At 56.4% G+C, this 57,533-nt stretch carries 53 protein-coding genes (1 of these 53 running past the window's edge); 21 read left to right on the top strand and 32 right to left on the bottom strand.

The genetic code is table 11. The annotated features are described in order from the left end of the window. Positions 1-231 carry the 5' portion of a SecDF P1 head subdomain-containing protein gene (locus P349_RS26585; RefSeq protein WP_032651221.1) on the bottom strand. It extends 153 nt beyond the left edge of the window, so the window shows 231 of its 384 coding nt (coding positions 1-231); the start codon lies at positions 229-231; its stop codon lies beyond the left edge, outside the window. Between the two features lie 138 nt (positions 232-369). Further along, complete coding sequence (locus P349_RS19140) at positions 370-852, bottom strand: glutathione peroxidase (RefSeq protein ID WP_032651192.1); 483 nt, start codon at positions 850-852, stop codon at positions 370-372. 135 nt (positions 853-987) lie between these two features. Here P349_RS19140 and P349_RS19145 point away from each other — a divergent pair, with 135 nt between their 5' ends. Then, on the top strand, positions 988-2,259 hold the full coding sequence (locus tag P349_RS19145; RefSeq protein WP_032651190.1) for a serine hydrolase domain-containing protein: 1,272 nt from the start codon (positions 988-990) through the stop codon (positions 2,257-2,259). Here the strand turns inward: P349_RS19145 and paaY are convergent. The 13 genes from paaY to paaA all read right to left on the bottom strand — a co-directional run bounded on the left by paaY (position 2,168) and on the right by paaA (position 13,424). Beyond that, the gene (gene paaY, locus P349_RS19150; RefSeq protein ID WP_032651188.1) at positions 2,168-2,764 is read right to left on the bottom strand and encodes a phenylacetic acid degradation protein PaaY; all 597 of its coding nucleotides are present in this window, start codon (positions 2,762-2,764) and stop codon (positions 2,168-2,170) included. The two genes, P349_RS19145 and paaY, sit on opposite strands and share 92 nt — an antisense overlap. A 9-nt stretch (positions 2,765-2,773) precedes the next feature. Further along, complete coding sequence (gene paaX / locus P349_RS19155; protein WP_032651186.1) at positions 2,774-3,709, bottom strand: phenylacetic acid degradation operon negative regulatory protein PaaX; 936 nt, start codon at positions 3,707-3,709, stop codon at positions 2,774-2,776. Between the two features lie 207 nt (positions 3,710-3,916). Continuing rightward, on the bottom strand, positions 3,917-5,233 hold the full coding sequence (paaK, locus tag P349_RS19160) for a phenylacetate--CoA ligase PaaK (protein WP_024908034.1): 1,317 nt from the start codon (positions 5,231-5,233) through the stop codon (positions 3,917-3,919). Between the two features lie 26 nt (positions 5,234-5,259). Next, positions 5,260-6,465: a 3-oxoadipyl-CoA thiolase gene (gene pcaF, locus P349_RS19165; protein ID WP_032651184.1), complete on the bottom strand. Its 1,206-nt coding sequence runs from the start codon at positions 6,463-6,465 to the stop codon at positions 5,260-5,262. Further along, positions 6,458-6,886 (bottom strand): hydroxyphenylacetyl-CoA thioesterase PaaI, encoded by a 429-nt coding sequence (gene paaI, locus P349_RS19170; protein WP_032651181.1) that lies wholly within the window; start codon positions 6,884-6,886, stop codon positions 6,458-6,460. Before paaI ends, pcaF begins: the two co-directional genes overlap by 8 nt. Continuing rightward, positions 6,876-8,300 (bottom strand): 3-hydroxyacyl-CoA dehydrogenase PaaH, encoded by a 1,425-nt coding sequence (gene paaH, locus P349_RS19175; protein WP_032651179.1) that lies wholly within the window; start codon positions 8,298-8,300, stop codon positions 6,876-6,878. Before paaH ends, paaI begins: the two co-directional genes overlap by 11 nt. A 1-nt stretch (position 8,301) precedes the next feature. Next, positions 8,302-9,090, bottom strand: a complete 789-nt coding sequence (gene paaG, locus P349_RS19180) for a 2-(1,2-epoxy-1,2-dihydrophenyl)acetyl-CoA isomerase PaaG (protein ID WP_029741870.1) — start codon at positions 9,088-9,090, stop codon at positions 8,302-8,304. After that, positions 9,090-9,857, bottom strand: coding sequence for a 2,3-dehydroadipyl-CoA hydratase PaaF (paaF, locus tag P349_RS19185; protein ID WP_032651177.1), 768 nt, complete (start codon positions 9,855-9,857; stop codon positions 9,090-9,092). Before paaF ends, paaG begins: the two co-directional genes overlap by 1 nt. Further along, entirely contained in the window at positions 9,854-10,924 is a 1,071-nt protein-coding gene (gene paaE, locus P349_RS19190; RefSeq protein WP_032651176.1) for a 1,2-phenylacetyl-CoA epoxidase subunit PaaE, read from the bottom strand. The genes paaF and paaE overlap by 4 nt, the downstream gene beginning before the upstream one ends. A 7-nt stretch (positions 10,925-10,931) precedes the next feature. Further along, entirely contained in the window at positions 10,932-11,429 is a 498-nt protein-coding gene (gene paaD, locus P349_RS19195) for a 1,2-phenylacetyl-CoA epoxidase subunit PaaD (RefSeq protein ID WP_032651175.1), read from the bottom strand. Positions 11,430-11,440: 11 nt separating this feature from the next. Further along, the gene (gene paaC / locus P349_RS19200) at positions 11,441-12,187 is read right to left on the bottom strand and encodes a 1,2-phenylacetyl-CoA epoxidase subunit PaaC (protein ID WP_032651173.1); all 747 of its coding nucleotides are present in this window, start codon (positions 12,185-12,187) and stop codon (positions 11,441-11,443) included. Positions 12,188-12,195: 8 nt separating this feature from the next. Further along, positions 12,196-12,483: a 1,2-phenylacetyl-CoA epoxidase subunit PaaB gene (paaB, locus tag P349_RS19205; RefSeq protein WP_008502380.1), complete on the bottom strand. Its 288-nt coding sequence runs from the start codon at positions 12,481-12,483 to the stop codon at positions 12,196-12,198. An 11-nt stretch (positions 12,484-12,494) separates the two neighbouring features. Next, entirely contained in the window at positions 12,495-13,424 is a 930-nt protein-coding gene (gene paaA, locus P349_RS19210; protein ID WP_032651172.1) for a 1,2-phenylacetyl-CoA epoxidase subunit PaaA, read from the bottom strand. 284 nt (positions 13,425-13,708) lie between these two features. Here paaA and paaZ point away from each other — a divergent pair, with 284 nt between their 5' ends. The 4 genes from paaZ to P349_RS19225 all read left to right on the top strand — a co-directional run bounded on the left by paaZ (position 13,709) and on the right by P349_RS19225 (position 21,969). Next, positions 13,709-15,751 carry a phenylacetic acid degradation bifunctional protein PaaZ gene (paaZ, locus tag P349_RS19215; RefSeq protein WP_032651171.1) on the top strand — a complete coding sequence of 681 codons (2,043 nt, stop codon included), beginning with the start codon at positions 13,709-13,711 and terminating at the stop codon, positions 15,749-15,751. 621 nt (positions 15,752-16,372) lie between these two features. Then, entirely contained in the window at positions 16,373-18,649 is a 2,277-nt protein-coding gene (tynA, locus tag P349_RS19220; protein ID WP_032651170.1) for a primary-amine oxidase, read from the top strand. 167 nt (positions 18,650-18,816) lie between these two features. Further along, complete coding sequence (locus P349_RS0124110) at positions 18,817-20,790, top strand: alkyl/aryl-sulfatase (protein ID WP_032651169.1); 1,974 nt, start codon at positions 18,817-18,819, stop codon at positions 20,788-20,790. A gap of 72 nt (positions 20,791-20,862) precedes the next feature. Next, a complete protein-coding gene (locus P349_RS19225) occupies positions 20,863-21,969 on the top strand; it encodes a GGDEF domain-containing protein (RefSeq protein ID WP_032651168.1) in 1,107 nt (368 codons plus the stop codon). A gap of 9 nt (positions 21,970-21,978) precedes the next feature. Here P349_RS19225 and P349_RS19230 read toward each other — a convergent pair whose 3' ends face one another. After that, positions 21,979-22,965 carry a GlxA family transcriptional regulator gene (locus tag P349_RS19230; RefSeq protein ID WP_032651167.1) on the bottom strand — a complete coding sequence of 329 codons (987 nt, stop codon included), beginning with the start codon at positions 22,963-22,965 and terminating at the stop codon, positions 21,979-21,981. Positions 22,966-23,086: 121 nt separating this feature from the next. On the opposite strand from P349_RS19230, the gene P349_RS19235 reads away from it, so the two are divergent. Together P349_RS19235 and P349_RS19240 are read left to right on the top strand one after the other, a co-directional pair. Continuing rightward, a complete protein-coding gene (locus tag P349_RS19235; protein ID WP_032651166.1) occupies positions 23,087-23,851 on the top strand; it encodes an alpha/beta fold hydrolase in 765 nt (254 codons plus the stop codon). Continuing rightward, entirely contained in the window at positions 23,848-24,462 is a 615-nt protein-coding gene (locus P349_RS19240) for an FMN-dependent NADH-azoreductase (protein ID WP_032651165.1), read from the top strand. The genes P349_RS19235 and P349_RS19240 overlap by 4 nt, the downstream gene beginning before the upstream one ends. A gap of 50 nt (positions 24,463-24,512) precedes the next feature. On the opposite strand, the gene P349_RS19245 is transcribed toward P349_RS19240, so the two are convergent. Then, positions 24,513-26,012 (bottom strand): aldehyde dehydrogenase family protein, encoded by a 1,500-nt coding sequence (locus P349_RS19245; RefSeq protein ID WP_024909486.1) that lies wholly within the window; start codon positions 26,010-26,012, stop codon positions 24,513-24,515. 241 nt (positions 26,013-26,253) lie between these two features. Here P349_RS19245 and feaR point away from each other — a divergent pair, with 241 nt between their 5' ends. Beyond that, the gene (feaR, locus tag P349_RS19250; RefSeq protein WP_032651163.1) at positions 26,254-27,162 is read left to right on the top strand and encodes a transcriptional regulator FeaR; all 909 of its coding nucleotides are present in this window, start codon (positions 26,254-26,256) and stop codon (positions 27,160-27,162) included. Here the strand turns inward: feaR and P349_RS19255 are convergent, their stop codons facing one another. The 3 genes from P349_RS19255 to P349_RS19265 are packed head-to-tail and all read right to left on the bottom strand — an operon-like array spanning position 27,163 to position 30,315. Beyond that, positions 27,163-27,480, bottom strand: coding sequence for a YdbL family protein (locus P349_RS19255; RefSeq protein WP_024909488.1), 318 nt, complete (start codon positions 27,478-27,480; stop codon positions 27,163-27,165). It abuts the gene before it with no gap. 7 nt (positions 27,481-27,487) lie between these two features. Beyond that, the gene (locus P349_RS19260; protein ID WP_032651162.1) at positions 27,488-27,679 is read right to left on the bottom strand and encodes a YnbE family lipoprotein; all 192 of its coding nucleotides are present in this window, start codon (positions 27,677-27,679) and stop codon (positions 27,488-27,490) included. Continuing rightward, positions 27,676-30,315, bottom strand: coding sequence for a YdbH family protein (locus P349_RS19265; RefSeq protein WP_032651161.1), 2,640 nt, complete (start codon positions 30,313-30,315; stop codon positions 27,676-27,678). The genes P349_RS19260 and P349_RS19265 overlap by 4 nt, the downstream gene beginning before the upstream one ends. Before the next feature lie 210 nt (positions 30,316-30,525). Between P349_RS19265 and P349_RS19270 the strand changes: the two genes are divergently transcribed. Then, complete coding sequence (locus tag P349_RS19270) at positions 30,526-31,515, top strand: 2-hydroxyacid dehydrogenase (protein WP_024909491.1); 990 nt, start codon at positions 30,526-30,528, stop codon at positions 31,513-31,515. 19 nt (positions 31,516-31,534) lie between these two features. On the opposite strand, the gene P349_RS19275 is transcribed toward P349_RS19270, so the two are convergent. Continuing rightward, positions 31,535-32,740, bottom strand: a complete 1,206-nt coding sequence (locus P349_RS19275) for an MFS transporter (RefSeq protein ID WP_032651160.1) — start codon at positions 32,738-32,740, stop codon at positions 31,535-31,537. A gap of 457 nt (positions 32,741-33,197) precedes the next feature. Here P349_RS19275 and P349_RS19280 point away from each other — a divergent pair, with 457 nt between their 5' ends. Then, positions 33,198-33,869 (top strand): MgtC family protein, encoded by a 672-nt coding sequence (locus P349_RS19280; RefSeq protein ID WP_032651159.1) that lies wholly within the window; start codon positions 33,198-33,200, stop codon positions 33,867-33,869. 72 nt (positions 33,870-33,941) lie between these two features. On the opposite strand, the gene P349_RS19285 is transcribed toward P349_RS19280, so the two are convergent. Next, the gene (locus P349_RS19285; RefSeq protein ID WP_238550759.1) at positions 33,942-34,397 is read right to left on the bottom strand and encodes a MarR family winged helix-turn-helix transcriptional regulator; all 456 of its coding nucleotides are present in this window, start codon (positions 34,395-34,397) and stop codon (positions 33,942-33,944) included. Between the two features lie 68 nt (positions 34,398-34,465). On the opposite strand from P349_RS19285, the gene P349_RS19290 reads away from it, so the two are divergent. Together P349_RS19290 and uspF are read left to right on the top strand one after the other, a co-directional pair. Continuing rightward, positions 34,466-34,756 carry a DUF1330 domain-containing protein gene (locus tag P349_RS19290; RefSeq protein WP_032651157.1) on the top strand — a complete coding sequence of 97 codons (291 nt, stop codon included), beginning with the start codon at positions 34,466-34,468 and terminating at the stop codon, positions 34,754-34,756. Positions 34,757-34,881: 125 nt separating this feature from the next. Further along, complete coding sequence (gene uspF, locus P349_RS19295) at positions 34,882-35,316, top strand: universal stress protein UspF (RefSeq protein WP_032651156.1); 435 nt, start codon at positions 34,882-34,884, stop codon at positions 35,314-35,316. Between the two features lie 57 nt (positions 35,317-35,373). Here the strand turns inward: uspF and P349_RS19300 are convergent, their stop codons facing one another. Next, positions 35,374-37,956 carry a bifunctional diguanylate cyclase/phosphodiesterase gene (locus tag P349_RS19300; RefSeq protein WP_050597468.1) on the bottom strand — a complete coding sequence of 861 codons (2,583 nt, stop codon included), beginning with the start codon at positions 37,954-37,956 and terminating at the stop codon, positions 35,374-35,376. Between the two features lie 323 nt (positions 37,957-38,279). Further along, entirely contained in the window at positions 38,280-40,313 is a 2,034-nt protein-coding gene (dcp, locus tag P349_RS19305) for a peptidyl-dipeptidase Dcp (RefSeq protein WP_032651153.1), read from the bottom strand. A 142-nt stretch (positions 40,314-40,455) separates the two neighbouring features. On the opposite strand from dcp, the gene ydfG reads away from it, so the two are divergent. Both ydfG and P349_RS19315 read left to right on the top strand, forming a co-directional pair. Continuing rightward, positions 40,456-41,202 (top strand): bifunctional NADP-dependent 3-hydroxy acid dehydrogenase/3-hydroxypropionate dehydrogenase YdfG, encoded by a 747-nt coding sequence (gene ydfG, locus P349_RS19310; protein ID WP_023292548.1) that lies wholly within the window; start codon positions 40,456-40,458, stop codon positions 41,200-41,202. Positions 41,203-41,293: 91 nt separating this feature from the next. Then, the gene (locus tag P349_RS19315; RefSeq protein ID WP_032651152.1) at positions 41,294-41,980 is read left to right on the top strand and encodes a GntR family transcriptional regulator; all 687 of its coding nucleotides are present in this window, start codon (positions 41,294-41,296) and stop codon (positions 41,978-41,980) included. A 34-nt stretch (positions 41,981-42,014) separates the two neighbouring features. On the opposite strand, the gene P349_RS19320 is transcribed toward P349_RS19315, so the two are convergent. Then, positions 42,015-42,446 (bottom strand): universal stress protein, encoded by a 432-nt coding sequence (locus tag P349_RS19320; RefSeq protein WP_032651151.1) that lies wholly within the window; start codon positions 42,444-42,446, stop codon positions 42,015-42,017. Between the two features lie 287 nt (positions 42,447-42,733). On the opposite strand from P349_RS19320, the gene ydfZ reads away from it, so the two are divergent. Further along, positions 42,734-42,937 (top strand): putative selenium delivery protein YdfZ, encoded by a 204-nt coding sequence (gene ydfZ / locus P349_RS19325; protein ID WP_032651150.1) that lies wholly within the window; start codon positions 42,734-42,736, stop codon positions 42,935-42,937. Between the two features lie 43 nt (positions 42,938-42,980). Here the strand turns inward: ydfZ and P349_RS19330 are convergent, their stop codons facing one another. The 5 genes from P349_RS19330 to P349_RS19350 all read right to left on the bottom strand — a co-directional run bounded on the left by P349_RS19330 (position 42,981) and on the right by P349_RS19350 (position 48,792). Then, complete coding sequence (locus P349_RS19330) at positions 42,981-44,444, bottom strand: mannitol dehydrogenase family protein (protein WP_032651149.1); 1,464 nt, start codon at positions 44,442-44,444, stop codon at positions 42,981-42,983. Positions 44,445-44,664: 220 nt separating this feature from the next. Further along, entirely contained in the window at positions 44,665-46,032 is a 1,368-nt protein-coding gene (locus P349_RS19335; protein WP_032651148.1) for an MFS transporter, read from the bottom strand. 73 nt (positions 46,033-46,105) lie between these two features. Next, complete coding sequence (locus P349_RS19340; RefSeq protein ID WP_032651145.1) at positions 46,106-47,125, bottom strand: Zn-dependent oxidoreductase; 1,020 nt, start codon at positions 47,123-47,125, stop codon at positions 46,106-46,108. Positions 47,126-47,139: 14 nt separating this feature from the next. Next, positions 47,140-48,354, bottom strand: coding sequence for a D-mannonate dehydratase ManD (gene manD, locus P349_RS19345; protein ID WP_032651143.1), 1,215 nt, complete (start codon positions 48,352-48,354; stop codon positions 47,140-47,142). Positions 48,355-48,465: 111 nt separating this feature from the next. Continuing rightward, on the bottom strand, positions 48,466-48,792 hold the full coding sequence (locus tag P349_RS19350) for a YnfA family protein (RefSeq protein ID WP_024909097.1): 327 nt from the start codon (positions 48,790-48,792) through the stop codon (positions 48,466-48,468). A gap of 152 nt (positions 48,793-48,944) precedes the next feature. Here P349_RS19350 and P349_RS19355 point away from each other — a divergent pair, with 152 nt between their 5' ends. Next, positions 48,945-49,283 carry a DUF1283 family protein gene (locus tag P349_RS19355; protein ID WP_028017573.1) on the top strand — a complete coding sequence of 113 codons (339 nt, stop codon included), beginning with the start codon at positions 48,945-48,947 and terminating at the stop codon, positions 49,281-49,283. Continuing rightward, a complete protein-coding gene (speG, locus tag P349_RS19360; protein ID WP_024909098.1) occupies positions 49,283-49,843 on the top strand; it encodes a spermidine N1-acetyltransferase in 561 nt (186 codons plus the stop codon). Before P349_RS19355 ends, speG begins: the two co-directional genes overlap by 1 nt. Positions 49,844-49,860: 17 nt before the next feature. Here the strand turns inward: speG and P349_RS19365 are convergent, their stop codons facing one another. Next, the gene (locus tag P349_RS19365) at positions 49,861-50,571 is read right to left on the bottom strand and encodes a YnfC family lipoprotein (protein ID WP_024909099.1); all 711 of its coding nucleotides are present in this window, start codon (positions 50,569-50,571) and stop codon (positions 49,861-49,863) included. A gap of 104 nt (positions 50,572-50,675) precedes the next feature. Between P349_RS19365 and P349_RS19370 the strand changes: the two genes are divergently transcribed. From P349_RS19370 to dmsD, 3 genes are all read left to right on the top strand, one after another. Further along, the gene (locus tag P349_RS19370) at positions 50,676-50,945 is read left to right on the top strand and encodes a DUF1161 domain-containing protein (RefSeq protein ID WP_032651142.1); all 270 of its coding nucleotides are present in this window, start codon (positions 50,676-50,678) and stop codon (positions 50,943-50,945) included. Between the two features lie 256 nt (positions 50,946-51,201). Continuing rightward, positions 51,202-53,640, top strand: coding sequence for a selenate/tellurate reductase subunit YnfE (ynfE, locus tag P349_RS19375; RefSeq protein ID WP_032651141.1), 2,439 nt, complete (start codon positions 51,202-51,204; stop codon positions 53,638-53,640). 93 nt (positions 53,641-53,733) lie between these two features. Next, positions 53,734-54,348 (top strand): Tat proofreading chaperone DmsD, encoded by a 615-nt coding sequence (dmsD, locus tag P349_RS19380; protein WP_032651140.1) that lies wholly within the window; start codon positions 53,734-53,736, stop codon positions 54,346-54,348. Positions 54,349-54,390: 42 nt separating this feature from the next. On the opposite strand, the gene P349_RS19385 is transcribed toward dmsD, so the two are convergent. Beyond that, positions 54,391-56,106, bottom strand: a complete 1,716-nt coding sequence (locus P349_RS19385; RefSeq protein WP_032651138.1) for a SulP family inorganic anion transporter — start codon at positions 56,104-56,106, stop codon at positions 54,391-54,393. Positions 56,107-56,460: 354 nt separating this feature from the next. Between P349_RS19385 and P349_RS19390 the strand changes: the two genes are divergently transcribed. Next, complete coding sequence (locus P349_RS19390; protein WP_050597467.1) at positions 56,461-57,246, top strand: COG4705 family protein; 786 nt, start codon at positions 56,461-56,463, stop codon at positions 57,244-57,246. Positions 57,247-57,533: the final 287 nt, after the last annotated feature.

Raw genomic sequence — 57,533 nt, 5'->3', positions numbered from 1 at the left:
TATATTCTGTCGGGTCATTTCCGACAACCTTTTGCCACATTCATCGGAAAATCTAAAGATTAAATTCTCTGCACCTGTCTCATCCTTCTCTACATAATCAATTGACTTTACACATCCAGGGGAAAAAGAAGTTTTCTCATTACCGACCGAAAAAAACAAACTCCCTTTTGCTGCCGTCGATGTCAATGGCACAAGCGCTGCGAGTAACAACACCCCGAACTTGATTTGCATCTTCTTCTCCTTTTGTTCGTTGACCTGCTCTCCATAAATTAACATATCTCAACGTTATCAACGTCTGCTTCTGGCACAGAGCGGATATCAGAATATCGGCAATCCCCAACAAATGGATGGCTCTAGCGGCAAAAACACTCACCTTCCCAGTGCCGCAACAATTGCCCCCTCCATTTTCTCGGGCGTAGTCATCGGAGCAAAACGCTTGAGTGGTTTACCGTCGCGTCCAATCAGAAACTTAGTAAAGTTCCACTTGATCCGCCCCCCCAGCACGCCGGGCAATTCATCTTTCAGATAACGAAACAGCGGGTGCGCTGCGCTACCGTTAACCTCGATCTTCTCGAACATCGGGAAGCTCACGCCGTAGTTGATGTAACAGGTTTTCGAGATTTCGTCTGCGCCGCCGGGTTCCTGTTTACCGAACTGGTTGCAGGGGAAGCCCAGCACGACTAATCCTTCATCGGCGTATTTCTTGTATAGCGCTTCAAGGCCACCGTACTGTGGCGTGAAGCCGCACTGGCTGGCGGTATTAACGACCAAAACCACCTTTCCTGCATAGTCGGCCATAGAGATAAGCTGCCCATCCAGACGGGTGGCGGTAAGTTGATAAAAGCGAGTCATACTGAAATCCTCAAAGCAGGCCGAAAAGTCACGGTAACCATCAACGAGCCGCCACCGTGTAGAAAGTTTACATTCACGCAGGCTATTTGTGATACATTCCTGGCGCGCCAATGACCACCACACTCGCTACCAGGTATGCAGAACATAACAAAAAAAATTATCTGGCTTCTGCTTACTCTCCCACTCCTCAGCGGTTGTGGCACGCTCTCGCAAATGTCCTCCCCGGAAGGTACTCAGGAACTTCTCACCCATGATTCACTGGATGGCGACGTTGACAGCGTGGTACGTCACTATATGGCGCAAAAATCCGTTCCCGGGATGACGGTCGCGGTGATCCATAATCACGGCTCACCGCAGTTTTACACCTGGGGCGTAACCGATGCGGTCAATCGCTATCCGGTCAGGCCCGATACCCTGTTTGCGCTTGGCTCGCTCAGCAAAGGGATCACGGCGGAAGTGGTGGCTTGTCTGGTGAATGAAGGGCAACTGAACTGGAACGATAACCTGGCGACATTGCTTCCGCCGGGGACGCCGCTTAGCGCGGATGCACAAAAAATCACCCTGCTTGAACTGGTAACCCACACCTCCGGCCTGCCGCGTCAGAATATGGATGTTCCGATGCTTGGTAAATTCATCAGCTACTTAAGCACGGGCGATAATTTCTACGGTGAGCTGGATAGCGATAACGTGCTGGGCTACCTCGCCGACTGGCGAGCGCCAAAGAATAAAGTGCCGCAATACTCCAATACCGGCTACGCCCTGATCGGCTATATCCTGAAACACAAAACCGGCGAAGATATCCAGAGTTTAGCCTCGCGCTATATTTTCCATCCGCTGCAAATGGCTAACAGCAGCTTTACGCCCCGGCAGCTAAAAGGGTATCCACAGCGGGCGCTTGGCCACGCAGGCGATCAGCCGAAGTTTATCCCGCGCGGGCAGCTCACCCCGGACTGGCATTTTTCCAACAACATGGTGGCGGCAGCGAGCTTATACAGTAACGCCGAAGATCTGGCGACCTATGCCCGCTATCACGTCTCAACAACCCACAATCCCCTGCTGGACAGCGTCTTTGCCGAAGTGAGAAATACCGATATTCTACGTCCCGACGGGGTACAGGGTATTGCCTGGACCACCGACTTTATCGGTCCGGAAAAAATCACCTATCAGGTCGGTTATATCGGCGGCTACTCCAGCTTTATCGGCTATGACAAAGAAAAAGGCAATGCGGTGGTGGTGCTGCAAAATACCTTTAACTGGAGTAATTACATTGGCATCGCGCTATTGATGGATATGGCGAAAAAAGACGGCCTTACCCCTACACCGCCGACTTCGGCCTTAAATTCTCATCAAACGTCAGCCGTTTCCGTTCAGGCTCAACCTCGCGCAGCGGCTCCACCTGGTGCATAGTGAGCTTGCAGCGTTCCACCAAAACCTGATATTCCCGCGTCCCCTGCTGCTTCCATGCCAGCTCCTGCTCGCTCAGCGCGCGAATCGCTTTGGCCGGGCTGCCGATAATCAAATGGTTAGCGGGCATCTCCGCTTTTGCCTTCACGAACGCCGCCGCGCCGACGATGCTGTTTTCGCCGATGACCGCCCCGTCCATCACCACCGCGTTCATGCCCACCAGCGCATTGCGGCGGATCACGCAGCCGTGAAGAATGGCGCTGTGGCCGATATGCCCATCCTCTTCCACCACCGTGTCCTGCTCCGGGAAACCGTGCATCACGCAGTTATCCTGAATGTTGGCACCGTCTTTCACCACGATACGGCCAAAATCACCGCGCAGGCTGGCGTTAGGACCAACATAGACGCCTTTGCCCAGAATCACGTCGCCAATCAGCACTGCCGTTGGGTGAACGTAGCTCTCGTCAGGTACCACCGGCGTCAGACCATCAATTTGATAAACAGGCATCTTCACTCCTTATGCGCTTGTAAGACCACCAAAGCGTTGATAGTAGAGCGTGCCGGGCACGGGCAGTTCGCCCACGGAGGTTTCGCCCTTCTCGCTGACAAACGCCAGGGCCCCCGGCGCGACACGCTGATAGATATTAATGCAGAGCTGTCGGGCGCTTTGCCCCGCCCAGTGCGCGGGCAGCAACTCTTCCGGCAGCAGCGGGTCTTTCAGCACCACGCGACGATAAAAATGAATCAGCAGCAGCTGGATCTGGAAACAGCGCTCCGGCGTCAGCTCCTCCGGCGCGGCCTCTTTCAGCAGCGGGAGCAGCGGCCGGAACGAGCTGATAAACGACTCGTACATCGCGTTTTGCTCGGTTAACTGCCAGCACTCTTCTACGCGTGAACGCAGCGCGGCGCGGGAGAGCGCCAGCGGCGAGTGGGCTTCAAAGAAAATCACATTTTCCGCCACCCCGGCATCGTGAAGCAGAGACTGCACGTCCGCCAGATGCTGCGACGGCGAGGCCATCAGGCTCGGTGCCAGCGTGCCAAACCCCTGCCAGATCAGCTGTTTTTTGACGTCGGCGAGGGTGGTTTTGTCCAGCCCTTCTGAGAGCAGCAATAGCCATTTTCCGTCCCAGGCGGGCAGTTCCGCACGGTAGATCTTATTCTCCGCACGGCGCGTCAGGCGCAGCCCCTTATCGCTCAGGCGGTAAAAACTGCGACGCCCGATGCGGGAAACATCCAGCCAGCCCTCTTTGTTAAGGCGAAACAGCGCGGTGCGTACAAAGCGCTCTCCGAATCCCATCCCTTCCAGTAACGCGACCAGGCTGCCGAGCCAAATCTCTCCGCCGCGATGGGACAGCGCGTCACCGTATAACGAGGAGATAAGCGAGGTCCCGCTGACGGGAACGGAACTGACCGCGTGCTGGATAAAGGCGTCGAGTTTATTCATGTGATTCATTCTGTTGTTATTTTTGTCCTGGATGAATCATAGCATAGTAATTCGGGGTAGATATCCTCACCCCTCACCCTGACCCTCTCCCCTGAGGGGAGAGGGGAAAAGGCCGCACCGAGCAGTCCCTTATCCCCTTTCTGGGGAGGGAAAAGACCGCACCGTACAGTCCCTTCTCCCCTTTGGGGAGAAGGTCAGGATGAGGGGTAAGGTGTTTTAACCGTTGGCCGCCGCTTTACGCAGGTCAAACACCCGGCAGGCTTTCCCCTCCGAGCGCGGAATGCTGCCGCAGTTCACGATCGTCACGTCGGTGGATATCCCCACCATCGACTTAATGCGGTGGCGCAGCTGGTGACACACCTGGCAACGCTGCTCGTGCGTCAGCGTGAGGCTGCTCTCTTTCAGCTCCACCTTCACGGAAAGTGAATCAAGATGCCCGCGACGGTTCACCTCCAGCTGGTAGTGCGGCGAAAGATGTTCGAACTTCACAATCTCCTCTTCCAGCTGCGACGGGAAGACGTTGACGCCGCGAATAATCAGCATATCGTCGCTGCGGCCGCTGATGCGGTCCATACGGCGCATGCTGCGCGCGGTTGCCGGGAGCAGACGCGTCAGGTCGCGGGTGCGGTAGCGGATCACCGGCAGCGCCTCTTTGGTCAGCGTGGTGAACAGCAGTTCGCCCTGCTGACCGTCATCCAGCGGCGTGCCGTCGTTCGGGTTGACGATCTCCGGATAAAAATGATCTTCCCAGATGGTCGGGCCGTCGACGGTTTCGATACACTCCATCGCCACGCCCGGCCCCATCACTTCGGAGAGGCCATAGATGTCCAGGGCGGTAATGCCTAAGCGTTTTTCAATTTCGCGACGCATGGCCTGCGTCCACGGCTCGGCACCGAAGACGCCCACGCGCAGGGAACAGGTGCTGGCATCGCCGCCCATCTGACGCTCCAGCTCTTCAATCAGATTGAGGCAGTAGGATGGCGTCACCATGATCATGTCCGGCTGGAAATCGCGGATCAGCTGCGCCTGCTTCTCCGTCTGGCCGCCGGACATCGGGATCACCGTCGCGCCTAAACGCTCGGCGCCGTAGTGCGCCCCCAGCCCTCCGGTAAACAGGCCATAGCCATACGCCACGTGAATTTTGTCCTTCGCGCTGCCGCCCGCGGCGCGCAGGGAGCGAGCCACCAGGTTGGCCCAGTTGTCGATGTCACCCTGGGTGTAGCCGACAACCGTCGGTTTGCCGGTGGTGCCGGATGAGGCGTGAATGCGCACCACCTGCTCCATCGGCACGGCGAAGGTATCGAACGGATAATTATCCCGCAGGTCCTGCTTGGTGGTGCACGGGAACTTACGGATATCCGCCAGCTCTTTGAAATCGTCAGGATGAACGCCCGCGGCGTCAAACTTGCGTTTGTACATCGGCACGTTGCTGTAGGCGTGATGCAGCGTCCACTTCAGACGTTCGGTCTGCAGCGCCTGTAACTCGTCAAGGGAGGCCGTTTCAATCGGATCAAGCTTTGTTGTATTTGTCATTGTAGGGTACTCACATTGTTTTATGCTCAAACACGCTCAAGGATCATGGCAATGCCCTGACCCACACCGATGCACATCGTACACAGCGCGTAGCGCCCGCCGCGTCGGTGCAGTTCGTTACTCGCGGCCAGCGCCAGTCTGGCACCGCTCATGCCCAGCGGGTGGCCCAGCGCAATCGCGCCACCGTTCGGGTTGACGTGCGCGGCATCATCCGGCAGGCCCAGCTGACGCAGCACGCCCAGCGCCTGCGCGGCGAAAGCTTCGTTAAGCTCGATCACGTCCATATCGTTAATGCTGAGTCCGGCGCGCTCCAGCACCTTGCGAGTGGCCGGTACCGGGCCGAGCCCCATCAGACGTGGCTCCACGCCCGCCGTCGCCATCGCCACGATCCGCGTGCGCGGGATTAACCCCTGAGCCAGCGCCATCTTCTCGCTGGCGACGATCAGCGCCGCAGCGCCGTCGTTGACGCCGGAGGCATTTCCCGCCGTAACCACTCCGTTCTTACGGAACGGCGTTTTCAGACCGGCAAGCTGCTCGAGCGTGGTGTCCGCGCGCGGATGTTCATCCACGCTGAACGCTGTGACTGCCCCTTTTTTGCCCGGCACCAGCACCGGCACAATCTCCTGCGCCAGAACGCCGTTCTGCTGCGCCTGCGCGGTACGCTGCTGGCTGCGCAGCGCGAACGCGTCCTGATCGGCACGGCTGATATTTAACAATTCAGCTACATTCTCTGCCGTTTCCGGCATACTGTCAGTTCCGAATTGCTGATGCATGAGCGGATTCACAAATCGCCAACCGATGGTGGTATCGAAGATCTCCGCCTGACGCTGAAACGCGGCGGTGGCTTTGCCCATCACAAACGGCGCGCGGGACATCGACTCCACGCCGCCCGCGATCAGCAGGTCGCCGTCGCCCGCCTTAATGGTGCGCGCGGCAAAACCAATCGCGTCCAGTCCGGAACCGCACAGGCGGTTAAGGGTGGTCCCGGACACCGTCTGCGGCAGACCGGCCAGCAGCAACGACATGCGCGCCACGTTGCGGTTATCTTCCCCCGCCTGGTTGGCGCAGCCGAATATCACGTCGTCAATCCGCTCCATGTCAAGCTGCGGGTAGCGGGCCAGCAGCGCGCGCAGCGGCACGGCACCGAGATCGTCGGTTCGGACTGCGGCAAGCGCGCCGCCGTAGCGCCCCACCGGGGTTCGAACGCCATCACAAATAAATGCGTCACGCATCTGCCTCTCCTGTCACGCTGCCGCCGATGCGGTGAGATTTTCCGCGAAAAAGGGCGACGGTTTTCTGTTGTTGGTTCTGGATTTCAATGTCATACACGCCGGTCAGCTTGCCCTGATGCTTCACCCGCGCGGTGGCGGTGAGCGTGTCCCCGGCAAAGCCCGGACGCAGAAAATCAATCGAGCAGCCGGAGGCTACCGCCGCCAGCCCCTGGCTGTTGCAGGCGTAGGCAAAAGCGGTGTCCGCCAGCGAAAAAAGCTGGCCGCCGTGGCAGGTTTTATGGCCGTTCAGCATCTGCGGGGTGATGGTCATAGTCACCACCGCGTAGCCCTCGTCCATCTCGACAATGTCCATCCCCATCGCCTGCGCGCAGGCGTCCCGTTCGTACATCGCGCGGGCGTTATGCCAGGCGTTATGACTCATAGCTACTCTCCAGAAGCGCGCGCTGGCGCAGCAGTGAACAGGGGCGATAGCGCTCTTCGCCGTAATGACGCTGCAGGTTCTCCAGCAGTGTCAGCAGGCGCTGCCAGCCCAGGCGCTCGCCCCAGGCGATCGGCCCGCTCGGGTAGTTCACGCCGAGGCGCATAGCGGTATCGATGTCCTTCTCGCTGGCGACCCCTTTTTGCAGGGCATCCAGCGCCTCGTTGGCAATCATCGCCAGCGTCCGCCAGATCAGCAGGCCGGGATAATCGGCAATTTGCACCACCCGATGCCCCTGCTGCTGCAGGTAGCGGATGGCTTTTTGCGTCGCGGTGTGCGGGTTGCTGGCCGCGGCGGCAATGACCGCCACGTCACGCTCAATGCGGTCCACCACCACCACCGGGCCGTTGAGCCGCAGCGCCAGCGCCTGCGCAGTTTCGCCCTGAGTTTCAATCAGATAAACATCATCAATTTCGGTGACACCGTCACGTATCTTTTCCACGCGCATCGGGCTGTAGCTGTCGTTCACGGCTGGCACCCACCGCACCTCGGGTTTGTCACCCTGCCAGTCGTAAACGCCCTTCCCGCTCTTTTTGCCCAGCCTTCCCGCCAGCACCAGCTCCTGCTGCATCAGCGAAGGCAGAAAACGACGCTCCTGCCAGAAGGCGTTAAATACCGAGCAGGTCACCGCAAAGTTCACGTCCTGACCAATCATGTCGGTCAGCTCCAGCGGCCCCATCGGGAAACCGCCGCCTTCCCGCAGGGCGGCGTCAATCACCTCCGGCGGGGCAACCTGCTCTTCCAGCGCGCGCCAGGCTTCAGAATAGAATGGACGGGCGACGCGGTTGACGATGAACCCCGGCGTTGACTGGCAGCGAACGGGCTGTTTGCCCCAGTTCAGCGCCAGCTCGCACAGCGCGTCGGCCACTTCCGCAGAGGTCGCCAGCCCGCTGACCACCTCCACCAGCTTCATCACCGGCGCCGGGTTAAAGAAGTGCAGCCCTGCGACCCGCTCCGGGTGGAGGACGTCCGCCGCAATCGCCGTGACGGAGATGGAAGAGGTATTGCTGGTCAGCACCGTCTGCGGCGGGCAGATCTCAGCCAGTTGAGCAAACAGCGCCTTTTTCACCTCCAGACGCTCTGAGGCCGCTTCTATGACCAGATCGGCCGCACAGAGCGCGTCGATATCCGTGACGGGAACCAGCCGGGCCAGGATCTGGCTCCCGGCATCGGCGGAGAGTTTTCCGCGCGTTACCCGGGAGGCCAGACGCTGGCGGATCCCGTCGATGGCGCGCGATATCGCATCGCTGGAGATGTCGTAGATCAGCACCTGATGACCGTGGCTGGCGGCGACTTCGGCAATCCCTGCGCCCATCGTGCCGCTGCCGATCACGGCGACAGTCCGTATATTCAGCATCTTATTTCCCCGTAAAGTTCGGCGCGCGCTTCGCCAGGAAGGCGCTGACGCCCTCGCGGTAATCGTCGCTGCGTCCGGCCAGACGCTGATAGTCGCGCTCCAGATCGAGCTGGGCGTCCAGGGTGTTGGTTTCTGCAGCGTTGATGGCCTGCTTGATCAGCCCCAGCCCGAAGGTCGGCTGCGACGCAAAATGCAGCGCCATCTGCTGCGCCGTGGTGGAGAGCTGCTCGTCATCCACCACCTGCCAGATCATCCCCCACGCCTGCGCCTGTTCGGCGCTGAGTTTGTCCCCAAGCAGCGCCAGCCCCATGGCGCGGGCGCGTCCCGCCACGCGCGGCAGCAGCCAGGTACCGCCGCAGTCCGGCACCAGGCCGAGCTTGCTGAAAGCCATCACGAAGTTGGCGGAGCGGGCCGCAATCACCATGTCGCACCCGAGCGCCAGCGTGGCCCCCGCACCTGCCGCCACGCCGTTAACGGCACAGATGACCGGTTTCGGCAGCTTTGCCAGGCGGCGAACCAGCGGGTTATAGAAGGTTTCAACGGACATCCCCAGATCCGGCGCCGGGCCGTTGGGGTCGACGTTGCGGTCATTCAGATCCTGACCGGCACAGAAGCCGCGTCCTGCCCCGGTGATCAGCAGACAGCGCACGGTGTCATCACGCTCGGCCTGTTTCAGGCACTCGGCCAGCTGCTGGTGCATCACGTCGTTGAAGCTGTTCAGACGCTCCGGACGGTTCAGCGTAATGGTCATCACGCCCTGTTCTACATGACTGAGAATAAATTCCACAATTAGCGTCCTTTAAAGTCGGGGGTGCGTTTTTGTAAGAAGGCGTCGATGCCCTCCCGGCGGTCTTCGGTGGCGGAAAGCAGCGTAAACAGCTGGCGCTCCTGCGCGAGCCCGGCCTGGAGCGGTACCTCCTGAGACTGACGCAGCGCCTGTTTCGCCGCCTGCAGCGCCAGCGGCGAGTGGCGCGCCATCAGGGCCGCCTGCTTCAGGGCATACTCCAGCGTCAGCGCTGCCGGGAAAACATCGCTCACCAGCCCGGCGCTCAGCGCCTGCTGTGCAGTTATGCTCTCACCCGTCAGCACCATTTTGCTGGCCAGGGATTTCCCGACGCTGCGAATCAGACGCTGGGTGCCGCCCGCGCCGGGCATAATGCCGAGCGTGATTTCCGGCAGGCCGAAACGGGCGTTGTCACCGGCAATCACCACGTCGCACAGCAGCGCCAGCTCGCAGCCCGCGCCCAGCGCGAAGCCGTTCACGGCGGCGATCAGCGGTTTGCTGAACGCGTTAATGCGTGCCCACAGCTGTGGGCGAATATCGTTCAGGGTGGCAGGCAGGTCTTTCTCCGCCATTTCGTTGAGATCGGCCCCGGCGGCAAAGCAGCGCTCGCTGCCGTAAATCACGCAGACGGCAATGTCGGCATCCACGGCGGCGGCCTCAAGCTGTTCCGCAAGCTGGGTTAACAGCGCGTTGTTGAGGGCGTTGCGCGCCGCCGGACGGTTGAGCGTCAGCTGCAGCACGCGTTCATGACGGGTAGCAATAAGTTCGCTCATGCCATCCCCTTCGCGTCGAAGTCGACAATCACGTCGGCGGTTAACGGCAGCGACTGGCAGCTCAGCACATACCCGGCGGCCAGCTCGTCCGGCTCCAGGCTGTAGTTGGTCGCCATGTCCACTTTCCCGCGCAGCACTTTGCATTTACAGGTGGCGCAGACGCCGCCCTTGCAGGCATACGGCAGATCTGCCCCCTGACGCAGGGCGGCATCCAGGATGCTTTCATCGTCCGCCGTCAGGGTGATTTCACGGTCGCGCCCGTCCTGGCGAACGGTCACTTTCTGGCCTTCCGCCTGCACGTGCACCGCGCGTTTAACGGAGATCCCCGGGGTGTTAAAGCGCTCAAGGTGAATGGATTTATCCGGCATCCCCAGCGCCTCCAGCGTGGCTTCGGCGTCGTCCATCATCGCCGACGGACCGCAGATAAAGGCCTCGTCATACTGGCGGAAGTTGATCAGGGTTTTCGCCAGCGCCTGCAGTTTTTCCCCGTCGATGCGGCCAAAGAGCAGATCGCTGTCCAGCCGCTCCTGGCTGAAGATGGAGACCAGCTGCAGCCGCTGCGGGTATTTGTCCTTCAGGTCCGCCAGCGCCTGGCGGAACATCATGCTCTGGCTGCTGCGGTTGCCGTAGATCAGGGTGAAATGGCTGTTGGGCTCGGTCGCAAGCGTAGCGGAGATAATCGCCAGCATCGGGGTGATCCCGGAGCCTGCCGCAATCGCCAGGTAGTGGCCTTCGCGGTCAGCCCTCGGCTGGTAGCCAAACTGCCCCTGAGGAACCATCACCTCCAGAGCCATACCCGCTTTGATCTCATCCCGGGCATAGCGGGAAAAGCGCCCGCCGTCGATGGCTTTGACCGCCACGCTGATCTCGCCCGGGGCGGTACTCCGGCAGATGGAGTAGCAGCGGCGCAGCTCGTCCCCGCCAAGCGTCGTTTTTAACGTCAGGTGCTGGCCCGGACGGAAGCGGTAGGCGTCCTGCAGCGCCTGCGGCACCGCGAACGTGATGGTCACCGCGTCGCGGGTTTCGGGTTCCACTTTTGCCACTGTTAATGAATGAAACGTTGTCATGGCAGCCTCAAATACATTTGAAATAGTCGAAGGGCTCACGGCAGCTATTGCAGCGGTAGAGCGCTTTGCAGGCCGTCGAGCCAAATTCACTGATAAGCGAGGTGTCGGTGCTGGCGCAGCGCGGGCAGCTCACCTCAACCGGGGCGTGCGCGTGACAGCTATGCCCCACCGGTGGACTGATGCCGTACGCCCGCAGGCGCTCGCGCGCGTCGGGGGTCATCCAGTCGGTGGTCCAGGCGGGTTCAAGCTGGAGCACAATATGCACCGGGGTAAAGCCGTGCTCGGTCATCGCCTCGCGGATCGCCCCCAGCAGATGTTCCGTCGCCGGACAGCCCGAGTAGGTCGGCGTAAAGCCAATGACCCAGCCTTCCCCCTGCGCCTTCACGCTGCGCACCATGCCTAAATCGGTGATGGTTAACACCGGCACTTCCGGGTCCGGGACCTGGCTTAGCAGCGCCCAGATCTGCGGAATTTGCGCGGGCGCGATGTCGACGAGGCGTTGCATAGCGTTCTCCTTTACCACTGCTGACCGGGATACGCGCGCTGGAGATACTGCATCTCCGCCAGCATCGGGCCCAGATGTTCGGTATGCAGTCCCTGCTTGCCCCCGGTGCGGTACGCCACCTCGGCGGGCACCTGCAGGCAGGCTTCATTCAGACCGGCATACACTTCGCTTTCCCACGGCTGACGCAGGAGGCGCGGGTCAACCGCCACGCCGGACTCAATCAGCTCCAGTTCGACCTCGTCGGCTTCAAACAGCTCGGCCGTAAAACGCCACAGGTTGTCGATGGCCTGCTGCATTTTTTGCGCGGACGCTTCGGTGCCGTCGCCCAGGCGCACCAGCCAGCCGCGGCTGAAGCGCAGATGGTAGCGCGCCTCTTTAATCGCTTTGGCGGCAATGGCGGCAAGCTGGCCGTCGCGGCTTTGGGTCAGGCGTTCATACAGCGCCACGTTCCAGGCATCCATCAGGTACTGGCGGGCAATCGTGTCGGCGAAGCTGCCGTTCGGCTGCTCCACGAGCAGTACATTGCGGAACTGGCGCTCGTCGCGGCCAAACGCCAGCGTGTCTTCATCGCCCTGGCCTTCCCGCTGCGCGGCATAGGTCAGGAAATTGCGCGCCTGTCCCAGCAGGTCGAGGCCGATATTGGCGAGCGCGAGATCGATCTCCAGCTCCGGCGCGTGGCCGCACCAGGCGCCGAGACGCTGGGAGAGCACCAGACCGTTATCGCCCAGACGCAGGGCATAGGCAGTCACTGAATTCATTCTTTGCCTCACATGTGCTCGATGCCGTCAGGGATGGTGTAGAACGTCGGATGGCGGTAAACCTTGCTTTCCGCCGGGTCGAAGAACTCGCCGCGCTCTTCCGGCTGGGAGGCGACAATCTCGCTCGCCTTAACCACCCAGATAGAACAGCCTTCGCTGCGGCGGGTGTAGGCATCACGCGCATTTTCCAGCGCCATGCGATCGTCGGCGGCATGCAGACTGCCCACGTGACGGTGGGATAACCCTTGTTTGCTGCGTACGAACACTTCGTACAGCGGCCAGTAGACATTGCTCATCGTGATTCCTCTTAAGCCACTTTGCGGGCGTGTTGTTTTTCCGCGTGCGCCAGTGCGGCTTCCCGCACCCACGCCCCCTCTTCCCAGGCTTTACGTTTGGCGGCCAGGCGTTCGTGGTTGCAGATGCCGCGCCCGTTAATGACCTCGTCAAACTCCTGCCAGTCGATCTCGCCGAAGCGATAATGACCGCTCTCTTCATCAAAACGCAGGTCGGGATCGGGCACCGTCATGCCCAGCATCTCCACCTGCGGCACCGTGTTGTCGACAAAGCGCTGGCGCAGCTCGTCGTTGCCGAAGCGTTTGATTTTCCACGCCAGGCTGCGGGCGCTGTTCGGCGAATTGTCGTCGTTCGGCCCGAACATCATCAGCGCCGGCCACCAGAAGCGGTTGATGGCGTCCTGCAGCATCTGGCGCTGGCCCTCGCTCCCCTGCGCCAGCGCCATGCAGGCTTCAAAGCCCTGACGCTGGTGGAAGCTCTCTTCTTTACAAATTTTCACCATCGCCCGGGCATAGGGACCGTAGGAGGTTCGGCACAGCGCCACCTGGTTGACGATGGCCGCGCCGTCCACCAGCCAGCCGATCACGCCGATATCGGCCCAGCTCAGGGTCGGATAGTTGAAGATGGAGGAGTACTTCATTTTGCCGTCGAGCATTTTCTGATAGATATCTTCCCGCGCGCAGCCCAGCGTTTCCGCCGCGCTGTAGAGGTAGAGCCCGTGTCCGGCTTCGTCCTGCACCTTCGCCAGCAGGATCGCCTTGCGGCGCAGCGTCGGGGCGCGGGTGATCCAGTTCCCTTCCGGGAGCATGCCGACAATTTCGGAGTGCGCATGTTGACCAATCTGGCGGATCAACGTCTTACGGTAGGCGTCAGGCATCCAGTCCTGAGGCTCAATCGCCGTCTCCTGCGCTATGCGCTGCTCAAACCGTTGTTCTTGCGTCACGTCATCACCTTTATGATTCGTTAGTTTGCAAATTAAAGCGTAATGTTGAATCACTTTGTTTTTTAAAAGTTACACAAAGGTTAAATATAACCCCAAGAATTGTTTCCTTGTTTTGTGATACCGCTCGCAAGGCTTTTACTGCAGGCGTACTGAAGAGCGTCCTCGCGCGCCGTGTTTCATCAGAGCGGATCACAATGTTAACAATTCATTAAAACTCAGCTTGATTTTTATGATTCATGATCAAACTATTAATGGGTAAATTACGTAACATTTGGAGATAAGCGATGCAGCAGTTAGCCAGCTTCTTATCCGGTACCTGGCAGTCTGGCCGGGGCCGCGAACGCACTATTCATCACGCCATCAGTGGCGAAGCGCTGTGGAGCGTGACCAGCGAAGGGCTGGACATGACGGCCGCCCGTCGCTATGCGATTGAGCGCGGCGGCGAAGCGCTTCACGCGATGACCTTTATCGAACGCGCGGCCATGCTGAAGGCGGTGGCAAAGCACCTGCTTAGCGAGAAAGAGACGTTTTATGCCCTGTCCGCCCAGACCGGAGCGACGAAGGCGGACAGCTGGGTCGATATTGAAGGCGGGATCGGCACCCTCTTCACTTACGCAAGCCTTGGCAGCCGCGAGCTGCCGGATGACACCGTGTGGCCGGAAGACGAGCTGATCCCGCTGTCAAAAGAAGGCGGCTTTGCGGCGCGCCACGTCCTGACCTCCAAATCCGGCGTGGCGGTGCATATCAATGCCTTTAACTTCCCCTGCTGGGGGATGCTGGAAAAGCTGGCCCCGACCTGGCTTGCCGGCATGCCTGCCATCATCAAACCCGCCACCGCCACCGCGCAGGTGACGCAGGCGATGGTGAAATCCATCGTCGACAGCGGGCTGGTGCCGGACGGCGCCATCAGCCTGATCTGCGGCGGCGCCGGGGATCTGCTCGACCAGCTCGACAGCCAGGACGTGGTGACCTTTACCGGCTCCGCCAGCACCGGGCAAAGTCTGCGCGTGCACCCGAATATTGTGGCGAATTCCATTCCGTTCACCATGGAAGCCGACTCCCTGAACTGCTGCGTGCTGGGGGAATACGTCACGCCGGAGCAGCCGGAATTTGCCCTGTTCATTCGGGAAGTGGTGCGCGAGATGACCGCCAAAGCCGGGCAGAAATGTACGGCCATTCGCCGCATTATCGTCCCGCAAAACCAGATTGACGCCGTGAGCCAGGCGCTGGTTGCCCGGCTGGAAAAGGTGGTTGTAGGTGACCCGGCGCAGGAAGGGGTAAAAATGGGCGCACTGGTCAACGCCGAACAGCGTGCGGACGTGCAGGAGAAAGTGGAGCAACTGATCGCCGCAGGCTGCCAGATCCGTCTGGGTGGCAAAGCGGATTTGCAGGCCGCGGGTGCGTTCTTCCCACCGACCCTGCTGTTCTGCCCGCAGCCGGATGAAACCCCGGCCGTCCACGCGACGGAGGCTTTCGGCCCCGTTGCGACGCTGATGCCGTATCGCAACGCGCGCCACGCAATGCAGCTGGCCCGCGCTGGCGGCGGCAGCCTTGCGGGCACGCTGGTCACCGCTGACCAGGACACTGCCCGCCAGTTTATTCTCGGCGCGGCGCGCGCCCACGGGCGTATTCAGATCCTCAACGAGGAAGCCTCGAAAGAGTCCACCGGCCACGGTTCCCCGCTTCCGCAGCTGGTGCACGGCGGCCCGGGCCGCGCGGGCGGCGGCGAAGAGCTGGGTGGTCTGCGCGCGGTGAAGCACTACCTGCAGCGCACCGCGATTCAGGGCAGTCCGACCATGCTGGCCGCCATCGGCAAACAGTGGGTGCGTGGCGCAACGGTGCAGGAAGATCGCGTGCATCCGTTCCGCAAATACTTTGAGGAACTGCAGCCGGGCGACAGCCTGCTGACGCCGCGACGCACCCTGACGGAAGCGGACATCGTGAACTTTGCCTGCCTGAGCGGCGACCACTTCTACGCCCATATGGACAAGATCGGCGCGGCAGAGTCGATCTTTGGCGAGCGCGTGGTGCACGGCTACTTCCTGATTTCCGCCGCCGCGGGGCTGTTTGTTGATGCGGGCGTCGGGCCGGTGATTGCCAACTACGGCATGGAGAACCTGCGCTTTATCGAGCCGGTTAAACCGGGCGATACTATTCAGGTGCGTCTGACCTGCAAACGTAAAACGCTGAAGAAACAGCGTACCGCCGAGGAAAAACCGACGGGCGTGGTGGAATGGGCGGTTGAGATCTTCAACCAGCACCAGCAGGCCGTGGCGCTCTACTCCATCCTGACGCTGGTGGCACGCCAGGAGGGGGATTTCAGCTAAGTTCCCTGCTCCTCATCCTCTCCACAATGGCTGAGCGCTCTCAAGTAATGTGCAAGCAGAAGCAATAACGCTGCTTTTAGAATGGCTGAGGGCCTTCAGCGATGCCCTGGTCCGGCTGTAAATCGCTGAGGCGTTTGCCTTCCGGCCGGGGCGAGGCGCAGGGATGCGCCGAGAGGGCGGGCTTTACAGGGATGTTACCTCCGCCCGTACCCGATAAGCCGGAAGGAATAAGCCGAAGGTACCGCGCAGCGGCGATTTACCGCCGGGAGCCCGGGTCGCCAGGGTGGTGGCGACTGAGCCACCCTGGCACGTTCACAGGTCATGTCGTTACAGAGTAGCAAGGAACATAAAGTGAACGGAATGACCACCAGAGCCGTATGTTCCCCCTCACCCCAGCCCTCTCCCTCAAGGGAGAGGGGGCCGTCTGTGCTGACATCATTTGTGGGGTTCCCTCAGCCTCAATGGGGAGGGGAAATGGCCCGGCATGTGATTTACCCCCGCTCTTTTTTTAACCTGGCAAGGCTGACAAATAATCTGGCAGATGCAGGCAAACGCTTTTCTCAGGCGCCTGTCAGGATAAGGCTGTCACAACACAATAAACACAACAAGATGAGGTCTACGATGGGAAGCAATTCTTCTTTTTCTGCCCGTAGAACGGCGCTGGCTATGGCCGTTGCGCTGTGTTGCGCCTGGCAATCCCCTGTTTTCGCCCACGGCAGTGAGGCGCATATGGTCCCGATGGACAAAACGCTGCAGGACTTTGGCGCCGACGTTCAGTGGGATGATTACGCACAGATGTTCACCATTGCAAAAGACGGCGCCTTTGTGAAGGTCAAACCGGGCGCTAAAACCGCCATCGTCAACGGGAAAACCCTCAAGCTCGAGGTGCCGGTGGTGATGAAAGGCAAAAAAGCCTTTATCTCTGACAGCTTCATCAACGATGTTTTCCAGTCCGGTCTTGACCAGACTTTCCAGGTTGAAAAACGCCCTCACCCGCTAAACGCGCTGACGGCGGACGAAATTAAGCAAGCCGTTGAGATTGTCAAAGCCTCGGCGGATTTTAAACCGAATACCCGCTTTACCCAGATTGCCCTTGCTGAGCCAGAGAAAGCCAAAGTGTGGGACTTTGTGCTTAACGGTACGGCGGTGGATGCCCCGCGTCAGGCGAAGATCGTGATGCTCGATGGAAAGCACGTTATCGAAAGCCTGGTGGATCTGAAGGATAAAAAAATCCTGCGCTGGGAGCCGGTGAAAGACGCGCACGGCATGGTGCTGCTGGATGATTTCACCGCGGTTCAGCAAATCATCAACGACAGCACGGAGTTTGCCGAGGTGCTTAAAAAACACGGCATCACCGACCCGAAAAAAGTGATTACCACGCCGCTGACCGTCGGCTATTTCGACGGTAAAGATGGCCTGAAGCAGGAAGATCGCCTGCTGAAGGTAGTGAGCTATCTGGACGTTGGCGACGGCAACTACTGGGCGCACCCGATTGAAAACCTGGTGGCCGTGGTCGATCTTGAGCAGAAGAAAATCCAGAAGATTGAGGAAGGCGCCGTTGTTCCGGTTCCGATGACGCCGCGTCCCTACGATGGCCGCGACCGTATAGAAACGCCTAAAAAACCGCTCGATATCATTGAGCCGGAAGGCAAGAACTACACCATCACCGGCGATATGGTGCACTGGCAGAACTGGGATTTCCACCTGAGCCTGGACTCCCGCGTCGGCCCGATGATTTCAACCGTCACGTATAACGACAACGGCAAAAAACGCCAGATTATGTATCAGGGGTCGCTCGGCGGCATGATCGTTCCTTACGGCGATCCGGATGTGGGCTGGTACTTTAAAGCCTATCTCGACTCCGGCGACTACGGCATGGGCACCCTGACCTCACCGCTGGTGCGCGGCAAAGACGTGCCGTCCAACGCCGTAATGCTCAATGAAACCATCCCGGATTACACCGGCGCGCCGATGGAGATCCCGCGCGCGATCGCCATTTTCGAACGCTACGCGGGGCCGGAATACAAGCATCAGGAGATGGGCCAGCCGAACGTCAGCACCGAGCGCCGCGAACTGGTGGTGCGCTGGGTAAGTACCGTGGGCAATTACGATTACATCTTCGACTGGGTGTTCCATGAAAATGGCACCATCGGCATTGACGCCGGCGCGACGGGTATCGAAGCGGTGAAAGGCGTACAGGCGAAAACCATGCACGACGCCACAGCCAAAGACGACACAAAATACGGCACGCTGATCGACCATAACATCGTGGGTACTACGCACCAGCACATCTACAACTTCCGTCTCGATATGGACGTGGACGGCATCAACAACAAGCTGGTGGCCATGGATCCGGAAGTGAAGCCGAATACCGCCGGTGGCCCGCGCACCAGCACCATGCAGATCAATCAGTACAATATTGATACCGAACAGCAGGCGGCGCAGAAGTTCGACCCGGGCACGATTCGCCTGCTGAGCAACACCCGTAAAGAGAACCGCATGGGCAACCCGGTTTCGTACCAGATTATCCCTTACGCGGGCGGTACGCACCCGGTGGCGACCGGCGCGAAATTTGCCCCGGACGAGTGGATCTACCATCGCCTGAGCTTTATGGATAAACAGCTGTGGGTGACCCGCTACCACCCGGATGAACTTTACCCGGAAGGGAAATTCCCTAACCGCTCCGTGCACGACACCGGCCTGGGTCAGTACAGCAAAGATAACGAATCGCTCAACGATCAGGACGATGTCGTCTGGATGACCACCGGCACCACCCACGTGGCACGCGCGGAGGAGTGGCCGATCATGCCGACGGAATGGGTGCATACCCTCCTTAAACCGTGGAACTTCTTCGACGAGACGCCAACGCTCGGGAAAAAGAAAGACGAACAGAAATAAATAACGCACCGGGCGCAATGCCCGGTTTTTCATCTATTTACTTGCTGAATGCCTCTCCCCGATTATAGTTATTTCTACCTCGTTTATTTCCATTGCATTTCTTGAACCACTTTCAGCCAGGACACGAAGTTTCCACGAACGACGTAATACACCACTGAGAGGTTAGGATGAAATTCAATTTGATCGTCAGGAGTCTTGCTCTGGCTGGACTTGTTATTTCCGTTAGCTCCGCGTATGCCGCAGAAGCCCCGAAGGATGCCACGGCCGCAACGCAACAAGCCAATAACGCCCTGTTTAATCAGCTTCCTTTCTCCGATAACACCGATTTTACGGACGCCCATAAAGGCTTTATTGCCCCTATTCCTCAGGAAATTATCAAAGGGGAACAAGGCAATATCATCTGGAACCCGCAGCAGTACTCCTTTATTAAAGAAGGCGATAAAGCACCGGACTCCGTTAATCCAAGCTTATGGCGTCAATCTCAGCTGATTAATATTAGCGGCCTGTTTGAAGTGACCGACGGCGTATATCAGATCCGAAATCTTGACCTGTCAAATATGACCATCATTGAAGGGAAAGACGGTATTACCGTGGTTGACCCGCTGGTGTCGGCAGAAACGGCGAAGGTCGGGATGGATCTCTATTTTAAACATCGCGGCAAGAAACCGGTCGTCGCCATCATTTATACCCACAGCCACGTTGACCACTATGGCGGCGTGCGCGGCGTGGTGGATGAAGCGGACGTGAAGTCCGGTAAAGTGAAGGTCTACGCCCCTGCCGGGTTTATGGAAGCGGCCGTTGCCGAGAATATCATGGCGGGCAACGTGATGAGCCGCCGCGCCAGCTATATGTATGGCAACCTGCTGAAGCCAGATGCCAAAGGCCAGGTGGGCGCGGGCCTGGGTACCACCACCTCTGCCGGGACGGTGACGCTGATTGCCCCGACCAATATTATCGAGAAAGATGGGCAGAAAGAGGTTATCGACGGCCTGACCTACGACTTTATGCTTGCGCCTGGCTCCGAAGCGCCATCGGAAATGCTCTGGTATATCGAAGAGAAAAAAGTCATTGAATCCGCTGAGGACGTGACCCACACCCTGCACAACACCTACTCGCTGCGCGGAGCGAAAATCCGCGAGCCGCTGCCGTGGTCGAAATACATTAACCAGGCGATTGTGCGCTGGGGTGATAAGGCCGAAATCATCATGGCACAACACCACTGGCCGACCTGGGGCAACGAAAACGTGGTCAAACTGCTGAAAAGCCAGCGTGACCTCTATCGTTACATCAACGACCAGACGCTGCGTATGGCGAACGAAGGGCTGACGCGAGACGAAATCGCCGCGAACTTCACGCTCCCGGACTCACTGGCCCATACCTGGGCGAACCGCGGCTATTACGGTTCGGTGAGCCATGACGTCAAAGCCACCTACGTGCTGTATCTGGGCTGGTTTGACGGCAACCCGGCGACGCTGGATGAGCTGCCGCCGGAAGAAGGCGCGAAGAAATTCGTTGAGTATATGGGCGGCGCGGATGCCATCCTGAACAAGGCGAAAACCGACTTCGACCAGGGGAACTATCGCTGGGTGGCGCAGGTGGTGAGTAAAGTGGTCTTTGCCGATCCAAACAATCAGGCGGCACGTAACCTGGAAGCGGATGCGCTGGAACAGCTTGGCTATCAAGCCGAATCCGGCCCGTGGCGTAACTTCTACCTGACCGGTGCGCAGGAGTTGCGTAACGGCGTGGTGAAAGGTCCAACGCCGAATACCGCTAGCCCGGATACGGTTCGCGCGATGACGCCAGAGATGTTCTTTGACTACCTGGCAGTCCATATCAATGGCCAGAAAGCCGGTGAGGCTAAATCGGTGTTTAACATTGATTTGGGCAGCGATGGCGGGAAGTACAAACTCGAGCTGGAAAATGGCGTGCTGAACCACACGGCGAACGCAGAAGCAAAAGATGCGGATGCGACGCTGACGCTCAACCGTGACACCCTGAATAAAATCATTCTCAAGGAAGTGACGCTGAAACAGGCTCAGGACAGCGGAAATGTCAAAATAAGTGGCGACAGCGCGAAACTTGATGCCATGCTTAGTTACATGGATAAGTTTGATTTCTGGTTTAACATTGTGACACCGTAACGGTGCATGCAAAAGGGCGGTTCGTCCGCCCTTTCCTGCTTCACGTGTTCGCCAGACAGGGTAAAAGCGTCAATGGAAAAAAGAAAAAAACCGACACTTGAACGGGCAACCTGGCCAACGCGCCATGCCATGGTCATGCACGGGCTGGCGATGAACCTGCCGTGGCTGGCCTTCGTCAATATCAGCTTCGCGGTGATGATCCTGCTGCGACACGTTCTGCTTAAGGCCAGCGATCCCCTTTATCCCCACTCGCCGCAGCTGACGAGAATGGTCGATGCCTCCATGCTTGGCATTATCATCCTCTCAGCAGCGCTGATCCTGATGGCCTGGCGGCGTATCGCCGGTATCAGCGTGGTGTTGTTTATCTGTAGCGCCATCTGGTCGGTCTCCTGCTTCTGGTTTATCACCCAGTTGCTGCTGCCTCACGTCTGGCCGCTGTGCGTCATTTTATTACTCGCCGGTTTAACGGCGCTCTATTTTTACCCCGAGGGGCTGCTCGCCTTTGTGCTCCCGCTCTGGATCACCCTGCCGATAGCAAGCTGGATACTGAATGATGGTCTCAACCTTCATTTCGTCGTCATCTGGAGCGTGTTTTCGCTGATCCTGATTTGCGGACGTTTTATCCTGTTAAGCTGGTTTGACGAGGCCTGGCGCCGTAACCAGCAGAATCAGCTGCTGATCTCCAGACTGGATGCGCTGGCGCATCAGGATCCGTTAACCAAAACCGCCAATCGCCGAAAAATGGAGGTGGTGCTGGAGAACGCGGTTGAGCAGAAGAAAACCTTCTCGGTGATTATGCTGGATATCGACTACTTCAAGCTCTACAACGACACGTACGGGCACCAGGCAGGCGACGACTGTCTGACCCGCGTGGCGCGGGTGCTGAAGCAGTCGGTGCGCACACCTGACGATGTGGTGTCGCGTTACGGCGGCGAGGAGTTCGTGGTCATCCTCTTCAATTGCCCGGAAAACATCGCGGAAAAGGTGGCCTTACGCATTCAGGACGGCCTGCGCGCGGAAGCCATACCACACAGCGCGTCAACCGTTAGCGACCATGTCACCGTGAGCATGGGGATTGCGAGCATGGCGGAAGGGTTAGCGGGCACCGAGATCATCGCCCGCGCCGATGCGGCGCTGTATCGGGCAAAGGAGGCCGGGCGGGATCGAGTATGCCGGTGAGAACGGCGGCTATTCCGCATGACGCTCGGCGATCCATTTGCGGTATTGACCGGGCGACATGCCCGTCACCCCCGTAAAAGCGCGCCTGAATGCCGTGTCGTCAGCGTAACCGCAAGCGCCGGCAATCTGCGCTATTACGTACCCCGGTTGCTCCAGGAGACGCATTGCCTTTTCAATGCGCATGCGCGTCAAAAAGTTTTTAGGGCTTTCATTCATCTCCTCCGCCATTTTTCGGTGAAGGGTACGAGTGGTCATATTCAGCGCCCGGGCAAGCTGTTCTACGGTAATCGCCGGATTTTCATACCGGACGATATGTTCCGCTTTCATTATCATCGGATGGACTGAATTTAAAAAACCTGCTGGCGCGTAAACCTGCTGAGACAACGGCTGGCTGTCAGCCACGGCCATATCGGCCGTCAGACGCGCCAGCTTCTGCCCGGCGTGCAGACGGATGATATGCAGCGCCAGGTCAACCCACGAGAGCGGGCCACCGGATGTGATAACCCGTGCGTCCTGCACCAGCGCTTTACCCCAGACAGGTTTGCTCAGCGGATAACGCTGGCGGAAAGTATGGTAAAGCCACCAGGTCGTCGTGCATGCCCGACCATTGAGGATCCCCGCCTCGGCGAGAACCAACCCACCGGCACAGGCTCCTGCAAGCATCGCGCCTTTATCATACTGGCCGCGCAGCCATGCGCCAGCCTCGAGGACGGCCGCTGGCGAGACCGGGCGTTTCTGCTCGTCAAGCTTCATCCCGCAGGCAATCACGAGATCGAAGGTTCCTCCGGTAACAAAGCTCGCTTCGGCCTCGATCGGCCGCCCCTGCGCGTCCGGGACCGGCTTCCCTTCCGCCGTGATGATGACCGCCTCAAAAGGCGAAATGCCCTCGCCGTCCGGCTGCTGGGCAATCACCTCATCAGCCAGCCAGAACATGTCGCAGAGCCCAGCTACGGCGGATTTCATGCTTCCGGGTAACGCTAAAATGGCAATTCTCATGATTCAGGCCTGAGTAAAATGTCTGATTTCGTATGTTAACAGTCATTTCAGACACTACAAGCCTCTTTGTCCCTCTCGTTACACTGTGCTTCAACGTCTCTCAGGAAATTACGTCACGCTTATGAAACCGACACGCTTGCCCGTTCTTCTTTCTTTGCTTTGCATGGCTGCATCGCAGTCTGTGCAGGCGCGGATTAATAACATCATCCTCGTGCATGGTGCCTTTACCGATGGTTCCGTCTGGCAGGAGGTGATAGGCCGTTTGCAGACCCGGGGCTACCACGTCACGGCAGTGCAAAACCCTCTGACTTCGCTTGAAGAGGACGTCGCCGCCACAGAGCGTGTCATCGACCGTCAGCAAGGGGACGTAGTGCTTGTTGGCCACTCCTGGGCCGGCGCGGTCATCGCTCAGGCAGGCAATAACCCGAAGGTGAAAAAACTGGTTTTTCTCTCCGCCCTTGCCCCCGACAGCGGTGAATCGGTTACCTCTCTTCTTACGCGCCTCAACGCCCCGATGGCCGACATGCGCCCGGATAAAAAAGGGTTAATCTGGCTGGACGATCCTGCTGCCTATCAGCGCACGATGGCCAACGATCTGCCCCTCAAACGCGTAAAACTGCTGACCGCAATGCAGCAGCCTATCGCGGCAAGCGCCTTCAGCGAGAAGGTAGAACATGCCGCATGGCGTGAAAAACCCTCATGGTATCTGATAACCGAAGAGGATCACGCCCTCTCTCCCGGTATCCAGCAGCAGCTCGCCGGCACCATGAACGCCACCGTCATGCGTATTAAGAGCAGCCATATGTCGATGATTTCCCACCCGCACGCCGTGAGTCAGTTTATCGAACAAGCAACCCAAACCGACGCAAAGGAAACAGAGAAATGAATATCCTGCATATAGATTCAAGTATTAACGGCGAGTTCTCACTTTCACGTCAGCTGACGGCAGAGGTGGTTCGCCAGATCGCGTCAGAGAAGGTGGTCTATCGCGACGTCGTTAAAACCCCCATCGCCCATCTCACCGGCACCGTTGCCGCTGGGTTCCGGCCGCTGCGGATAGCCACCGATGCGACGGCTGAAGATGTCCGCGAACACGCGCTGTCCGGGGAACTTGTGAACGAATTTCTCAATAGCGACCTCATGGTGATAGGTGCGCCTATGTATAACTTCTCCGTCTCAACTCAGCTTAAAGCCTGGTTAGATCGACTCGCCCAGCCGGGAAAAACCTTTAGCTATACCCCGACGGGCCCGGTGGGGCATGCGACCGGCAAAAGGATTATTGTCGTTTCAACCCGCGGCGGGATATATCACGGTACGCCAATCGAAGACATGGATTTTCAGGAGAGGTACCTGCAGCGATTCTTTGGTTTTCTGGGTATCGACAGAGTGGAATTTGTCCGTGCTGAAGGGGCTACGCGCAGTGAAGAAGTCAGGACTAAAGGCGTTGCGCAGGCGTTTGACGCTATTCCATCGGTCATTGCCGCAGCATTGAAATAGCCGCCGGGTTAAAGCCTGCCGGGTAACCGCAGCGTTACCCGGCAATGTTTTTAATACCGCACGCACACCGACTTAGTTTCACACCAGCCGTCCAGCCAGTCCGGACCAAAGTCACGCCCGGTACCGGACTGTTTCATGCCGCCGAACGGCAGGTTGGCGTCGATCAGCGTATGGCTGTTCACCCAGACGGTGCCCGCCTGCAGCCGGTCGGTATACTCCAGCGCCTTGCTGATATTTTGCGTCCAGACGCTGGCCGTCAGGCCATAGTCGCTGTCGTTTGCCAGCTGGAGCGCCTCTTCACCGTCCGCGACGCGCACCACGTTGACCACCGGGCCAAACACCTCTTCGCGGGTCAGGCGCAGCGAGGCATCCGGGTTCACCACCAGCGTAGGCGCAACGTAATAGCCTTTGCCTTCCGGCCCCCGGTTACCGACGATTAGCTCCGCGTTGCGCGACTTCGCCTCATCAAGGAAGGTCTGCACCTTGTCACAGTGGGCGCGCGACACCAGCGGGTTGATAAACGCCTCCGGCGACATGCCCGGCCCGACGCTCAGGGATTTCACCGCCTGCTCAAACCCGCTGACCAGCGTGTCAAACAGCGGCGCTTCAATATAGATGCGCGAGCTCGCCGCGCACACCTGCCCCTGGTTCAGGAAGCTGCCGGTCATCAGGCCTTCGATCACCCACGCCGGGTCGGCGTCTTTCAGTACAATAGCCGGGTTTTTCCCGCCCAGCTCCAGGGTCACGCCGGTTAGCGTGTCCGCCGCCGCACGGGCAATTTGCTTACCCGTCGCCGTTGAGCCGGTGAAGCTCACCTTTGCAATATGCGGATGCGAGGTCAGCGCTGCGCCACACACCGCGCCGCTCCCGGTCACCACGTTGAACACCCCGTCCGGGATGCCCGCTTCGCTGGCCAGTTCCGCTACGCGCAGCATGGTCAGCGGCGTGGTTTCTGACGGCTTAATGACAATAGAGCAGCCCGCGGCCAGCGCAGGCATCACTTTCCACATCCCGATCATCAGCGGGAAGTTCCAGGGCACAATCCCGGCCACCACGCCAACCGGCTCTTTACGCGTCCACGCCTGATAGCGGGCGCCCTGCGGCAGCGGGATGGAAAGGTCGAGGGTCTTACCCGTAATTTTGGTGGTCAGCCCGGCGGTATAGCGCATCCAGTTCAGGGTGCAGCTGACTTCAAACATGCGGGAAATGTTAATGGATTTCCCCTGCTCCAGCGTTTCAAGCTGGGCCAGCTCTTCGCTGTGCTGTTCCACCAGATCGGCGAAATGGAGCAGGATCCGCTCGCGCTCCGCCGGGAGTTTTCCGGCCCAGCTGCGGGCGACAAACGCGCGCCAGCCGGACATGACGGCACGGTCAACGTCGTCGACGCTGGCATCGGCAGTCGAGGCAATGACTTCGCCCGTGGCCGGGTTGTAGACGTTCAGCCGCTTTTCACTGTCCGACGCGGCCTGACGCCCTTCAATCCACAGGCCATGCTGTCGGTCTAAAAATTGTTGTACGGCAGGCTGAATGGCCACCTGTGATTCAGACATAGGATACTCCTTCGTTATTCTTCGCAGGGTGTTAATCCAGTCTAAGTGGGGTTTTGCATTCTCGCTTTTGTCTCTGTGACATTCGCTTTGCCACCTGTGACAGGCTCCGCAAATCGCGATAATTGCCGCTTATATCGCTGTTACCGGTGAGTGTTCTTTCCTATAGTCAGCCTCATAGCTCTGACAAAATGCAACACAAATGCAACAATGCAAAAACGTTGACGGTGCAGTGAGAGAAACGATGGCGTGTGCAAGCGAGCAGGAACAGTATCAACAGTGGCTGGCGCAAATTAATCAGGTTTGCGGGCGTTTTAACGCGCAGCCCACCGAGGGGAAATTCTTCGGCGAGCTGGAGACCAGCTATGCGCGCAGCCTGAAGCTCAGCACCGTGACCGCAGGCGGCGTTAATCTGTTCCGCTCCCGTCAGGAGATTACACAGAGTAACGATGCCTGGTTCTATACCGTGTTTCAGCTTGAAGGCAGCGCGGAAATTGAACAGGATGACCGTCGCGCGCTACTCAGGACCGGTGATATCACGCTGATTGACGCGTCGCGTCCCTGCTCGATCAACTGGCGGGAAAAATCCCGCCAGATTTCGCTGCTGGTTCCCCGTCAGATTATTGAGCAGCAGTGTCGTTTCCAGGAGATAAGCTGCGCGACCGCCCTTTCCCGCACCTTGCCCACGGTACAACTGAGCCATCGCCTGCTGATGGAGAGCATGAGCAATGCCGACCTGAGTGACCGCGAAAGTGAAGCGGCGCTTGAGGCGATGATCTGTCTTCTGCGTCCCGCTTTCCAGCAGCGTGAAATCATTCAGCCGCGCAAGGAGCGCCAGTTCCAGCATGTGGTGGCGCTGATTGACGACCATATTCAGTCTGAATCGCTACGCCCGGAATGGATTGCCGCCGAGAGCGGTATGTCCGTGCGCAGCCTCTACCGCATGTTTGCCGAGAAAGGGCTGGTGGTGGCGCAGTACATCAAAAACCGTCGTCTGGATCTGTGCGCGCAGGTTCTGCGCGCAGCCGGTGATGATGAAAAGCTGGCGGGCATTGGCTACAGCTGGGGGTTCACCGACCATAGCCATTTCTCAACGGCGTTTAAGCAGCGTTTTGGCGTCTCGCCGGGGGAATACCGCAAGCGCTACCGCTAGCTACTTTTTAAGCCATTTTCCGTTAATGCCCTTCACGTATTCGCCAGGCTGCGCGCGGGCAACCAGTTTTTGCCCTGCCATTTTGGCCACTTCATCGACCGGCAAATTATTGCTGTCAGCCAGCTTCTGGTAGTTTTCCGTGCGTGCCGCATTAATACGATTGACCAAAGCCAGCGTTTCCGCGTCCTGTTGAACCGGGGCAAGATAACCGCTGAGGGTTTCCCCCACGCGCCCCTGGGCCCGGGCATCGTTTAAGGTCAGCGCAGCCGCCTGCACGTTCATCCCCAGCGCCAGTAAAATCAGAGCTACTCGTTTCATGGCGTCCTCAGAACAGATCGCTGCGCGATTTCAGCAGGGTTTCAACGTCTTTATCGACCTTGATGTGGATCTCATGTTCGATTTTGACATTCATATTGATGGTAATCGGCTCCTTTGGCGCAGCGACTTCAATTCGCGGCGTACAGCCGGTCAGTAGCGCGGCAACGGCAACGGTGAGCGCACCAGCCATCTTATTCATTGTTGTTCCTCACTTTCCTTGCCAGTCGAACTGCGGGGAGCAGGTATCGCCGCATGTTGCTCAAACCAGGTTTGCAGGTTGTCCCCAAAACGCAGACTGCGCCAGAGGGTAAAGACATTCTCGTCGTGGGTATAGTTCAGGTTGACGGAGCTGCTTTTGCCATCGACCCGGCTGGTCCCCTTGATGGTCGCCTGCATGGTTAATTCACCCAGGTTATCTAAATTGATTCTCGTCCACGAACGCGAAATTTCCATATAGCGGAGCCAGTTAATCGCGGCACCCGCAACCATATTATCTTTCACGATGGCGTCTGCCGTATCTTTGTCGATGCGCAGCGTCATAGGCCCCGGGTTGGTCAGCCAGCCATCTTTAATGATCCATTTTTCGTTGTCCAGCCAGAACGGCAGCGCCCCGCTCACCGGCCCTGACATGGCAAACTGCTTCGGATTGACGGCGCTAATCAGCTCGCTCGAAGAGATATTGTCCACGCGCAGCAGGGCCGGATCGTGCTGCGGCATCCGCAGCTGCTGCATGGTGATCTTCCCGCCGAGGGTTTCCACCTTCACGTTAGTGAGCAGTAGCGGATTGTCCTCCGTCCAGGGATAATCGCCCTGTAAATCCGCGGTAATGTTGCGCGCGGTCACCAGGTTTTCCACTTCGCCGATGCGTAGCGTGACCGGACCGCGCGTGCCGAGGGACCAGGTTCCTTCGCTGAAGCGGAACGGCAGCACAAAGTCGACGCCGTTAATCTGGTTATCCGGCATCCAGGCGCTACCGGATTTCAGCACGCCGTGCCCGCCCGCTTCAAAGCCCTGATCGGCCGCCGCCGAGAAGGCGACCTGCGCATAAAGCTCCCCGTCGCGCAGCGTCATTTTCCAGTCCGGCGGGATCAACGGCTGGAATACGGTGAGCGACTGTTTCGGCCACCAGGCCTGCCCGCGAAGGCGCACGCCATCCCAACGACCGTTCACCTGTACCGGACCGATTTTGTCCGCATGGAGGTCGCCCTTAAACTGAAAAATTGTCGGGTCGGTGCCGTCGACGCTGAAGGTCAGGACCGAGGGCGGCAACACGCTGCCGCCGGAGAAACGGGTTTGCCCGGCATTGAGCGACAGCGCGCCGCTGAAGGCCGGTTTTTCGGGGTCACGTAACCAGCGTACAGGCTGATCCAGCACCAGACGCGGCTTGCTGACCTCCATCGTGCCGTACTGGAGCTTGTCAAAACCGGTGGAGAGCGCCGTCAGCTCAATCAGGTTGTCGCGCCACTCGCCTTTCCCGGCGACATCCCAGCGGGCATGCATCGGCGTAAAACCGCCTTTTCCCCAGTAGCGCCACTGCCACAGGCCGTTATCGGGTAAAAAGTCGTTGGCCTGGCCGTCAAGGTGGAGTTCAAAATCACCCATCTCGTTTTCATGGGCGCGCAGAATCGCCTGTAAACGGCCGTCCACGCCCTTCTGGGTCAGCTTCACGCCCGCCAGCGGCCAGCGGATTTCATCGATATCGAGCGAATTGATGATGCGCCCGCGCGAGCGGAGCAGCGCGCCCGGCTCAAAGGCCAGCTGCGGTTCATACAGGCTGCCGGTCAGCGTGGCGGGCAATTTGGCGTAAAGAATGAGATCGTTTTGCTTCGCCTCGCCGCTCAGATGCAGGGGCATGTCGCTGTTTTCCATACTGAGCCTGCCGGGCCCAATATTCAGTACCGCGTTGCCTTTCCCCGCATCGCCGTGCGTCAGCACATTCAGTCGTCCGGTCAGGGTGGTTTTCTCCAGCCCCTGCTGCCAGTTGTCTGCACGAAGGGACACCCGCCCGCTCAGCGGCATACCCGAGAGATCCCAGTTCCAGCGCCCGTCGCTGATGTTCAGTTGCTCCGCCGTGATCTGCCACGGCAGGTCGAGCAGCGGATCGGGGTTGTCCCGCGCCATCACCACCAGCTGTCCCTGATTCTCTTCCCAGTCCAGATCGGCGTCGACCAGGGACGTTAACTGTGGCACGTTAAAGGTCGCCACCGCGTGGCCTTTCACCGGCACGCCGTCAGGAACCAGCGGCAAGGTAAACTCGCCCACCAGCTTAATCGGCTGCGGCTGGTCCGGGAGCTGTACATCAAACTGGCTGACCGAGAGCGTTTGGCCGCGAAGCGTGCCTTTAATGCTGACCTGCTCGCCTTTATAGGCGATCTCCTGGCTGGACGGGGTCAGCGACGCATTAAGCTCACCCTGCCACTGCTGCCAGGGCGACAGCGTCAGGCGGTGAACCGTAAGCCAGGTATTGGGCAATACCGCCTGCCACTGGGCCAGCGTTTTGGGAGCAACCGTTGACGGCGCAGACTGGGGAATTTTGCTCAGGCAGACGGAGTTAAGATCCAGCGCGCCGATATCCAGCTTCCAGCGGCTGGGATGTGACAGCGTCACGTTATCGATGCGGGCAATTTCGCAGTCTTCAACCAGATAGCGAAGATCGGGGATCACCAGCGCGTGGCGAGTCAGTTTCGGACTCTCTTCGAAAGCGATGCGCGTCCCGACGGGCAGCCAGATCCCGGCGAGCGTCGGTACCCACTGGGCGAGCGTCATCAGCAGCGTCAGCGGCAACAATATGAACAGCAGTAAAAGCGCAAGAGCGGCTTTGTATTTACCCTTCATGGGCAGTTAATATCCTGATTTAGCGAAAGAATTAAGCCGGCAGTGCCGATCATTGTCGCATGTTTAGCCAGTCAGTTGAAGGGAATGCCATTTTTAAGGATAGATGCTCTAGAATAATTGATAGAACTTATTGAATTCAATAATATTTTAGAAATTGTAAGATAATTTTAATCATGCTAACGTGAATGCAAAATCACTGGAGAAAGTCTTATGAAACTCGCGGTATACAGCACAAAGCAGTACGACAAAAAGTATCTGCAACATGTTAACGAGGCTTACGGGTTTGAGCTTGAATTTTTCGACTTTCTGCTGTCCGAAAAAACCGCCAAAACGGCGCACGGCTGTGAAGGCGTCTGCATTTTCGTAAACGATGACGGCAGTCGTCCGGTGTTGGAAGAGTTGAAAAAACAGGGGGTGAAGTACATCGCCCTGCGCTGTGCGGGCTTTAACAACGTGGATCTCGACGCGGCAAAAGAGCTGGGTCTGAAGGTGGTTCGCGTTCCGGCGTACTCCCCGGAAGCGGTCGCGGAACACGCGATTGGCATGATGATGTCCCTCAACCGTCGTATTCACCGCGCTTATCAGCGCACCCGTGACGCCAACTTCTCGCTGGAAGGGCTGACCGGCTTTACCATGTACGGCAAAACCGCTGGCGTGATCGGTACCGGTAAAATTGGCGTGGCTACCCTGCGCATTCTGAAAGGCTTTGGCATGCGTCTGCTGGCATTCGATCCGTACCCAAGCGCCGCAGCGCTGGATCTGGGCGTGGAGTACGTTGACCTGCCGACGCTGTTCTCGCAGTCCGACGTGATCTCCCTGCACTGTCCGCTGACGCCGGAAAACTACCACCTGCTCAATCAGGCGGCGTTTGACCAGATGAAAGATGGCGTGATGATCATCAACACCAGCCGCGGCGGACTGGTTGACTCTCAGGCCGCAATCGAAGCGCTGAAAACCCAGAAAATTGGTGCGCTGGGGATGGACGTGTATGAGAACGAACGCGATCTGTTCTTTGAAGATAAGTCTAATGATGTCATTCAGGACGACGTGTTCCGTCGCCTCTCTGCCTGCCATAACGTCCTGTTTACCGGACACCAGGCGTTTCTGACTGCCGAAGCCCTGATCAGCATTTCGGAAACCACGCTGGGCAATCTTCAGCAGTTAGAAAAGGGTGAGCCGTGCCCTAACGAACTGGCTTAAGTGCTACGCCGGGTGGTGGCTAAGCCTCACCCGGCGCGTTTGTTTCCCAGCTGCGGTGCGCAACGCGCCACCAGATCAGGACGGCGGCCAGCGCAATCGCGCTCAGGACACTGAATGCCGTCGCAAACGAGTAATGACCGGCGATCGTCCCGGTTAACGCCGGGCTCATGGATGCCCCTACTCCCTGCATCAGCATCACCACACTCTGCCCGGCATTGACGTGCCCGCTTCCGCGCAGCAGCACCACAATAAACGACGGTACGACGACACCGAGGATCCCGGCGGCCAGGCCGTCGAGAATTTGTACCGGGATCATCATTAACGGCGCGTCCGTGGATGCCGCCAGCGCCGCGCGTACCGGCATGACCAGCAGCGCCAGCATAATTAAGCGCCAGTAGCCAAAATGTTCGATCCGGCGCGAAGCCCAGATGGCGACGGGGATCATCACGGCCTGCGAGATGATGACGGTACCCGCCGCGTACAAACCGGGGTTGATCGTGGCGGGTGCCGCAGCCACCCTCATGCTCAGCATCGGTAATAGCGCGGCGTTTGCCAGGTGGAACAGCAGCAGCGTCAGCCCGGTCACAAACAGCGCCCGGTTTTTCATCAGCATCGCAAAACCGGGGACCGGCAGGCTCGCTGAAGAGGACAGCCCGCGCGCCGCGTCGTTATCGATATCGCTGTTGCGAATGGCAAGCAGCGCACACAGCGTTAGCAGCGTGGTACAGGTCATCAGCAGGAAAATCCCGCCCACGCCCCAATACCAGGCAATGCCGCCTGCAATCAGAGCGGTCATGAAATTGCCGCCGTGATTGAACGCCTCGTTTCTGCCCATCTGCGCGCTGAAGCCGCTCTGCCCGGTCAACCCCAGCGTAATCCCGGCGATCAATGGCCCGACAAATGCCGCACAGATACCGGTGACGATTTGCGACACGGCGACCACGGCGCTCTGCTGGCTAAACCAGAGCAGAAGCGTGCTTAGCGTGATCAGAGTGCACAGCAGCGCGAGCACAGCACGCTTGTTGCGGGAGGTGTCGGTGATGAACCCCGCCGGCAGCGTGGCCAGTAACCCCGCCAGCCCGCCGGCCGTCATCAGGATGCCAATATCATCAGGGGTCCAGTGGCGTTCGGTCAGAAAAATACCGAGAAAAGGCCCCAGGCCATCGCGGACATCTGCAATGAAAAAACTTGTCAGGCATAACGCCCGCAGCGAACGAAGAGACATACATCCTGCCTTTGTCTGTTATCGCCTGTAAAAAAGGAAATGTAGTATACCGGGTATGTTTGAAAATCAGATGACGTCTTATAAAATATGTCTTCCGAACTTAAACAATTCATAACGGACGTTGTTTTTTCACTTTACTCATTATCGACCCCGACTATACTGGCAATAAATTTTCACAGGAGTCCTTCGTTGGAAAGTTATTTTATCGTCGATACGAAGGTAAGCTGACGCGATTTTCTCGCTGCTTACCTTTACGGTGGGCAGCAATCCTCTTTACGTGATTGCATCCCAATACATTAAGAACGACCAAATTTGTGGGGCATCACGATGTTCATGTTTAATCATTCACTCTTTCCGCCACCCTCGCGCTGACATGCTTTGCGTTTTAACGGCGTCATACTGTGCTATGTGAAGCACTGACGCTTATCGTTTAATCATGTTAACAGGCGACAGGCTGATGTTCCCTTATATCTCTCATCTGCTCGCAGCGATGCTGCTGGGCGCAATTATCGGCGCGGAAAGACAGTGGCGCCAGCGTATGGCCGGGCTTCGTACCAATGCACTGGTTGCGACGGGCGCTGCCGTGTTTATTTTAAGTTCCATCTCGACGTCACCCGATAGCCCGGGGCGCATTGCAGCGCAGATCGTCTCCGGAATAGGTTTCCTTGGCGCTGGCGTCATTATGCGTGAAGGAATGAATATTCGTGGTCTAAATACCGCCGCAACGCTATGGTGTTCGGCCGGAATTGGTGTGCTGTGCGGCTTAGGTCAATTCTGGAATGCCGGTATGGCCAGCGTGATTATCCTTTGTGCCAACATATTGCTTCGCGAAGCTGCGCAACGGATTAATCAACTGCCCGCGCTCCATGAAGGCGAAAAATGCTATGTCCTTAAAATCACCTGTAATGACGAGCATGAAGATGCGGTGCGGCAGAATATTGTCAACATGGCGAAAGAGTTGACGTTAAGTCTGAAAGCCATTTATTGCGATACGGCGCAAGCAGAAGGTAAAACTGAAATTCGGGCCGAGGTGATGACCCGGGAGGAATACGGGAAATTACTCGATCTGATTATGGGTAATATCGGCGGGAATAAAATTATCGCGTCCGTCAGCTGTCACGCAATTTAAGTCTATTACCGGGCATTACGCCCGGTATAATCTTTCCGTTTTGCACGGCCTCTGACAATAACGCGGAGAACTTCATAAGGCAGCACTGATTTTAGCCAGACGTTTCATCATCTCCGTCGTCAGGCTAAGCTGCTCGCTGCCCATTAGTTGGGACAACTCCTGCTTAGCGGATTGCCATACCGGCATGACCTCTTCAAGCAGACGCCAGCCTTCAGCTGCCAGCGTGAGCCGTTTTCCGGCACGTCCACGGCCTCCAGCCGAGTCAATAATGCCCCGGGATTCCAGACTACGGATATTACGACTCAGTGTTGTCGCATCCACCCCTGCTCTGGCGGCGAGTTCCGCAACGCTTTCATTAGGAGAACCCCCGATGCCAATTATCAGACTGAACTGCTCAGCGGTCAGATCAAACGGTCTGAAACAGGCGTTGTAATAGCGCGTAATAGCCCGAGCGGTAGCGCGCGCCTGAAACGCCGGACAGACCTCCGGAATGGTCTCCAACAGCGCCACATCAATGTTGTTCATCATTTCATCTCGACAAGTAATGCTAAAGTTAATACTGTATATACACTATTTATATTGTTTGAGGAACCGTTATGCCTGCCTTTGTTCATATCAACTTACGGGTCATTGACCCTGCCCGACAGGCCAGCCTGGCCCCTCGCTTCACGTCAGCATTAGAGGAAGCAGGCGGAAAAATTGTCCATTTTGGAGCTGTCGCACAGGTACTGGAAGGGGAAGTAGCGCCGTTACCCTATGCAGGCATTTTTGAATTCCCGACGTTAGATCAGGCCCTTGCCTTCTATCATTCGGAAAAATATGCGCCGATTAAGGCTGAACGCCAGCTCGCCCAGGAAGCAAGAATGTTCATTGTCACGACGGAATGACAGGCAGGTTCAACTGTACCTAAATCACAGAACCGAAATTTGTCCCCGTTATGACAGCCTGCTCTCTGTTTTGCTGGAAATAACGGTTTACCCTGAACTGTGCAAAAAACACTCAGGAGGGACACATGTACAATTCAATTTTGGTTCCCATTGATATCTCCGAGGATAGCCTGACGCACATGGTTATCCCCTTCGTTCAGGCACATACAGCACTTAACACAGCTAAAGTTCACTTTCTTACTGTTATTCCATCTCTTCCTTATTACTCATCATTAGGTTTGGCCTACTCCGTAGAAATGCCGAAGATGAAAGAGTTCCAGCACGCTGCTTTAGCTAAATTGGATGAAATGATTAAGCAATTCAAAATCCCTGCAGATAAGATTCAGACTCACGCCGTGACGGGATCCCCTAAGGATCAAATCCTTAAGCTCGCTGACACGATCGGCGCCGACCTGATTATCATCGCCTCCCATAAGCCTGACATATCGACCTATCTGTTGGGTTCAAACGCTGCGGCAGTAGTGCGGCATGCGAAATGCCCTGTGCTGGTTGTAAGATAAAAAAACCGGGCGACATGCCCGGTTTTTCATTTACGTTTCCCTGAGTGAAAGCACGCTTTAGAGATTGACTCTGTTTGTGTTTAAATTTAAGTCCGTAATAGCGGCCGGTTTTCCAAGCAAGTAGCCCTGAACTTCATCACATTTATTTTTTTTAAGAAAAGAGAGTTGTTCGGCAGTCTCCACCCCTTCTGCGGTTACCGCCATCGAATAGGCTTTACCCAGATCGATAATTTTCTCTACGACTGATTGGTTCTGCGGTGAATCGCCCAAGGTAAAAATAAAACTCTTGTCGAGCTTGAGCCCGTCAAACTGAAACTTCCGGAGATAGCTCAGGGATGCATAGCCGGTACCGAAGTCGTCGATCAGAATGCGGACACCCATTTTTTTGAGAGACTTCATGGTCTGCAAGGTTTTTTCTGGATCGGAAAGCGTGACATTTTCAGTCACTTCTATTTCCAGACGGTTAGGCTCAAGCCCTGTTTCGTGAAGTATCTCTTTTATCCTTTCGGCAAGATCGCTTGCCTGAAATTCGATAGCAGAAATATTTACGGATACCGATAACCCCGGCAATTTATCTTTTGTCTCCGCACACGCTGTGCGTATGACCCAGTTGCTGAGGTTAATAATCAGGCCTGTTTCTTCCGCCAGAGTGATGAACTGATCGGGCATCATAGTCCCTCGCTGCGGGTGCTTCCAACGTACCAGCGCTTCGACGGCGTCTATTTTCGAGTATCGGAGGTTATAACGCGGCTGGTAAACCAGATAGAGTTGCTCTTCGCGAATCGCTGTCTTCAGTTCTAATTCCAGTTTTCTCCGTTCGGTCAATTTTTCCGACATATCCGGGCGATAATAGACCCATCTGTTTCTGCCGGATTGTTTCGCCTGGTAAAGCGCAATATCCGCATAGCGTAAAAGATCGTTTGCGCTGCTGCTATCCTGGGGAGCCAGCGCAATGCCCATGCTTACGCCTATCGCCACATCATTACCCTCAATGGAGAAAGGACGGTTAAGTTCTTGCACGATGCGGTGACACACCTCCTCAATGTGCTCTTTTTGGCTGCTGTTGCCGAGGAGCAGCATAAATTCATCCCCTCCCTGCCTTGCGACAAAATCACCTCGACGAACGCAGTTTTTAAGCCGTAAAGCGACCTCGCCAAGCAGAGCATCGCCCGCGGAATGCCCAAAAATATCATTGACGGGTTTAAACTTGTCTAAATCGAGGCAAATCATGGCAAAGGGATAATGATTGACGCCTTCTTTAGCGAACTGGCCTGCAAGAAACTCCTTAATATGATACCGGTTCGGCAGACCGGTTAATTCATCATGGCGTGACAGGAACTCCACACGTTTTGTTGCTTCAACTTCCTGAGAGACGTCGGTTGCCGCGCCCCGCAACACCACCGTTCCGTCAGGCTGTGCAGAAAACTTTGCCAGAAGCGTGCAATAGGACGTGGATTGTTGCGCGTGAGTATAAGGGCAGTTCTTAAATTCAAAGCGTTCAGTTAACTCGCGGCGGCTGACACAGCCATGTAATAATCCAGCTGTCGAGGGAAAGAGTTCATCCAACCTGCGGCCTATCCATTCGCTATTTTCATATCCCGTCACTGTAGAAAAACGACCTGAAAGCCACGTTATCTTTAACGATAAATCTGTTTCCCAGAACCAGTCGCTGGTTGTTTCACTGACGTCCCGGAATCGTTTTTCACTCGTGATGAGATTCAACCGTGCCTGCTCGAGGAGAAAGGTATTTTCGTCAAGCATTCTCGCCTTCTGCATAATATGACGCATGAGAATAATCGTCATCGATACCGTCAGAATGACTGAAAGGATGAGTAAGGGTAAAAAATAAATAATCAACGCCTGGCCGGGGTTTTCGCTGTCCCAGATAATTTGCACATCACCATTCTGGGCACTTAAGGTAAATTCAGTCTGGTTGTTTATTTGAGAAGTGACTGGTTCAGGTGAAGTACGAACATTTTTGACGCCGGCATCCTGCCCAATCGTGAGGAGTTTTTTAGCCGTTAGCTTGTCTATAAACACCATTGTCGAAGCTTTCCCAGGTAAGGGCTGCACGCTCGTATCATCGCCCGTCGTTATCCATTCCGCAGAAACAATGGCCGGAACGGAATCGATAAGCGTTAGCATAGAAACCGGCAATCCATTTTTTAGGCTCACCTCACGGAGTAAACGGTCTTTGGTGGATTTATCTAACCAGCGATCCAGATCCTGAAGCTTCAGTTTCCCGTCAACCACGCTGTACCGCGTTCTCCCTTCCGGGGAGAGAACAAACACCCCTTCGTAGCCAAAGTTGTCATAGAGGGACTTACCCAGGTTTTGCTTATCCCATGCCCAGTGAACGTCAGTGTTCAGATGAAGATATTTGTAGGCATCTCCCCACTCTGCATTGTCTTTCAAATGACTTCGCATGCTTTCCTGGCGGGTATCCAGCGCTTCCCTTAACAAAAATTCATCATGCTTGTCGCTGATTTCATTAACATTATCTTTTATTATTAGCAGAGATATTATTGCGGCGATGAAAATACTTATCAACAACGTAACAATATAGGTAAAGGTTTTATTTATCAGGCCTTTAGAAGGCTCGGTATCCATGAAAGCCGGATTGTTCAGAGGTAGGGTCATCTTTCGCCTTCTTAACTGCTATTACGTCAATATTTATGCCACCTTCATTTATCGGCAAAAAATAATAAAATTTTATAGCAAAAAATCTGAAGCTAAAGAATATGTGGTTTTTACAACCCAGATCAAATTATTAATCATTAACTCTTTTACAGCCTAAATTCGGTTAATTAAATATACCGGTCAAAGTAACTTATCACCTCAGCGGTTGTATTTACACAGAATGGATATTAAGACTATTTTTTGCTGTAGCGGTCACAGGAACGATGAAACGTATAAAAAAACCGGGCGTAAAGCCCGGTTCTTTTTTTCTGATGAGACTGACTCTATTCGCTCAGCCCGCGATTCTCAAGCATCGGCTCAATCTTTGGATCGTGGCCGCGCCAGGTGCGATACAGTTCGGCTAAATCCGTGCTGTTACCACGGGACAAAATCGCCTCGCGGAATTTTTGCCCGTTTTCACGGGTCAGGCCGCCGTGCTCAACAAACCACTGGTAGCCATCGTCCGCCAGCATCTGCGTCCACAGGTAGGCGTAATACCCCGCCGCGTAGCCGCCGCCAAAAATATGGGCAAAATAGCTGCTGCGGTAGCGCGGCGGTACGGCGGGCAGATCCAGTCCCTCTTTTTTCAGGGCTGCCGCTTCAAATGCGTCCACGCTCGAAACGGCCTCGCCGATGCCGTGCCAGTTCATGTCCAGCAGCGCGGCACTCAGCAGCTCGGTCATGTCATAACCCTTGTTGAAATGGGTCGCGTTGAGCATGCTTTCCCGCAGCGCGTCCGGCATCGGCTCCCCGGTTTCGTAATGGCGCGCATAATGGGTAAACACCTGTGGATGGCTGGCCCAGTGCTCGTTGATTTGCGACGGGAACTCAACAAAATCACGCGGCGTATTGGTGCCGGAAAGCGTGGCGAACCGCTGGCTGGCAAAGAGACCGTGCAGCGTATGGCCAAACTCGTGGAACAGGGTTATCACGTCATCCCAGGAGAGAAGCGCGACACCGCCATTCGCCGGTTTTTGGTAGTTACAGACGTTGTAGATCACCGGACGGGCAGCAAACTCGAAGGATTGCTCGACGAAATTCCCCATCCATGCCCCGCCCTGTTTGGAATCACGGGCAAAGAAGTCACCGTAAAACAGCGCCATGCCCTCACCGGTGTGGTCGAAAATTTCCCATACGCGGACGTCCGGGTGATACACCGGGATATCGAATCGTTCGACGAAGCGAATGCCAAACAGCTGGCTGGCTGCCCAGAATACGCCATCCTGCAGCACGGTATTGAGCGCAAAGTAGGGCCTGATCTGCGATTCATCGAGGGCATATTTTGCCTGGCGCACGCGCTCCGCATAAAAGGCCCAGTCCCAGGCCTCCACGGTGAAACCGCCCTGCTCGTCGTCGATGACTTTCTGAATATCGGCCTGCTCGCGTTCCGCGCGGGCGCGGGCGGCAGGCACAATGCCGCGCATAAATTCCAGCGCGGCGGCTGGGGTTTTCGCCATCTGATCGGCGATGCTCCAGCTGGCGTAATCCTCAAAGCCCAGCAGGCGGGCCTGTCGCGCACGTAGCGCCGTCAGACGCAGGATCAGCGCGCGGGTATCGTTTTCATCCCCTTTCTGGGTACGCGTCCAGCCTGCGTTGAACAGGTTTTCGCGCGTCTGACGATTGCGCAGCGCGGAAAGCGCGGGCTGCTGGGTCGTGTTCAGAAGCGGGATCAGCCAGCGATCGTTTAGCCCTCGCTCCGCGGCAGCCTGCGCCGCGTCAGCAATCTCACCGGCGCTGAGCCCGTCAAGCTGGTGCGCGTAATCCACCACCAGCCCACCCGTTTTATCGGCAGCCAGCAGACGCTGGTTAAACTGGCTGGTCAGGGAGGCCGCCTCGGTATTCAACGCCTTTAGCTCGGCCTTTTCTGTCTCATTCAGACGCGCGCCGGCCAGAATAAACCGCTGATACGTCTCTTCGACCAGACGACGGGATTCGGCGTCCAGCGCGGCACGGTCCTGCCAGACGCTCTCCACGCGGGCGAACAGTACGTCATTCAGCCAGATATCGTTTGCCAGCGCGGCAAGCTCGGTGGAGAACTGTTCCTCCAGCTCCTGTAAATACGGATTGGTGTGCGCGGAAGTCATGGCGAAGAACACGCTGCTGACGCGCGCGAGCAAAGCGCCGCTTTTCTCAAGCGCAAGCACGGTGTTAGTGAAGTCAGGCGCAGTGGCCTGAGAGACAATCGCGTCAATGTCCGCCCGCTTCTGGCGAAGGGCTTCATCGAAGGCCGGACGATAGTGGCTGTCGTTGATCTCATCAAAATGGGGTGCCTGGTAAGGCAGCAGGCTGATGTTAAAAAAAGGATTCGTGGCCGTCATCTTTCGCTCCTGAGTACGGGTCTCCTCCCAGAGTAGGCCAGGCCGCCTTCACCTGCAACGCTGTCATACAAATGTTGCCTTAACGCACCCTCTGCGGCCGTGCTATGTTAGTACAACACAAAAAGCGTTGAGGAACAGTGAGATGATTATTTTAGTTACCGGGGCAACGGCAGGTTTTGGTGAAAGCATCACGCGTCGCTTCGTCGCCAACGGACACAAGGTTATCGCGACCGGCCGCCGTCAGGAGCGTTTACAGGAACTCAAAGACGAACTAGGCGACAGCATCCTGACCGCGCAGCTGGACGTGCGTAACCGCGCGGCGATCGAAGAGATGATTGCGAATCTGCCAGCAGAATGGCGCGCCATCGACGTGCTGGTCAACAATGCCGGTCTGGCGCTGGGCATGGAGCCTGCCCACAAAGCCAGCGTGGAAGACTGGGAAAACATGATCGACACCAACAACAAAGGGCTGGTCTATATGACCCGCGCGGTGCTGCCGGGCATGGTCGAGCGCAACCGCGGCCACATTATCAATATCGGTTCCACCGCCGGGAGTTGGCCTTACGCAGGCGGCAACGTGTATGGCGCGACGAAAGCGTTTGTGCGCCAGTTCAGCCTTAACCTGCGTACCGATCTGCACGGCACCGCCATTCGCGTCACCGACATCGAGCCGGGCCTGGTGGGTGGCACCGAGTTTTCCAACGTGCGTTTCAAAGGCGATGACGCGAAAGCGGACAAAACCTATGAAAACGCGAACGCCCTGACGCCGGAAGATGTCACCGAAACGGTCTGGTGGGTGGCGACGCTGCCAAAACACGTCAACATCAATACCGTAGAAATGATGCCAGTCAGCCAGAGTTTTGCCGGACTTAGCGTCCATCGTGGCTAAATCGACCCTTCCCGGCCTGCGGGCCGGGTCTGTTTCGGATTATAAAAGAATGGTAGTATGTTCGGGCTAACTCTCTGAGAAATGACAACTCATGGCCGCTGAATCGCAACTCAATCCCACCCAGCCCGTAAACCAGCAAATCTATCGCATTTTGCGACGTGATATTGTCCATTGTCTGATCCCACCGGGAACGCCGCTTTCAGAAAAAGAGGTCTCCGTGCGGTTTGACGTTTCCCGGCAGCCGGTGCGTGAAGCGTTTATTAAGCTTGCGGAAAACGGTCTAATTCAGATCCGCCCGCAGCGCGGCAGCTACGTGAACAAAATTTCACTCTCTCAGGTGCGCAACGGATGTTTCGTTCGCCAGGCCATTGAGTGCGCGGTGGCGCGCCGTGCCGCAACGCTCATCAACGACAACCAGTGTTACCTGCTGGAGCAGAACCTGCATCAGCAGCGGATTGCGATTGGCCGTAAGCAGCTGAATGATTTCTTCCAGCTTGATGATGAATTCCACCAGAAACTGGCGCAGATTGCCGATTGCCAGCTGGCCTGGGACACCATCGAAAACATCAAGGCCACCATCGACCGCGTGCGCTACATGAGCCTCGATCACGTCTCCCCGCCGGAAATGTTGCTCCGACAGCATCATGATATTTTCAGCGCGCTGGAAAAACGCGATGCGGACGCTGTGGAAAAAGCGATGACGCTGCATCTGCAGGAAATCAGCGAATCCGTGCAGCTGATTCGTCAGGAAAATAGCGAGTGGTTTAGCGAAGAGTGATATTCGCCGCCCCCTTTCGGGTGCGGCGATGGGTTTAGCGAACGACTAATACCGGAATTGTGGCGTAGCGCAGGATAGATTCCGCATTTGATCCCAGAAGATGGGTAGTGATGCCCGGATTTTTCGATCCGATGACAATCACGTCATATTCCTCTTCCTTGCTTAGCCTGATAATTTCATCGCGGACGTTGCCAAAGCGAACGAGGGTGTCAATTTTCTCCGGCGAGATATCGAACAGTCTTTTTAACGCGTTCATTTTCTTCCCGGATTCTTCAGTAATATATTCTTCGAACTTTTTAATATCGGCGTTAAATCCGCGCAGCAGGGACCGACTGCTGGCCGGCAGAATATTGACCAGGGTAATCGAGGCGCCCTCTGCCTTCGCAAGGTTTGCCGCGTGGCGAACCGCTTTGTCGCTCAAATCCATTTCAAACACATCAACAGGCATCAAAATCTTCTTATACATAAGCCTGACTCCTTATTACGATGAAAGGGTTATTTCCTGTACCCAGAATGGCACCGGGAATATAAACCAACCCTCAACGCTTCCCTGTCGAAACTATCAATTAATGAAAATAACGGTCTGCTTTGTAAATTGCTGTCGTGAACCGTCAGTGCCCAACACAATAAAGAAAAAAGTGTGAGTTTGATCAAAAACAAAAACATGTGATGCAGACAGGCGTATTTATATGCTCCGTGAACGGCAACCCTGAAATAGCGCCGTAACGAACAGGTTAGAGAGGAGAAAATACCATGATGACATACGACCGTAACCGCAATGCAATCACCACCGGCAGCCGCGTCATGATTAGCGGCACGGGCAAAACTGGCGTGATTAAAGCGATCCACAGCGATGGGCTGGATGCCGCGCAGGTGCGCCGCAGTAAAACGGTTGAAGTGGAAGGATGCGAAGGTATGTTCGAGCCGATTGAGCTGATTCGCCTGGGGATGCACTAAGCTGTGCGCAGACATGCCGCCGCGAACGGCGGCATGTGCTGAATTACCGTTGAGAGACGTACTGGGCCACGGTCGCTTTCGCGCCCTGTTGCAGCAGCGTCTGGTACGCCTTCATCACCGCATCAACAAAGACGGCTTCACGCGGTAACTCTTTGCCGAAGATGGCTTCGATGCCGAGCAGCGCCTTGACCCGGCTTTCCCCTTCCGCACTGCTCTTCACCGCCGCCTGAATCACCGCCAGCTGCGGATCGCTCACGTCAATAGCGTTACCCTGCTCGTCCACGCCGCCGACATAGCGCATCCACCCTGCCACGCCCAGCGCCAGCAACGGGAAAGGCTTCTGATGCACCAGATGCCAGCGCACGGAGTCCAGCATACGCTGTGGGAGCTTCTGGCTGCCGTCCATCGCAATTTGCCATGTCCGATGACGTAGAGCCGGGTTGCTGTAGCGGGCAATCAGGAGATCGGCATAACGACCTAAATCAACGCCTTTGACCTTCAGCGTAGGTGCCTGCTCGTTAAGCATCAGCGCGTGCGCGGCGAGGCGGTAGTTCTTATCTTCCATACAGTCGTTGATATGCTGGTATCCGGCCAGATAGCCCAGATACGCCAGGAACGAGTGGCTGCCGTTGAGCATGCGCAGCTTCATCTCTTCAAACGGGATCACGTCCGACACCAGCTCGGCGCCAGCTTTTTCCCATTCCGGACGGCCCGCAACAAAGTTATCTTCGATCACCCACTGACGGAACGGTTCACAGGCTACTGCCGCCGGATCGCGCACGCCGGTCAGCCGTTCGATTTTATCCAGCGTATCGGGGGTGACCGCGGGCACGATGCGATCCACCATGGTTGACGGGAAGGTAACGTTAGCCTCGATCCAGTCCGCCAGCTCACCGTCTACCGCCCGGGTGTACGCGCAGGTGACATTGCGCATCACGTGGCCGTTCTCCGGCATGTTGTCACAGGACATCACGCTAAACGCCGGCAGACCTGCCGCTTTGCGACGCGCCAGCGCTTCCACGATTACACCCGGCGCAGATTTCGGCTGGTGCGGGTTTTGCAGGTCGGCGACGATAAACGGGTGATCGAGCATCAGTTGCCCGGTCGCCGGTGAGTGGCAGTAGCCTTTCTCGGTGATGGTCAGCGAGACAATCGCCACCTGCGGTTCACACAGCGCTGCCAGCACCGTCTCCAGCCCGTCTACCTGCGCATGGAGGGCCTTTTTGACCACGCCCACCACGCGGGAGGTCCACGCATCGGCAGACATCTCCGCCACGGTATAGAGATTATCCTGCGCGTTCAGATCGGCAATCTGCTGCTCGCCGCCAATCAGGTTAACCTCACAGTAACCCCAGTCGCTGCCGTGCTCAGCCGCGAGGATATCGGCATACACCGCCTGATGCGCGCGGTGAAATGCGCCAAAGCCTAAATGTACAATGCGTGCTTTAAGGCTGTCGCGATCGTACTGCGGCAGCGTCGCGTTGGCCTGTAATAAGGTGTTTTCCATGATTAAGACTCGTTAATTAGAAAGCTGTGGTTCGCTGCCGCTCTTTCTGAAGCGGCAGCGCCTGCTGACTACACCAACTAGAATGGCAGTTGGAGTAAAAAAATAACTGCCATCAACCATACTGATACTGCCGTTTGATATTTTGATTTGTATTAACTTTTGTTCATGTGGTGTGACACAAACACAAAGTTGTGTGATAAGTCACGAAAGTTATAAACCGTTAGCGCCGTGAAGAGATCGCGCCGTAACCCACACTCTCCTCCGGCGCGGATTCCGCTGCGTCTTGCGCCGCACTCAAATCACGGTCGCGCACTTCCGGCATCAGGATCGCCGAGAGCAGCCCAATCACGGAATAGGCCACCAGCATGGCGACAATCGGCCACCAGGAGCCGGTCATATTGCAGAAAATCCCAGCCAGTACCGGACCAAAGCCCACCGCCACCAGACCACCCGCCTCTTTGGAGATGGCCATACGGGTAAAGCGATTTCTCGAGCCAAACATCTCCGCCATGGTGATGTTTTCCAGCGCAAACAGCCCCAGCACGGCGAAGTTATGGATAACGATGATAGAGAGCATGATTGTCCCCGGCGCATAGCTCTTATCGACGATGATCGACAGCATCGGGTACGCCAGCAGAATGGCGGAGATATTGAGGATAATGTACGGCAGACGGCGTCCCACTTTATCGGAAAGCCAGCCCAGCAGCGGGATGGAGATAAACCCGAGGATGGAGCTTATCATCAGCGCATCGGTAGGGATGGCTTTATCGAACAGCAGCGTCTGGACCAGATACCCGGCAAGGAACGTCTGGATCAGACCCGAGTTGCCCGCCTGACCAAACCGCAGACCGGTCGCCAGCCAGAAGGATTTACTTTTCACCATTGAACCCAGCGACGTGTCCGGCTGCACGGTTTGTGCATCGTTCACTTTCTCAAAGACCGGGCTCTCCTTGAGGTTCATCCGCAGCCAGATGGCAAAGATCATCACCACGACGCTGGCGAGGAACGGCACGCGCCAGCCCCAGGCGAGCAGCTCTTCACGGTCAAGGGCAAAGAACATGATGGCCCAGATCGCCGTTGCGCTCAGCGTCCCGCAGTTAGTGCCCATCGCCACCAGCGAGGAGATGATGCCGCGTTTCCCTTTCGGCGCGTACTCCGCCAGCATGGTCCCGGCTCCGGAAATCTCAGCCCCGGCCCCGAGCCCCTGAATAATGCGCAGCGTCACCAGCAGAACCGGGGCAAAAATCCCGATCTGCGCATAGGTCGGCAGGACGCCAATCAGCGTGGTGCAGATCCCCATCATGGTGATGGTGATGAACAGCACCTTCTTACGGCCAATGCTGTCGCCCATTCTGCCGAAGATAAAGGCGCCAACAATGCGCGCAATATAGCCTGCGCCGTAGGTCCCCATCGCCAGGATCAGCGCCATCGCGGCTGACTGTTCGGGGAAGAAGATCTCATGGAAGACCAGGGCAGCCCCCAGCGAGTAAAGCTGAAAGTCCATAAACTCCAGAGCGGTGCCGAGCCAGCCGGAAACGGCGGCTTTCACCAGATCGGCAGTGGATCGTTGCGGTTGTGCTTGTGTCATGATGGCTATCTCTGAAAGGTAAGATGCGAACCACATAGAGCCTGTCTGCGCAGGCCCTTAATCGCGTAAATGATTATTGGCCGAACGTGAGTAAGACTTTGCAGCACTGCCGCTGATCTTTCTCAAACAGTTCGATGGCGTCTGTTACGTGGTGATAGTCAAAAGTATGGGTGATCAGTTTTTCCGGGTCGATCAGCCCCCTCTTCAGCCAGTCGATGACGACCGGGAATTTGTTGGCATTGAGGCGCGAGGAGAAGATCGCCAGCTCTTTGCCGGTAATGCCCTGCTGAACAATCTGGCTCGGCTCGCTGGAGAAGCCCATCAGCACGATGCGCGCCGCCGGAGAGGCCAGGGTTATCGCTTCCTGCAAAATAGATGGATGGCAGGCGGCATCAATGATTAACGTCGGTTTGATGCCTTTTTCCTCCAGCGCGGCCTGCAGTGACTGCTCGCCGTTATTCAACACCCAATCCGCGCCGCTGCGCCGGGCCATCTCAAGGCGCTCGTCTATGCGGTCTACCACGATAACCTGCTTGACCTTATAGACGCCTTTCAGCGCCTGCACGGTGACCAGCCCCATCGGGCCAGCGCCGTAAATCAGCGCGACGTCCTGTTCCGTCGGTTTCGCCTGCCCCGTTACGTTGGCGGCAATGGTAAAGGGCTCAACCATGACGGCGTGTCGGTCGGGAATGTGATCCGGGATAGGCCAGGCATTTTTAGCGGGCACTGCCGCATATTCGCTGAAGCCGCCGTCACGGTGAACCCCCAGCACCACCAGCGAGGTGCAGACGTTCGGTTTTCCGACGGAGCACGGATAGCAATGCCCGCAGCTGATCACCGGGTCAACCGAGACGCGCTGGCCCAGGCGGGCACTGTCTACGCCCTCGCCCAGGGCGTCAATCACGCCAAAAAATTCGTGGCCGATGACGCGCGGATACTTCGCAAACGGATTATGGCCGCGATAGATGTGGCTGTCCGAACCGCAGATCCCCGCCAGCGTGATTTTAACACGGACGTCACCTGCGCCTGGCTCCGGGCGTGGCCGCTCTTCAATCACCAGTTCGTTCGGCTGTTGAATCACTACGCTTTTCATCGTTCGCTCCTCGTTTACCAGTTCCACAGCGTGCCGTCTTCAAGACGGGCTACCGGCAGATAGGCCGGATCGTAGGGGTATTTCGCTGCCAGTTTTTCATCAAACTCGATGCCCAGCCCCGGCTTGTCGCCCGGGTGCATATAGCCGTTATCAAAGCGCCAGCTGTGCGGGAAGACCTCCAGCATCTGTTCGGAATAGCCCATATACTCCTGGACGCCAAAGTTTGGCACCCACAGGTCAAAATGCAGCGCGGCGGCGTGGCAAACGGGCGAGAGATCCGACGGGCCGTGCGAGCCGGTGCGCACCTGATAAAGCGAGGCGAAGTCGGCGATGCGACGCATCCCGGTAATGCCGCCCGCGTGGGTAATGGTGGTGCGAATATAGTCGATAAGCTGCTCTTCGATGAGCTGCTTGCAGTCCCAGATGCTGTTAAACACTTCCCCCACCGCAATGGGCGTAACGGTATGCTGGCGGATCAGGCGGAAGCAGGCCTGGTTTTCCGCAGGCGTTGGGTCTTCCATCCAGAACATGCGGAATGCTTCGATGCTCTTGCCGAAGCGCGCCGCTTCGATTGGCGTCAGGCGGTGGTGCATGTCGTGCAGAAGATGTTCATTAAAGCCGAATTTAGTGCGCACCGCGTCGAACAGTTTCGGCGTGAAATCGAGGTATTTTTCGGTGGACCACAGCTGCTCTTCCGGCCAGTCGCCTTTGGTCGCAGGCTCGTAGGCCAGCCCCTTCCCTTTGGCCATGCCGTAGGTAGTTTTCATGCCCGGCACGCCGCACTGCACGCGGATCGCCTTAAAGCCCATCTCTTTATGACGGGCGTAGTCTTCCAGCACGTCGTCAATGGTGTGCCCGGTGGTGTGGCAGTAGACCATCACCCCTTCCCGGGAGGCGCCGCCCAGCAGCTGGTAGAGCGGCATGTTGGCCGCCTTGGCTTTGATATCCCACAGCGCCATATCCACGGCGGAGATGGCCGACATGGTGACCGGTCCGCGACGCCAGTAGGCGCCCTTATAGAAAAACTGCCAGATGTCTTCGATGCGGTGCGCATCGCGGCCAATCAGCTGGGGGCAAAGATGATCCTTCAGGTACGAGGCAACGGAGAGCTCGCGCCCGTTCAGCGTAGCGTCACCGAGGCCGACAATCCCCTCATCGGTGGTGATTTTAAGGGTGACAAAGTTCCGCCCCGGGCAGGTAACAAACACGTCAGCCGCGACAATCTTCATAATTCCTTTCCTTACATCGTTCGTTGTGATGCTGGAAATTTACCCATCGACCCTACTACCATACAAGTATAATAATCATAAAATCAGCTAACGATCACAAAACCCGGGGACTCAGGCGCGCCCCCATCCCGCCACAATAATCAGCATACCGCACAGGGCAATCAGCGCCCCGGCCCAGTCGTATGCGCTGAGCTTGATGCCGTCCACCACGCGTAACCACAGCAGCGCAGTACACACATAAACACCACCGTAAGCCGCGTAAACGCGCCCACTGGCCGCCGGATGCAGCGTTAACAGCCAGACAAACAGGGCCAGCGCGACGCTTGCCGGAATGAGCAACAATACGGTTCCTCCCTTCTTCAGCCAGAGCCAGGGTAGGAAGCAGCCGATGATTTCGCATAGCGCGGTGGCAAAAAAAAGCAGCGTCGTTTTAAGCATTTTTCACGTCAGGTGAGGATCTATTTAACCATCATACCTGATGATGCCCTTTACTTTTCCATACTTGCTCCGCGGGTATGCCGTCATTTCTCTTTGGTGTAGAATCTGTACGGGGTAACTTGATTATCTGCACCCATTTAAAAGGAAACGCTATGACCACATTAAGCAAACGCCTTTGTCTGACAGCCCTGCTGGCGCTGTCATCGTTCGCCTTTGCCGCCTCTGCGACAGCGGAAACCAGCAAGCTCGTTATTGAGTCTGGTGACAGCGCGCAAAGCCGCCAGAACGCCGCCATGGACAAAGAACAATGGAATGACACCCGTAACCTTCGTCAGAAGGTCAACAAACGTGCTGAAAAAGAGTGGGACAAAGAAGATGTCGCATTTGACGCGCGCGATAAGTGTCAGCAAAGTGCAAACGTCAATGCCTACTGGGAGCCTAACACTCTGCGCTGCCTGGATCGCCGCACTGGCCGCACGGTAGCCCCGTAATGTCTGGATCCTGCGACGTTAAACTCCGTCCGCTGGAGCGTGAAGACCTGCGTTTCGTCCACCAACTCGATAATAATGCCAGCGTGATGCGCTACTGGTTCGAAGAGCCTTACGAGGCGTTTGTCGAGCTGTCCGATCTCTACGATAAGCACATTCACGATCAGAGTGAACGTCGTTTTGTGGTGGAGTGTGAAGGCGAAAAAGCCGGTCTTGTTGAGCTGGTTGAAATCAACCACGTTCACCGTCGGGCGGAGTTCCAGATCATCATCTCCCCTGAACATCAGGGAAAAGGCCTTGCCTCACGGGCAGCGAAGCTGGCAATGGATTACGGATTCAACGTTCTGAATCTCTACAAGCTTTACCTGATTGTGGACAAAGAGAACGAGAAAGCGATCCATATCTACCGCAAGCTGGGCTTTATGGTGGAAGGCGAGCTGATTCACGAGTTCTTTATCAACGGTGAATACCGCAATACCATTCGCATGTGCATCTTCCAGCATCAGCACCTGGCCGGGCACAAGCCATCAGGCGCCAGCCTGCTGAAACCAACCGCGCAGTAACCTGCGCGGCTTTACTCTCAGTAATATTCAATCGTGTTCTTGATGGTGTACTTGCGCTCAACGGCGGGTTTGACGCTGTCGTCGGTGATCGTCAGATCGCAGCTCACCGGGTTATTGTGGCGGTCGTAATCGCAGCTCTGCTTGACGTTACCCAGCGGCTTGTCATTCAACATGCTCACCGCCGAGTAATCCATTCTTTTGCGAACATCTTTAGACGGCGTCGACTGGACGGACAGGTGCTGATCCCCGGAGACGGTGGTTTTGCCCAGCGGATAACCATCCGCGTCGTAGCGATACTTCACTTCCATCTCTTTGCCGTGCGCCGCCACCACAAAACCGTTGTCGTCGGTATCCCACGTCACCCCGGCTGACGGCAGTTCGGCCAGCTGGCATTTCCCCTGCAGCTTCACTTTTCGCTGCTGGGTTTCTGCGTCAAGATAGTAATTGGCATCCAACACCAGCGCCACGCCGGTGTTAGCCTCCAGGTCGTGCAGCTCCAGCGTATCGAAACACCCTTCCGTCGAGACGGTGCCGGTGACCCGTTTGGACACTTCGCCCTTCTCGTTGAACAGCGTCTGAGTAAAGTCTTTGACCGGGCCGCGCAGCGGATCAAAATCAAACTCGTTTGAAAAACTCGCCATCTCGGGCGTAAACGACAGCGGCGCGGAGCTGTTGTCGCACCCCACCAGTGTTGCTGCCAGTAGCGTTATCGCTGCGTATTTCTTCACATTTATTACCGTACAGGGAGATTATTCCCAATCATATTAGCAAATACAGTTGTTTACACGAAGCCTGCTAAAATTAATCTCTACACAGAGAAAAGGAGCTACAGATGAAACGGTTACCCTGGATTACCGCCCTGCTGTTAATGAGTGCCTCAACGGCCGCGCTGGCGGCACCGGATTCCTGCGAGCGCGTGAAAAGCGACATTCAGCAGAAGATTATCAACAACGGCGTGCCTGAGTCAGGCTTTACGCTGAGCATTGTGCCTAACGACCAGGCCGATCAGGCGGGCACGCAGGTGGTGGGCCACTGTGCCAACGATACCTTTAAAATTTTATACATCCGCACCGGCAGTGGTGCGGCAGCTGAACCTCAGTAATTGAGCTTCAATCCCCTTTGATTTGATAAGGATTAATATTTAGTCCCCCCAAATCAGTAACACTCACCCCATCATTAGCCCGGATATCATTTCGGGAAAAATAATACGCAATTATATACCCTAAATAATTCGAGTTGCAGGAAGGCGGCAAGGGAACGAATCCCCAGGAGCGTACATAAGTACGTGACTGGGGTGAGTGAGTGCAGCCAACGCACCTGCAACTTGAAGTATGACGGGTATAATGATGGGGTGAGCCATGTCCGATACTGAACATCACGGCGGAATTAGCCGTCGAACTCTCGTGAAATCTACCGCAATTGGTTCTCTGGCGCTTGCCGCTGGTGGGATCTCGCTTCCGTTTGGTCTTAAAAGCGCTGCCACCGCGGTGAAGAACGCCGTCCAGCCGCCTGAAGATACCGTGGTGTGGGGCGCCTGCTCGGTCAACTGCGGCAGCCGCTGTGCGCTGCGTCTGCACGTACGTGACAATGAAGTGTACTGGGTCGAAACGGACAACACCGGCGAGGATATTTACGGTAACCATCAGGTGCGAGCCTGCCTGCGCGGACGTTCAATTCGCCGTCGTATCAATCACCCTGACCGTCTGAACTACCCGATGAAGCGCGTGGGCAAACGCGGTGAAGGCAAGTTCGAGCGCATAACATGGGATGAGGCACTGAACGCCATTACCGCCAGCCTGAAAGACGTGGTGGCCAAATACGGTAACGAAGCGGTGTATATTAACTATTCCTCCGGCATTGTCGGCGGCAATATCACCCGCTCCTCCCCTTACGCTTCGCTGGTGGCGCGCCTGATGAACTGCTACGGCGGTTTTCTGAGCCACTACGGCACCTACAGCACGGCGCAAATCGCCTGCGCGATGCCCTATACCTACGGCAGCAACGACGGTAACAGCACGTCCGACATCGAAAACACCAAACTGGTGGTGATGTTCGGCAATAACCCGGCGGAAACGCGCATGAGCGGCGGCGGGATTACCTATTATCTGGAGCAGGCACGCGAGCGCTCCAACGCCCGCATGATCGTCATCGACCCGCGCTATACCGATACGGCAGCCGGACGCGAGGATGAATGGATCCCGATCCGTCCGGGTACCGATGCCGCGCTGGTGGCGGGCATTGCCTGGGTGTTAATCGACGAAAACCTGGTCGACCAGCCGTTTCTGGATAAATACTGCGTTGGCTACGACGAAAAAACGCTGCCGGAAGGCGCACCCGCTAACGGTCACTACAAAGCGTATATTCTTGGCCAGGGTGATGACCACACGGCGAAAACGCCAGAGTGGGCCTCACGCATCACCGGCATTCCGGCGGATCGCATCGTTAAGCTTGCCCGCGAAATCGGCTCCGCGAAGCCGGCCTACATCTGTCAGGGCTGGGGACCACAGCGCCAGGCAAACGGCGAGCTGACGTCCCGCGCCATCGCCATGCTGCCTATTCTGACTGGAAACGTGGGGATCAACGGCGGTAACAGCGGCGCGCGTGAGTCAACCTACACCATCACCATTGAACGTATGCCGCTGCCGGACAACCCGGTCAAAACGCAAATCTCCTGCTTCAGCTGGACGGACGCCATCGCCCGCGGGCCGGAGATGACCGCCCTGCGCGACGGCGTGCGCGGGAAAGATAAGCTGGACATGCCGATTAAGTTCATCTGGAACTACGCGGGCAACACCATCATCAACCAGCACTCCGATATCAATAAAACCCACGAAATCCTGCAGGATGAAAGCAAGTGCGAGATGATCGTGGTCATCGATAACTTCATGACGTCGTCAGCGAAGTACGCCGATATCGTGCTGCCGGACCTGATGACCGTCGAGCAGGAAGACATCATTCCGAACGATTATGCGGGCAATATGGGCTATCTGATTTTCCTCCAGCCCGCGACCGCGCCGAAGTTTGAACGCAAGCCGATCTACTGGATCATGAGCGAAGTGGCGAAACGCCTCGGGCCGGATATCCATCAGAAATTTACCGAAGGACGCACGCAGGAACAGTGGCTGCAGTACCTGTATGCCAAAATGCTCGAAAAAGACCCTCACCTGCCGTCTTATGACGAGCTGAAAAAAATGGGCATTTATAAGCGCAAAGATCCAAACGGACACTTCGTGGCCTATAAAAAATTCCGCGAGAACCCGGAAGCCAATCCGCTGAAAACACCATCGGGCAAGATTGAAATATACTCCAGTAAGCTGGCGGAGATTGCGGCCACCTGGGAGCTGGAAAAAGATGAAACCATCAGCCCGCTGCCCGTCTACGCATCAACCTTCGACGGCTGGGACGCGCCCGAGCGTGCGCAGTTTCCGCTGCAGCTGTTTGGCTTCCACTTTAAGGCCCGTACCCACTCGAGCTACGGTAACGTCGACGTGCTGAAAGCGGCCTGCCGTCAGGAGGTCTGGCTTAATCCGGTCGATGCCGAAAAGCGCGGCATCAAGAACGGCGATACGGTGCGCGTCTTTAATCGTCGCGGCGAGGTGAGAATTGAAGCAAAAGTGACGCCGCGCATCATGCCCGGCGTGAGCGCCATGGGCCAGGGCGCCTGGCACGACGCCAATATGAGTGGCGATCGTATCGACTACGGCTCATGCATCAACACCCTGACCACACACCGCCCTTCACCACTGGCGAAAGGCAACCCGCAGCACACCAATCTGGTACAGATCGAGAAGGTGTAGCGGGTGAATGGCTTGACCGTAGTTTATTCTATGATTTGTATGATCGTTTAACACCGTCGCGCGGACACCCTCCGCGCGAACAAGGAAGATGTAATGAAAGACGTCTCACATCGTGAATCGTTCGCGTTCAGCGCCCGGGTGCTGGGTGCGCTGTTTTATTTCGCACCAGACAGCGAGCAGGCCGCGCCGCTGGTGCAGGCCCTCACTGCGGGCGAATGGGTTCAGGACTGGCCCCTGCCTTCGGAAACGCTGCGACCCGTAGCCGACACCTTTGCCGCGTCTGCCGACGAACCGCTGACGGACGCCTGGCAACGACTGTTTATTGGCCCTTACGCCCTGCCCGCTCCACCGTGGGGCTCCGTCTGGCTGGACCGCGAATCCGTGCTGTTTGGCGACTCGACCCTCGCGCTGCGCCAGTGGATGCGGGAGAACAATATCGCATTTGAAATGCAGCAGAATGAACCGGAAGATCACTTCGGGACATTACTGCTGCTGGCGGCATGGCTGGCCGAGAACGGCCGCGAGGCGGAGTGCGCTCAGCTTCTTGCATGGCACCTGCTGCCGTGGAGCACCCGCTTCCTGACTGTGTTTGTCGAGAACGCCAACCATCCGTTTTATATCGCGCTGGGTAAGCTTGCGCAGCTGACGCTTGCGGACTGGCGATCCGGGCTGCTTATTCCGGTTGCGGAAAAGACGCTGTATCGCTAAGGGGTGTGGCTTGCTCGCGGATAGCGGGCAAGCTTTAACCAGTTATCCCTCTCCACCCGATTCACTCGCACTCTCTTTGCTTTGAATGAACCGCAGTGCCAAATAGAGGTCTGGTGCCAGAATCATGTCATCGTCATTCATTGTTGGCCGACTGTCTTTAAACCAGCGTGTTAATTCCGTTTTCCTGCCCGCGAGGATTAATTTAATCTGTCGACCTTTCAGGTCACGCTTTAACTCATTAATGGTTGCCAGGACACTGATGTCTGAATAGGTGAAGCAGGCCACGGCATCAATCACCACCCATTTAGGTTGTAAAGCGGCACCATCAACCAGGTTCAATACCCGGCGTTTAAAATAAGCCACATTAAAATAGGTCAACGGTGAGTTAAATCGATACATCAGTACGCCAGGAACCATTTTAATATCGGTGGTATTCCCTAACGAGTGAATCATTCCATCTTCGTCAGTGCCCAGCAGGTGCTCAGAGGGACGAAACACCGTACGAAGGAACTGTAACAGCCCAAGCAACACCGCAAGGCCGATCCCCTGGATAACGCCGATAATTAACACACAGCCAAAGGTGAAGAAAGCCAGGCGAAATGCCTGTTTATTTCTTCGCCTCAGGTTCCATAGACCTCGTAAATCAATCAATGACCACGATGCATACATTAGAACAATACCTAACGCAGATACCGGAATGTATTGTAATGGTTGAGTGAAAAATACCACGACGATACCGATGAGTAAGGCTGCGACCACGGAAACCAGCTGACTTTTCCCACCAACCGAATCATTAACCGCGGTCCGGGAATCGGCGCCACTGATAGCAAACCCCTGAGATAACCCAGACATAATGTTCGCAATACCCAGAGCCCGGAACTCAGCATCAGCATTAATTTCATAGCCATTTTTTGCGGCGAAACTGCGGGCGGTCAGCATCAGACTGACAAAACTCACCAGGGCCAGGTTCAGCGCCGGGATCACTAAATCACGCATCGGACCGGGCTGGAACGCCCCCCAGTGAACGACGGGTAAACCAGACTGGAAGCCATCCCCACCGATAGTGGCAATACCATACTGTTGCGCAGATGTCCCCCATACCAGTGCCGTTGTTATCACAATGGCAATTAAAGGTGCTGGCCACTGGCTGCGGTACGTTTTGATAACCATTAAAATAATTAACGTTATAAGCGATATCCCTATCGTTAATAAATGGCTGTCCGAAAGTCGGCCTGGCAAGGCCATTATTTTCTCAATAACCTGCGCTTCATCTAGCTTGATCCCAAAAACCTTGCCTAATTGACCGACAATAATCGTCACGGCTACGCCATTCAGCAAACCCGTAAGAATGGGATGAGAAAGCAGATCGGCAAGTGCGCCCAGGCGAAATTTACTGGCAAGCAGGCACCACCCGCCCATCATCAAAGTCATGATGATCGTCAGTTGCCAGTGCAGTTCGGGGTTACCTGCAGAGAGAGGAAACACGACGGCCGCAATCACCGCGCAGGTCGTGGCATCAGGGCCAACAATAAGCTGACGTGAAGAGCCAAACAGTGCGTAAGCTATCATCGGTAAAATGCAGGAATACAGCCCTACTATTGCCCCAACCCCCGCCAGCTCAGCATAAGCAATAGCAACGGGTAGCGCGACAGCCGCAACGGATAACCCGGCTTTAACATCATGTTTTAGCCAGCTTTTATCGTAGGCTAACAAATTTTGTAAACCTGGCATGTAGTTCAACAATAGCTTTCCGACCACGTTATTCTCCGGACATTAATATTACCCACGAGATGTTGGCACACTTTTATGTGAGGTTCTGGCTTTCAAATGCTCCGGACGGAGGCCCCGCCGCTCAGGTCCTGTAAATGCTTAACCATTTTATTATTCTGACTGGTGTTAAACATAGTTCAAAAACGAACGGTTAGCCGCGGTTGGCCCTGCCGGATGGTGCCGTGCTGTTAGCGGGTGATGGGTGGGTAGAATCAGCAGACAGGCAGCCGACGATCTGACTCGTTTGTGGTTCGGTATAACGAGTCTCAAGATAAGACTTGAAAAAAAATATCTCCCTAAGGTACAGCTAAGTTAGCCACGTTAATGTGAAATAATCACACGATGGCAAAAGGCGCCAAAATGATAACCGACCCAAAGAATACCTTGCTCAATAAAGTCCCGGAAGTTACGCTTTTCTTCTGGCTTATCAAAATGATGTCTACAACTGTTGGCGAAACAGCTGCCGATTTTCTGAACATGGATCTCGGCTGGGGATTGACTTACACCACACTACTAACCTTCGTGTTATTCATAATTGCACTGGTGACCCAACTGCGCACCACGCGCTATATCCCGTCTATTTACTGGACGACAGTGCTGCTGATAAGTGTGTTCGGTACTCTGGTAACGGATAATTTGACCGACCATTTTAACGTACCTCTTTCTTTGTCCTCAGGCGTGTTTGGTGCACTGCTGATTCTGACCTTTGTGCTCTGGTATAACGAAGAACACACGCTCTCTATTCATAGTATTACAACCCGTAAGCGCGAGATTTTTTACTGGGTGGCCATCCTCTTTACCTTTTCGTTGGGAACCGCGGCTGGCGACTGGCTATCGGAGGGCTTAGATCTTGGTTATATGAATGCCGCAGCGCTATTCGGTGCCGGTATAGGATTAACAGCAATTGCTTTTTATCGCTTCATGGCAAATAGCATCGCGTGCTTCTGGGTCGCCTATATTCTTACCCGCCCATTCGGTGCTTCCTGTGGTGATTTACTTTCTCAGTCTGAAGGGAATGGAGGTTTTGGATTGGGCACAACCGGCACCAGCGTTATCTTTTTATTGATCATTATAAGCTTGATCGGTTATCTGACCTTTCGTCACAAGATGGATGAGCTGGAAAAATAATCATAGCTCCCCCGGATTAAGAATCCGGGGTTTATTTTTTTAGCTCTTGAAAGGGTTGCAGCTAATACTCCCCCTACATTTCTAATGCCGGAAGCGCTAGCGATGAAGTTATTACTAATACTACAAATGGTGTTAGCTTTATTTGTTCTCTTTATCAATCCGGACCTTTGTTATGATATTGTGCATTATTTAAAACAAATACTTACTTAACGCTTTCATTTGAGTTTGTTCGCCAGAAATGCCGAATTTCACTGCCACGTTTTAAAAACGCTCAAAACGTAAAATGT

Source organism: Enterobacter sp. DC4, assembly GCF_000568095.1.
GTDB classification, from domain to species: domain Bacteria; phylum Pseudomonadota; class Gammaproteobacteria; order Enterobacterales; family Enterobacteriaceae; genus Enterobacter; species Enterobacter pseudoroggenkampii.
The sequence above is the reverse complement of the archived record's forward strand: the minus strand, read 5'-3'. Positions and strand labels throughout refer to the sequence as shown.

Excerpts from the sequence above, each read along its gene's own strand:
- manD (WP_032651143.1), bottom strand. The coding sequence starts at position 48,354 with ATGAAGATTGTCGCGGCTGACGTGTTTGTTACCTGCCCGGGGCGGAAC.
- dmsD (WP_032651140.1), top strand. The coding sequence starts at position 53,734 with ATGAAAGACGTCTCACATCGTGAATCGTTCGCGTTCAGCGCCCGGGTG.
- P349_RS19275 (WP_032651160.1), bottom strand. The coding sequence starts at position 32,740 with ATGTCTCTTCGTTCGCTGCGGGCGTTATGCCTGACAAGTTTTTTCATT.
- pcaF (WP_032651184.1), bottom strand. The coding sequence starts at position 6,465 with ATGCGTGACGCATTTATTTGTGATGGCGTTCGAACCCCGGTGGGGCGC.
- P349_RS19355 (WP_028017573.1), top strand. The coding sequence starts at position 48,945 with ATGACCACATTAAGCAAACGCCTTTGTCTGACAGCCCTGCTGGCGCTG.
- ydfZ (WP_032651150.1), top strand. The coding sequence starts at position 42,734 with ATGATGACATACGACCGTAACCGCAATGCAATCACCACCGGCAGCCGC.
- P349_RS19265 (WP_032651161.1), bottom strand. The coding sequence starts at position 30,315 with ATGAAGGGTAAATACAAAGCCGCTCTTGCGCTTTTACTGCTGTTCATA.
- P349_RS19260 (WP_032651162.1), bottom strand. The coding sequence starts at position 27,679 with ATGAATAAGATGGCTGGTGCGCTCACCGTTGCCGTTGCCGCGCTACTG.
- P349_RS19300 (WP_050597468.1), bottom strand. The coding sequence starts at position 37,956 with ATGACCCTACCTCTGAACAATCCGGCTTTCATGGATACCGAGCCTTCT.
- paaX (WP_032651186.1), bottom strand. The coding sequence starts at position 3,709 with ATGAATCACATGAATAAACTCGACGCCTTTATCCAGCACGCGGTCAGT.
- tynA (WP_032651170.1), top strand. The coding sequence starts at position 16,373 with ATGGGAAGCAATTCTTCTTTTTCTGCCCGTAGAACGGCGCTGGCTATG.
- P349_RS19225 (WP_032651168.1), top strand. The coding sequence starts at position 20,863 with ATGGAAAAAAGAAAAAAACCGACACTTGAACGGGCAACCTGGCCAACG.
- P349_RS19235 (WP_032651166.1), top strand. The coding sequence starts at position 23,087 with ATGAAACCGACACGCTTGCCCGTTCTTCTTTCTTTGCTTTGCATGGCT.
- P349_RS19370 (WP_032651142.1), top strand. The coding sequence starts at position 50,676 with ATGAAACGGTTACCCTGGATTACCGCCCTGCTGTTAATGAGTGCCTCA.
- paaD (WP_032651175.1), bottom strand. The coding sequence starts at position 11,429 with ATGCAACGCCTCGTCGACATCGCGCCCGCGCAAATTCCGCAGATCTGG.
- paaF (WP_032651177.1), bottom strand. The coding sequence starts at position 9,857 with ATGAGCGAACTTATTGCTACCCGTCATGAACGCGTGCTGCAGCTGACG.
- feaR (WP_032651163.1), top strand. The coding sequence starts at position 26,254 with ATGGCGTGTGCAAGCGAGCAGGAACAGTATCAACAGTGGCTGGCGCAA.
- P349_RS19240 (WP_032651165.1), top strand. The coding sequence starts at position 23,848 with ATGAATATCCTGCATATAGATTCAAGTATTAACGGCGAGTTCTCACTT.
- P349_RS19280 (WP_032651159.1), top strand. The coding sequence starts at position 33,198 with ATGTTCCCTTATATCTCTCATCTGCTCGCAGCGATGCTGCTGGGCGCA.
- uspF (WP_032651156.1), top strand. The coding sequence starts at position 34,882 with ATGTACAATTCAATTTTGGTTCCCATTGATATCTCCGAGGATAGCCTG.
- paaH (WP_032651179.1), bottom strand. The coding sequence starts at position 8,300 with ATGCTGAATATACGGACTGTCGCCGTGATCGGCAGCGGCACGATGGGC.
- P349_RS19290 (WP_032651157.1), top strand. The coding sequence starts at position 34,466 with ATGCCTGCCTTTGTTCATATCAACTTACGGGTCATTGACCCTGCCCGA.
- P349_RS19390 (WP_050597467.1), top strand. The coding sequence starts at position 56,461 with ATGGCAAAAGGCGCCAAAATGATAACCGACCCAAAGAATACCTTGCTC.
- paaY (WP_032651188.1), bottom strand. The coding sequence starts at position 2,764 with ATGCCTGTTTATCAAATTGATGGTCTGACGCCGGTGGTACCTGACGAG.
- P349_RS19270 (WP_024909491.1), top strand. The coding sequence starts at position 30,526 with ATGAAACTCGCGGTATACAGCACAAAGCAGTACGACAAAAAGTATCTG.
- P349_RS19340 (WP_032651145.1), bottom strand. The coding sequence starts at position 47,125 with ATGAAAAGCGTAGTGATTCAACAGCCGAACGAACTGGTGATTGAAGAG.
- P349_RS19335 (WP_032651148.1), bottom strand. The coding sequence starts at position 46,032 with ATGACACAAGCACAACCGCAACGATCCACTGCCGATCTGGTGAAAGCC.
- dcp (WP_032651153.1), bottom strand. The coding sequence starts at position 40,313 with ATGACGGCCACGAATCCTTTTTTTAACATCAGCCTGCTGCCTTACCAG.
- ydfG (WP_023292548.1), top strand. The coding sequence starts at position 40,456 with ATGATTATTTTAGTTACCGGGGCAACGGCAGGTTTTGGTGAAAGCATC.
- P349_RS19285 (WP_238550759.1), bottom strand. The coding sequence starts at position 34,397 with ATGATGAACAACATTGATGTGGCGCTGTTGGAGACCATTCCGGAGGTC.
- paaZ (WP_032651171.1), top strand. The coding sequence starts at position 13,709 with ATGCAGCAGTTAGCCAGCTTCTTATCCGGTACCTGGCAGTCTGGCCGG.
- P349_RS19315 (WP_032651152.1), top strand. The coding sequence starts at position 41,294 with ATGGCCGCTGAATCGCAACTCAATCCCACCCAGCCCGTAAACCAGCAA.
- P349_RS19245 (WP_024909486.1), bottom strand. The coding sequence starts at position 26,012 with ATGTCTGAATCACAGGTGGCCATTCAGCCTGCCGTACAACAATTTTTA.
- P349_RS19145 (WP_032651190.1), top strand. The coding sequence starts at position 988 with ATGCAGAACATAACAAAAAAAATTATCTGGCTTCTGCTTACTCTCCCA.
- P349_RS0124110 (WP_032651169.1), top strand. The coding sequence starts at position 18,817 with ATGAAATTCAATTTGATCGTCAGGAGTCTTGCTCTGGCTGGACTTGTT.
- P349_RS19230 (WP_032651167.1), bottom strand. The coding sequence starts at position 22,965 with ATGAGAATTGCCATTTTAGCGTTACCCGGAAGCATGAAATCCGCCGTA.
- P349_RS19350 (WP_024909097.1), bottom strand. The coding sequence starts at position 48,792 with ATGCTTAAAACGACGCTGCTTTTTTTTGCCACCGCGCTATGCGAAATC.
- P349_RS19320 (WP_032651151.1), bottom strand. The coding sequence starts at position 42,446 with ATGTATAAGAAGATTTTGATGCCTGTTGATGTGTTTGAAATGGATTTG.
- paaK (WP_024908034.1), bottom strand. The coding sequence starts at position 5,233 with ATGACAAATACAACAAAGCTTGATCCGATTGAAACGGCCTCCCTTGAC.
- speG (WP_024909098.1), top strand. The coding sequence starts at position 49,283 with ATGTCTGGATCCTGCGACGTTAAACTCCGTCCGCTGGAGCGTGAAGAC.
- P349_RS19140 (WP_032651192.1), bottom strand. The coding sequence starts at position 852 with ATGACTCGCTTTTATCAACTTACCGCCACCCGTCTGGATGGGCAGCTT.
- paaB (WP_008502380.1), bottom strand. The coding sequence starts at position 12,483 with ATGAGCAATGTCTACTGGCCGCTGTACGAAGTGTTCGTACGCAGCAAA.
- P349_RS19255 (WP_024909488.1), bottom strand. The coding sequence starts at position 27,480 with ATGAAACGAGTAGCTCTGATTTTACTGGCGCTGGGGATGAACGTGCAG.
- paaC (WP_032651173.1), bottom strand. The coding sequence starts at position 12,187 with ATGAATTCAGTGACTGCCTATGCCCTGCGTCTGGGCGATAACGGTCTG.
- paaE (WP_032651176.1), bottom strand. The coding sequence starts at position 10,924 with ATGACAACGTTTCATTCATTAACAGTGGCAAAAGTGGAACCCGAAACC.
- paaI (WP_032651181.1), bottom strand. The coding sequence starts at position 6,886 with ATGAGTCATAACGCCTGGCATAACGCCCGCGCGATGTACGAACGGGAC.
- P349_RS19330 (WP_032651149.1), bottom strand. The coding sequence starts at position 44,444 with ATGGAAAACACCTTATTACAGGCCAACGCGACGCTGCCGCAGTACGAT.
- ynfE (WP_032651141.1), top strand. The coding sequence starts at position 51,202 with ATGTCCGATACTGAACATCACGGCGGAATTAGCCGTCGAACTCTCGTG.